This window comes from Nesterenkonia alkaliphila (genome assembly GCF_009758175.1).
Classification (GTDB): domain Bacteria; phylum Actinomycetota; class Actinomycetes; order Actinomycetales; family Micrococcaceae; genus Nesterenkonia; species Nesterenkonia alkaliphila.
Genome location: NZ_WRPM01000097.1, coordinates 1 through 55523, shown reverse-complemented (window position 1 = coordinate 55523; position 55523 = coordinate 1). Strand labels below are relative to the sequence as shown.

Annotated in this window: 52 protein-coding genes and 1 tRNA gene (1 of these 53 running past the window's edge); 23 read left to right on the top strand and 30 right to left on the bottom strand. The window is 66.4% G+C overall.

All coding sequences use genetic code 11. The annotated features are described in order from the left end of the window. The 4 genes in view from GNZ21_RS13465 to dut are tightly spaced (at most 45 nt apart) and all read right to left on the bottom strand, a layout consistent with a single transcriptional unit that may run on beyond the window. Positions 1–861, bottom strand: partial view of a class I SAM-dependent RNA methyltransferase gene (locus tag GNZ21_RS13465; protein ID WP_157325194.1) — the 5' portion only. Its footprint begins 570 nt before the window's first position; the window shows 861 of its 1431 coding nt (coding positions 1–861); it begins with the start codon at positions 859–861; its stop codon lies beyond the left edge, outside the window. Continuing rightward, the gene (locus tag GNZ21_RS13460) at positions 858–1559 is read right to left on the bottom strand and encodes a DUF3159 domain-containing protein (protein WP_157325193.1); all 702 of its coding nucleotides are present in this window, start codon (positions 1557–1559) and stop codon (positions 858–860) included. Before GNZ21_RS13460 ends, GNZ21_RS13465 begins: the two co-directional genes overlap by 4 nt. Further along, positions 1556–2413, bottom strand: a complete 858-nt coding sequence (locus tag GNZ21_RS13455; protein WP_157325192.1) for a DUF3710 domain-containing protein — start codon at positions 2411–2413, stop codon at positions 1556–1558. The genes GNZ21_RS13460 and GNZ21_RS13455 overlap by 4 nt, the downstream gene beginning before the upstream one ends. Positions 2414–2458: 45 nt before the next feature. Then, positions 2459–2962, bottom strand: coding sequence for a dUTP diphosphatase (gene dut / locus GNZ21_RS13450; protein WP_157325191.1), 504 nt, complete (start codon positions 2960–2962; stop codon positions 2459–2461). Between dut and GNZ21_RS13445 the strand changes: the two genes are divergently transcribed. Beyond that, complete coding sequence (locus GNZ21_RS13445; protein ID WP_229659370.1) at positions 2945–3427, top strand: DUF3093 domain-containing protein; 483 nt, start codon at positions 2945–2947, stop codon at positions 3425–3427. The two genes, dut and GNZ21_RS13445, sit on opposite strands and share 18 nt — an antisense overlap. Before the next feature lie 160 nt (positions 3428–3587). Here GNZ21_RS13445 and GNZ21_RS13440 read toward each other — a convergent pair whose 3' ends face one another. Continuing rightward, positions 3588–3887 carry a DUF4193 domain-containing protein gene (locus GNZ21_RS13440; RefSeq protein ID WP_157325188.1) on the bottom strand — a complete coding sequence of 100 codons (300 nt, stop codon included), beginning with the start codon at positions 3885–3887 and terminating at the stop codon, positions 3588–3590. A 234-nt stretch (positions 3888–4121) separates the two neighbouring features. Between GNZ21_RS13440 and sepH the strand changes: the two genes are divergently transcribed. After that, complete coding sequence (gene sepH / locus GNZ21_RS13435; protein WP_157325187.1) at positions 4122–5291, top strand: septation protein SepH; 1170 nt, start codon at positions 4122–4124, stop codon at positions 5289–5291. 70 nt (positions 5292–5361) lie between these two features. On the opposite strand, the gene GNZ21_RS13430 is transcribed toward sepH, so the two are convergent. Further along, positions 5362–6567, bottom strand: a complete 1206-nt coding sequence (locus tag GNZ21_RS13430; RefSeq protein ID WP_157325186.1) for an alkaline phosphatase family protein — start codon at positions 6565–6567, stop codon at positions 5362–5364. Further along, a complete protein-coding gene (locus tag GNZ21_RS13425) occupies positions 6557–7171 on the bottom strand; it encodes a DUF5998 family protein (RefSeq protein ID WP_157325185.1) in 615 nt (204 codons plus the stop codon). Before GNZ21_RS13425 ends, GNZ21_RS13430 begins: the two co-directional genes overlap by 11 nt. 92 nt (positions 7172–7263) lie before the next feature. Here GNZ21_RS13425 and GNZ21_RS13420 point away from each other — a divergent pair, with 92 nt between their 5' ends. The 3 genes from GNZ21_RS13420 to GNZ21_RS13410 are packed head-to-tail and all read left to right on the top strand — an operon-like array spanning position 7264 to position 12064. After that, positions 7264–8307: a 3-oxoacyl-ACP synthase III gene (locus GNZ21_RS13420; protein WP_229659371.1), complete on the top strand. Its 1044-nt coding sequence runs from the start codon at positions 7264–7266 to the stop codon at positions 8305–8307. Further along, complete coding sequence (locus tag GNZ21_RS13415; RefSeq protein WP_157325184.1) at positions 8301–11030, top strand: alpha/beta fold hydrolase; 2730 nt, start codon at positions 8301–8303, stop codon at positions 11028–11030. The genes GNZ21_RS13420 and GNZ21_RS13415 overlap by 7 nt, the downstream gene beginning before the upstream one ends. Next, positions 11027–12064, top strand: a complete 1038-nt coding sequence (locus GNZ21_RS13410; protein WP_157325183.1) for an NAD-dependent epimerase/dehydratase family protein — start codon at positions 11027–11029, stop codon at positions 12062–12064. The genes GNZ21_RS13415 and GNZ21_RS13410 overlap by 4 nt, the downstream gene beginning before the upstream one ends. Positions 12065–12069: 5 nt before the next feature. Here GNZ21_RS13410 and GNZ21_RS13405 read toward each other — a convergent pair whose 3' ends face one another. Further along, on the bottom strand, positions 12070–12408 hold the full coding sequence (locus GNZ21_RS13405) for a BlaI/MecI/CopY family transcriptional regulator (protein ID WP_157325181.1): 339 nt from the start codon (positions 12406–12408) through the stop codon (positions 12070–12072). An 86-nt stretch (positions 12409–12494) separates the two neighbouring features. Continuing rightward, positions 12495–15035, bottom strand: coding sequence for a DNA gyrase/topoisomerase IV subunit A (locus tag GNZ21_RS13400; RefSeq protein WP_157325179.1), 2541 nt, complete (start codon positions 15033–15035; stop codon positions 12495–12497). A gap of 60 nt (positions 15036–15095) precedes the next feature. On the opposite strand from GNZ21_RS13400, the gene GNZ21_RS13395 reads away from it, so the two are divergent. The 3 genes from GNZ21_RS13395 (at position 15096) to GNZ21_RS13385 (ending at position 20157) form a co-directional block, all read left to right on the top strand. Next, positions 15096–17813, top strand: coding sequence for a GNAT family N-acetyltransferase (locus tag GNZ21_RS13395; protein WP_157325178.1), 2718 nt, complete (start codon positions 15096–15098; stop codon positions 17811–17813). A gap of 179 nt (positions 17814–17992) precedes the next feature. Beyond that, positions 17993–19045 (top strand): hypothetical protein, encoded by a 1053-nt coding sequence (locus GNZ21_RS13390; protein WP_157325177.1) that lies wholly within the window; start codon positions 17993–17995, stop codon positions 19043–19045. Positions 19046–19221: 176 nt separating this feature from the next. Next, on the top strand, positions 19222–20157 hold the full coding sequence (locus tag GNZ21_RS13385) for a M56 family metallopeptidase (protein ID WP_157325176.1): 936 nt from the start codon (positions 19222–19224) through the stop codon (positions 20155–20157). 1 nt (position 20158) lies between these two features. On the opposite strand, the gene GNZ21_RS13380 is transcribed toward GNZ21_RS13385, so the two are convergent. After that, the gene (locus GNZ21_RS13380; RefSeq protein WP_157325175.1) at positions 20159–20917 is read right to left on the bottom strand and encodes an SDR family oxidoreductase; all 759 of its coding nucleotides are present in this window, start codon (positions 20915–20917) and stop codon (positions 20159–20161) included. A 37-nt stretch (positions 20918–20954) separates the two neighbouring features. Beyond that, the gene (gene fabG / locus GNZ21_RS13375; protein ID WP_157325174.1) at positions 20955–21662 is read right to left on the bottom strand and encodes a 3-oxoacyl-ACP reductase FabG; all 708 of its coding nucleotides are present in this window, start codon (positions 21660–21662) and stop codon (positions 20955–20957) included. A 68-nt stretch (positions 21663–21730) separates the two neighbouring features. Between fabG and GNZ21_RS13370 the strand changes: the two genes are divergently transcribed. Genes GNZ21_RS13370 through GNZ21_RS13360 form a run of 3 tightly spaced genes read left to right on the top strand, consistent with a single transcriptional unit; the run spans position 21731 to position 23330 of the window. After that, positions 21731–22150: a DUF3099 domain-containing protein gene (locus GNZ21_RS13370; protein WP_157325172.1), complete on the top strand. Its 420-nt coding sequence runs from the start codon at positions 21731–21733 to the stop codon at positions 22148–22150. Continuing rightward, positions 22150–22398: an acetone carboxylase gene (locus tag GNZ21_RS13365; RefSeq protein ID WP_157325170.1), complete on the top strand. Its 249-nt coding sequence runs from the start codon at positions 22150–22152 to the stop codon at positions 22396–22398. The genes GNZ21_RS13370 and GNZ21_RS13365 overlap by 1 nt, the downstream gene beginning before the upstream one ends. Further along, a complete protein-coding gene (locus tag GNZ21_RS13360) occupies positions 22395–23330 on the top strand; it encodes an SURF1 family cytochrome oxidase biogenesis protein (protein WP_229659372.1) in 936 nt (311 codons plus the stop codon). The genes GNZ21_RS13365 and GNZ21_RS13360 overlap by 4 nt, the downstream gene beginning before the upstream one ends. An 11-nt stretch (positions 23331–23341) precedes the next feature. On the opposite strand, the gene GNZ21_RS13355 is transcribed toward GNZ21_RS13360, so the two are convergent. From GNZ21_RS13355 to GNZ21_RS13310, 10 genes are all read right to left on the bottom strand, one after another. Beyond that, positions 23342–24307 carry a cation diffusion facilitator family transporter gene (locus GNZ21_RS13355; protein ID WP_157325168.1) on the bottom strand — a complete coding sequence of 322 codons (966 nt, stop codon included), beginning with the start codon at positions 24305–24307 and terminating at the stop codon, positions 23342–23344. Further along, the gene (locus GNZ21_RS13350) at positions 24304–24771 is read right to left on the bottom strand and encodes a transporter substrate-binding domain-containing protein (protein WP_157325157.1); all 468 of its coding nucleotides are present in this window, start codon (positions 24769–24771) and stop codon (positions 24304–24306) included. Before GNZ21_RS13350 ends, GNZ21_RS13355 begins: the two co-directional genes overlap by 4 nt. Positions 24772–24836: 65 nt before the next feature. Further along, positions 24837–26435, bottom strand: coding sequence for an ABC-F family ATP-binding cassette domain-containing protein (locus tag GNZ21_RS13345; RefSeq protein ID WP_188503453.1), 1599 nt, complete (start codon positions 26433–26435; stop codon positions 24837–24839). A gap of 130 nt (positions 26436–26565) precedes the next feature. Then, positions 26566–26892, bottom strand: coding sequence for a metal-sulfur cluster assembly factor (locus GNZ21_RS13340; RefSeq protein WP_150462450.1), 327 nt, complete (start codon positions 26890–26892; stop codon positions 26566–26568). Between the two features lie 63 nt (positions 26893–26955). Beyond that, on the bottom strand, positions 26956–27411 hold the full coding sequence (sufU, locus tag GNZ21_RS13335; protein ID WP_229659373.1) for a Fe-S cluster assembly sulfur transfer protein SufU: 456 nt from the start codon (positions 27409–27411) through the stop codon (positions 26956–26958). Then, on the bottom strand, positions 27404–28660 hold the full coding sequence (locus tag GNZ21_RS13330; protein ID WP_229659374.1) for a cysteine desulfurase: 1257 nt from the start codon (positions 28658–28660) through the stop codon (positions 27404–27406). The genes sufU and GNZ21_RS13330 overlap by 8 nt, the downstream gene beginning before the upstream one ends. Before the next feature lie 39 nt (positions 28661–28699). Continuing rightward, positions 28700–29464: a Fe-S cluster assembly ATPase SufC gene (gene sufC / locus GNZ21_RS13325; RefSeq protein ID WP_157325155.1), complete on the bottom strand. Its 765-nt coding sequence runs from the start codon at positions 29462–29464 to the stop codon at positions 28700–28702. Positions 29465–29523: 59 nt separating this feature from the next. Then, complete coding sequence (gene sufD / locus GNZ21_RS13320; protein WP_157325152.1) at positions 29524–30822, bottom strand: Fe-S cluster assembly protein SufD; 1299 nt, start codon at positions 30820–30822, stop codon at positions 29524–29526. Between the two features lie 2 nt (positions 30823–30824). Next, positions 30825–32303, bottom strand: a complete 1479-nt coding sequence (gene sufB, locus GNZ21_RS13315) for a Fe-S cluster assembly protein SufB (RefSeq protein ID WP_157325150.1) — start codon at positions 32301–32303, stop codon at positions 30825–30827. Further along, entirely contained in the window at positions 32300–33205 is a 906-nt protein-coding gene (locus GNZ21_RS13310; RefSeq protein WP_157325148.1) for a helix-turn-helix transcriptional regulator, read from the bottom strand. The genes sufB and GNZ21_RS13310 overlap by 4 nt, the downstream gene beginning before the upstream one ends. 153 nt (positions 33206–33358) lie before the next feature. On the opposite strand from GNZ21_RS13310, the gene GNZ21_RS13305 reads away from it, so the two are divergent. Genes GNZ21_RS13305 through GNZ21_RS13290 form a run of 4 tightly spaced genes read left to right on the top strand, consistent with a single transcriptional unit; the run spans position 33359 to position 37148 of the window. Beyond that, positions 33359–34423 carry a hypothetical protein gene (locus tag GNZ21_RS13305; RefSeq protein ID WP_157325146.1) on the top strand — a complete coding sequence of 355 codons (1065 nt, stop codon included), beginning with the start codon at positions 33359–33361 and terminating at the stop codon, positions 34421–34423. 54 nt (positions 34424–34477) lie between these two features. Further along, positions 34478–35428 (top strand): ABC transporter ATP-binding protein, encoded by a 951-nt coding sequence (locus GNZ21_RS13300; RefSeq protein ID WP_229659375.1) that lies wholly within the window; start codon positions 34478–34480, stop codon positions 35426–35428. Next, complete coding sequence (locus GNZ21_RS13295; RefSeq protein ID WP_157325144.1) at positions 35425–36198, top strand: ABC transporter permease; 774 nt, start codon at positions 35425–35427, stop codon at positions 36196–36198. The genes GNZ21_RS13300 and GNZ21_RS13295 overlap by 4 nt, the downstream gene beginning before the upstream one ends. Continuing rightward, on the top strand, positions 36189–37148 hold the full coding sequence (locus tag GNZ21_RS13290; RefSeq protein WP_157325142.1) for a COX15/CtaA family protein: 960 nt from the start codon (positions 36189–36191) through the stop codon (positions 37146–37148). The genes GNZ21_RS13295 and GNZ21_RS13290 overlap by 10 nt, the downstream gene beginning before the upstream one ends. Here the strand turns inward: GNZ21_RS13290 and GNZ21_RS13285 are convergent. Together GNZ21_RS13285 and GNZ21_RS13280 are read right to left on the bottom strand one after the other, a co-directional pair. After that, positions 37124–38395: a YncE family protein gene (locus tag GNZ21_RS13285; RefSeq protein ID WP_157325140.1), complete on the bottom strand. Its 1272-nt coding sequence runs from the start codon at positions 38393–38395 to the stop codon at positions 37124–37126. The two genes, GNZ21_RS13290 and GNZ21_RS13285, sit on opposite strands and share 25 nt — an antisense overlap. A gap of 8 nt (positions 38396–38403) precedes the next feature. Beyond that, entirely contained in the window at positions 38404–38832 is a 429-nt protein-coding gene (locus GNZ21_RS13280) for an RDD family protein (RefSeq protein WP_229659376.1), read from the bottom strand. A gap of 154 nt (positions 38833–38986) precedes the next feature. Here GNZ21_RS13280 and glnA (GNZ21_RS13275) point away from each other — a divergent pair, with 154 nt between their 5' ends. Further along, positions 38987–40417 (top strand): type I glutamate--ammonia ligase, encoded by a 1431-nt coding sequence (gene glnA, locus GNZ21_RS13275; protein ID WP_157325136.1) that lies wholly within the window; start codon positions 38987–38989, stop codon positions 40415–40417. A gap of 107 nt (positions 40418–40524) precedes the next feature. Here the strand turns inward: glnA (GNZ21_RS13275) and GNZ21_RS13270 are convergent, their stop codons facing one another. Both GNZ21_RS13270 and GNZ21_RS13265 read right to left on the bottom strand, forming a co-directional pair. Beyond that, entirely contained in the window at positions 40525–41724 is a 1200-nt protein-coding gene (locus GNZ21_RS13270; protein WP_308805446.1) for an acyl-CoA dehydrogenase family protein, read from the bottom strand. 12 nt (positions 41725–41736) lie between these two features. Further along, complete coding sequence (locus GNZ21_RS13265) at positions 41737–42855, bottom strand: lipoate--protein ligase family protein (protein ID WP_157325134.1); 1119 nt, start codon at positions 42853–42855, stop codon at positions 41737–41739. 96 nt (positions 42856–42951) lie between these two features. Between GNZ21_RS13265 and GNZ21_RS13260 the strand changes: the two genes are divergently transcribed. Continuing rightward, the gene (locus tag GNZ21_RS13260) at positions 42952–43974 is read left to right on the top strand and encodes an LLM class flavin-dependent oxidoreductase (RefSeq protein WP_157325132.1); all 1023 of its coding nucleotides are present in this window, start codon (positions 42952–42954) and stop codon (positions 43972–43974) included. 70 nt (positions 43975–44044) lie between these two features. Here GNZ21_RS13260 and GNZ21_RS13255 read toward each other — a convergent pair whose 3' ends face one another. From GNZ21_RS13255 to glnA (GNZ21_RS13245), 3 genes are read right to left on the bottom strand one after another with little or no spacing between them, the layout of a single operon-like run. Beyond that, a complete protein-coding gene (locus GNZ21_RS13255; protein WP_157325129.1) occupies positions 44045–44473 on the bottom strand; it encodes an acyl-CoA thioesterase in 429 nt (142 codons plus the stop codon). A 14-nt stretch (positions 44474–44487) separates the two neighbouring features. After that, positions 44488–47550, bottom strand: a complete 3063-nt coding sequence (locus GNZ21_RS13250; RefSeq protein ID WP_373868375.1) for a bifunctional [glutamine synthetase] adenylyltransferase/[glutamine synthetase]-adenylyl-L-tyrosine phosphorylase — start codon at positions 47548–47550, stop codon at positions 44488–44490. Positions 47551–47553: 3 nt separating this feature from the next. Continuing rightward, positions 47554–48894 (bottom strand): type I glutamate--ammonia ligase, encoded by a 1341-nt coding sequence (glnA, locus tag GNZ21_RS13245; protein ID WP_157325127.1) that lies wholly within the window; start codon positions 48892–48894, stop codon positions 47554–47556. Between the two features lie 100 nt (positions 48895–48994). Between glnA (GNZ21_RS13245) and panB the strand changes: the two genes are divergently transcribed. Next, positions 48995–49885, top strand: coding sequence for a 3-methyl-2-oxobutanoate hydroxymethyltransferase (panB, locus tag GNZ21_RS13240; RefSeq protein WP_157325125.1), 891 nt, complete (start codon positions 48995–48997; stop codon positions 49883–49885). Between the two features lie 106 nt (positions 49886–49991). Here panB and GNZ21_RS13235 read toward each other — a convergent pair whose 3' ends face one another. Continuing rightward, positions 49992–50162, bottom strand: a complete 171-nt coding sequence (locus GNZ21_RS13235; protein WP_188503454.1) for an SPOR domain-containing protein — start codon at positions 50160–50162, stop codon at positions 49992–49994. Positions 50163–50208: 46 nt separating this feature from the next. Here GNZ21_RS13235 and map point away from each other — a divergent pair, with 46 nt between their 5' ends. The 4 genes from map to GNZ21_RS13215 all read left to right on the top strand — a co-directional run bounded on the left by map (position 50209) and on the right by GNZ21_RS13215 (position 52457). Beyond that, positions 50209–51102 carry a type I methionyl aminopeptidase gene (gene map / locus GNZ21_RS13230; protein ID WP_157325123.1) on the top strand — a complete coding sequence of 298 codons (894 nt, stop codon included), beginning with the start codon at positions 50209–50211 and terminating at the stop codon, positions 51100–51102. A gap of 50 nt (positions 51103–51152) precedes the next feature. Then, complete coding sequence (ppgK, locus tag GNZ21_RS13225; RefSeq protein WP_157325266.1) at positions 51153–51968, top strand: polyphosphate--glucose phosphotransferase; 816 nt, start codon at positions 51153–51155, stop codon at positions 51966–51968. A 132-nt stretch (positions 51969–52100) separates the two neighbouring features. Continuing rightward, entirely contained in the window at positions 52101–52286 is a 186-nt protein-coding gene (locus GNZ21_RS13220) for a hypothetical protein (protein ID WP_157325121.1), read from the top strand. A gap of 97 nt (positions 52287–52383) precedes the next feature. Beyond that, positions 52384–52457 (top strand) — tRNA-Val (locus GNZ21_RS13215). 5 nt (positions 52458–52462) lie between these two features. On the opposite strand, the gene GNZ21_RS13210 is transcribed toward GNZ21_RS13215, so the two are convergent. Next, positions 52463–53959: an FAD-dependent oxidoreductase gene (locus GNZ21_RS13210; protein WP_157325119.1), complete on the bottom strand. Its 1497-nt coding sequence runs from the start codon at positions 53957–53959 to the stop codon at positions 52463–52465. A gap of 353 nt (positions 53960–54312) precedes the next feature. Between GNZ21_RS13210 and GNZ21_RS13205 the strand changes: the two genes are divergently transcribed. Continuing rightward, on the top strand, positions 54313–55523 hold a 1211-nt coding region (locus tag GNZ21_RS13205; RefSeq protein ID WP_157325117.1), incomplete at its 3' end, for a DEAD/DEAH box helicase.

Here is a 55523-nt window from a genome sequence, read left to right as displayed (position 1 = left end):
CGGCAGCGGCTCGGTGATCATGCGTTCACCGGTGAGCACCTGATAGTCCACCATGGTGGGCCGCAGCTGACTGTACCGGCGGCGCCGGCTGGCCTGCTTAGGCACCGCCAGAATGATGCTGCCCACCCCGGGGGCGAACTCGGCATACTGGTCCAGCCTCTCTGCCAGTGCGCGGCGCTGCTGATCGCCGGAGGCAGGATCGGTGCGCACTATCAGGGTGAGTGGCGGCTCGCCACCGGGGGCCACGGCGTCGACCGTCACAGCCCCGGTGAAGTCCCAGCTGAAGATGCCCGAGGCGCCCACTGCCTCCACCGCCAGCGGCATGGCACGCAGGGCTATCAGATCATTGCTGCGGTTGGGCTTCATCGCCAGGGAGCCGCCGGCCACGCCGAAGCTCACCCGGGTGCGCCAATGCATACCTGAGCCGTCGGCCCCGGGCAGCTGCTGAACCGGCAGCTCCCCGTCGGGACCGAAGCCGGTGAGGTCCAGACCGCTGATATCAATACCGCCGATCCGCTGCATAGTGTCCCTAAAGACGTGGGACTTCAGCCGGCGCTGGTGGATATCGGTGATATGCCCGTAGTCGGCCCCGCCCACCGGGACCTGGTCATGGTCATAGGCGCGCAGTGCATCAGCCTGTTTCCAGGGGTGCCGGCGGCGGTGGTCGGAGGCTTCGAGGACATCGATCACATCGGCGCGCCAGAACCGGGCGGAGGGGTCGCCGTCGGTGACCACTGCGCGGACGGTCTCCCCGGGCACTGCATGCCGGACAAACACCACCCGGCCTTCATGTCGGGCCACACAGTGCCCGCCGTGGGACATCGTCCCGACGGTGAGCGTGAGCACCCGGGACCCGGTCATCCGGTGGACTTCTGCTCGGCGTCCTCGACGGCCGGGGTCTCGCGGGTGATCATCCATCCCAGCCAGAGCGCGAAGGCGTAGAGCGGAACCCCCATGGCTACTCTAGTGACCCCCAGAGCTGCCTCATTCTCCGCAAAGTACAGCGGCAGCTGCACCACGAGCCGGGAGGCCAGCACTGCGGTGATCAACCAGGTGGCCAGGGCGTACCGGCGGCGCCGCAGGGCATCCTGCCGCCACTGAAACCCCTCTCCCCGGATGAGCCCGAAGAGGATGCCCATGGCAGGCCAGCGCAGAGCCACTGAGAGGCTCAGCCCCAGGATGTACCCGGCGTTGATGAAGAATCCTGGTACGTAGTAGCCGCGGGCTTCGCCGGAGAAATGGGCGAAGGCAGCGCAGATGAGCACCCCCGCCAGACCGGAGAAGGACTGCACCAGGGAGCCGCGCTGCAGCAGCCGGGCCAGAGTGAAGAGCACCCCGATGGCTATGGCCAGGCCGATCGCCACAGCCAAGTCATCAGTCAGGAGGTAGGCGGTGAGGAAAGCGGTGGCCGGCAGCCCCGCCTCCACGATGCCGCGCACCCCGCCCACCGAACCCATCACATCTAGGGAACCGTCCTCCCGGGTGGAGATGCGCTTGGCGGCGGTACCGGAGAGCTGGGCACCGAACTGGTCTGCAGAGGGGGGCGAGGAGGAGCTCATGACCCGTCGGTGTCGCGCTTTGCGGCCTCGGGCACCCCATTGGTGCGATTGGGCTGGGAGCCGGCTTCGGCAGGGTTCTGCCCCTTAGGCACCACCACTCGCTTGGCGCCGGCGGGCGGATTGAGCTTGAGCAGCTCACGCGGGGGAAGCGGATCATCTCCACGGTTGACGATGATCCGGGAGAACAGCTCCTCCACTCCAAGGGAGGCTTTGCGGTCGATGGCCCCGCGGCCGCCGATCACACCGCGCAGGAACCAGCGGCTGCCCTCGAAGCCGATGAAGCGGGCGGCCCGCCAACCCTGGCGGCCGTCCTTGAGCACGGTGGGGACCCGGGCGTGCAGCTCGGGGCCGAACCGGCCCTCGATCATCTTGGTACGGCCCTTCTGCTTAGTCACCGACTCCTGAATCTGACCCCGGACATCCTCCCAGATGCCCCCAGATTTGGGGGCTGAGAACGCCTGGAGCTGGATGCTGGCCTGACCGATGCTGATGGTCAGGGACACCACCCGCTTGGTCTTCTGATCGATGTCCAGGCGGATCTTCTGACCCTTGGCGGCCGGTACCAGGATGGCCCCGAAGTCGATATAGCCCTTGGTGGACTCCACATCCTTGGCGTCACGGGGGCCGGGACCGGGCTCGAAGCCGGATTTGGGCACATCCTCAGCGGCGGCGTCGTCGTTCTGCTGGCTCTCCGGTTCGGTGATCTCCTGCTGGTCACCGGAGACCGCATCTTCCTCACCGGAGACCTCGGCCTCGGTGATCTCGACATCTTCCTCGACCGCCTCGGCGGCAAGCGCCTCTTTGATGGTCTGCGGCTTCTGCTGCTGGTCCTTCTTCTTTTTGCCGAAGAGCATGCGTCTCCTTGATCCTTGCTGTTGGCGCTGTGCGCAGTGGTCTGGTCAGGCGGTGGTGGTCAGGCCGCTGGAGCCGAAACCCCCTGCGCCGCGGACTGACTCCGGCAGCGTGTCCACCGGGGTGAAGACCGCCTGGGCGACCTCCTGGAACACGATCTGAGCGATCCGGTCCCCGCGCCGGAAGCTCACCGGCTGCGTGGGGTCGGTGTTGATCAGCAGCACTTTGAGCTCCCCCCGGTAGCCGGCGTCCACGGTGCCGGGGGCGTTGACCATGCTGATGCCGTGCTTATGGGCCAGCCCGCTGCGCGGATGCACCAGGCCCACCCAACCCTCCGGGATCGCCACGGCAACCCCGGTGGGGACCATCCGGCGCTGCCCGGGCTCCAGGGTGAAGTCCTCTGCGGTGAGCAGGTCCGCCCCAGCGTCGTCGTGATGGGCGTAGCGCGGCAGCGGCAGCTCGGGGTCCAGCTGCTGGATGAGGATCTGAATCCTGTTCACAGTACCTAAGCCTACCGTGGGAAGATGGGGGCTATGAATGACTCTGCGCATTATGCCGAGAAGCTGTGGCCGGCCTGGTGGATTTGGCTGGCCGGGGTGCTCATCGGGGCCTCATTCTCGACGATCTTCTTTCCGATAGATCCGTTCTACGGGTTCGTGGCGATGGCGGCGGGTGTGGCCATCGTGGTGGCGGCGCTGATTGCCATCACGCCGCGGATCGAGGTCACTGACCAGTGGCTGAGAGTGGGGCGCGCTCAGATTGAACGTGAGCATCTGGGCCGGGTGGTGGCGCACTCGGGGGCCGGGGCACGTGAGCAGCTGGGCCCCGGGTTCGATGCGCGCAGCTTCCAATGCATCCGGGGATGGATCGACCCCGTAGTGACTGTTGAGATCACAGATGAGCAGGACCCGGTGCCCTACTGGCTGTTCTCCACGCGGAATCCGCAGGCAGTGCTCGCCGCGCTGGGTTCGCAGGAGCCGGTGCGCACCACCGGCGTCTCGGTCCAGGAAGGCTGACGGCTAAGCCGGAATGCCGACCAGTGGAGCAGCGAGCAGCTCAGCTGAAGTCTTACTGAGCAGCTAGCCGAAGGCGGTGCTGCGACTTCAGGCCCGAAGGCCAGCCCTAGCTGGCCGAGAGCCGAGCGGGGCGTGTGCCCGCCGGCGAGACAAGCACTGCTCAGCTTTCGCAGTCGGTGCAGAAGAACTGACCGTCCTGCTCACGGGCCACCTGCGAGCGGTGGCGGACCAGGAAGCAGGAGGCGCAGGTGAACTCGTCGGCCTGGGCCGGCAGCACGCGTACCTGCAGTTCCTCGTCGGAGAGGTCGGCCCCGGGCAGCTCGAAGCCTTCGGCGGCCTCGGCCTCATCCTCGTCGACCACGGCCGACTGTCGATTGGTGGAGCGGTTCTTCAGCTCCTCGATGGAGTCTTCGTTGACGTCCTCATCGCTCTTCCGCGGGGCATCATAGTCGGTAGCCATAGCAGGTGCTCCAATGGTGGTTCCTACGTCTGTGGCCCAGGTCGGTGCGGCCTGAGCAGACGTTTAAGTTCGCACAGATTGTGTCGTATCGGGACCCGCCTGACAAATCGGGGCCGTCATATTCCAAGCAGGAATCCTTCCAGGCGGGGTTGAGCCGCCCGGGTGCCTGTCTGCCCGGCCGCGATACAGTGGCCCGAAAGAACTGTGAATTGCTGACAACGGAGGACGCTGCTGATGCAGGATCTGCGGATCGTGGGGGTCGACGCTGAGAGCCGGACCCCTCGCCTGCTGCTCTCCGACGACTCCGGAAACGAGTATGCCCTGAACATCGACCAGGCGCTGCGCACTGCAGTTGCCCGGGCGGCCTCCGATGCGGCCGCAGCGGCCCAGAAGCCCTCCGCCAGGCTCTCCCCGCGGGATATCCAGGCTCGGCTGCGGGCCGGCGCCACCTTGGAGCAGGTGGTGGAGGCCTCCGGACTGAGCCGGCAGCACGTGCTGCGTTATGCAGGGCCGGTGGCTGACGAGCGGGCCTACTTCGCCGGCCGGGCCCGGCAGACGGTGGTGGCCCGGGCCTCCAGCGCCGAGGCGCACCGGATGGCCTTCGGCGATGCCCCGGCCACTCTTGAGGCGATGGTCAAAGTCCGGCTGCGAGCCGCCGGAGTTGCTCTGAGCACGATGAGCTGGGACGCCTGGCGCCGTGAGGACGGCCTGTGGGCCGTAGTCTGCAATTTTGACCCCGGCAGCTCCGAGACCCATGCCGCCGGCATCGGCCAGAAGCCGCCGGCCGAATGGGTTTTCGACCCCGCTGGGCGTACTGTGCGCCCGGAGAACAAATGGGCCGAGTCGCTCAGCTCCCTACCGGCTGCCCCGGGGCGCAGTGCCGCTCGCGGCCGGAGACTGGCGCCGGTGGATGAGCCTTTCGACGTGGACGACGACGCCGCGGCCTCCCCTGCTCCGCGCAGCCCATCAGTTGCCCGCCGCACCCCCGTGGAAGGGGCAGACGGCGCCGGGCATGAGGATCTGCTGGAGATACTGCGCGCCCGCCGCGGCCAGCGCCTGGGCACCGATGAGTCCGGTGACGACAAACTGGCCACTCTGCTGACCCGGGACGAACAGGGGCAGTCTGCCCGGCCCGCTAAGCCCTCCCCAGCGGCTGAAGAGACCCTCCCGGGGCTCGGCGAGGGCCTCGAGCAGAACGATGAGCCTGATGCGCAGGAGTCGGATTCAGCTGAGTCCGAGCGCGGTACAGATGCCTGGGGATTCAGCTACGAGGAATCCGGCGATCCGCCAGCGGAGAGCGAATCTGACCAGCCCGCCGAGGAAGAGCCCAAGAAGCGCAGATCCTCAAGCCGCCGCCCGGCCATGCCCCGATGGGATGACATCCTCTTCGGCAGCAAAGACTGAGCTTTGCCGCCATTTCAGGTGTGAAGCTCGGCGTGAGCCGAGCGAGAGGACTGAGTTTTGCGGGCCCGGCCTATGGGGCGAAGGCTCTACCGGTGAGCTCCAGCATCGGGACCTGCCGCTCCGCCTCGGTGATCGAGCCGTGCAGCCCCACCATCTTCAGGAAGTGCCTCCCGGTGCGGGCGATGTGGTAGATGCCGATAGGGGCGTGCACCGCGATGATCACATCCCCGATCCGCTGCAGCACCTGCTGCTGAACCGGTCCGAACCAGCCGGCCTCCACCGCCTCAGCACGGGTGAGTACCCAGGCTGAGTCTCCGAACTCACTACGCCAGCGCTGCGCGAGCTCCGCGGCATCCTGGCCGGGCTCAGCATAGAGATACATCATCCGGGGATCGCCGCCGGTATCCGCCACACCAGCCAGCAGGTCTGCCCGGTCGCTGATGTCGATCCGGTCCGGTTCCGCCACATCCACCATCCCATGGTCAGCGGTCAGCAGAATACTGACCTGCTCCCCGAAGCGTTCGGAGCAGCGGCGGGCGAACCTCGCTGCGGCTGCGTCAAGATCCTCCAGATGCCCGCGCCACTGGGCGGAGTCCACCCCGAACTCATGCCCGGCGTCGTCGATCTCATCCACATACAGGTACACCATCAGGGGCACGGGTGGACCCTGCCGGCTGCCCCGGGGCCGCTGGGCCTCGATCCACTCCGCTGCAGCGGCGAACCGGGCCTCCAGGGTGCCGGCCCCCAGAAAGTCACCGCTGTGCTGCAGGGCGGCCCGGGTCAGGGCCGAGGAGCGGAACTCCGTGCGCGAGACCGTGGCCACCTGCGCCCCGGCCGCAACCGCCTGCTGCAGCACTGTGGGATGCGGCTGCCAGACTGCAGGGTCCAGGTCATCGGGCCAGCCGCCCAGTTGGTTGACCACCCGGTTCAGGGGCGGGGCATAAAGGTCATAGCCGATCAGGCCGTGCTCCCCGGGGGGCAGGCCGGTGCCGAGTGAGGCCAGCGAGCATGCGGTGGTGGCCGGGGCCCCGCAGTCCAGCACCCTAGCCGTACTGGATGTGCGCCAGGCAGAGGCCAGGAAGCGGGCATGGCCGGTGTGGGAGGCGAGGTTCTCCTCGCCCAGTCCATCAGCCAGGATCACCACGGTAATACTGGCCTGGGGCAGACCGAGCCGGTTCTCAAAGCCGCTCAGGCCTAGGGCCGCCGCCGCCGAGCTCAGCACATGCCGCAGGTGCCTGTTCTGATAGTCAGGTGCGGCCGGGAGTTCAGCGGGCATACTTCACGCAGGCCCGGCGCAGCGCCCGGACAAAGCCGCGTGCCTCGTCCACCGCGGTATCCCCCTCTGCGGTGGCGGCGATCCGCAGGGTGATGTCCTCGGGCACGAAGCTGCCGGTGTCCCCATGATCGGCCATGCACTCGGGGTTGCCGCAGTCGGCCGGCATCGAGTCGAACCGGGCGCCCCCGGTCCAGTTGATGTTCAGGGTTACCTCGGCCAGGCCGCGCTGGGGGTCGAAGCGGTCCGGCTGGCGGTGCACCTCGGAGAGAATCAGCGAGCGGATGCGCCCCACCGGCACCACCTCGGTGGAGATCCTCGCTACCACCTCGGCAGGTGAGTCCGTCCGGGTGTTCTCCGGGTGGGGGGCGGCGTCGTCCTCTGCGTCGTGGTCGTCCAGATGAGCCACCACCATGACGTCCTCGGCCAGTACCAGCACGGTGATGTGCCGGTGGACCTCCTCATAGTCGAAATGGGTGTCCACATGGACGATCTGCTGCTCCGGGTCGCGCCCGTCCAGGGCTTCGGTGACAGTGTGATGCACCAGGGAGGGGTAGAACCCTCCGCGGTCGATGGCCGTCTTCAGCGAGACAGTGGATGTGCCCATAGCCATCCATAGTAGCGCTGAGCGTGCTCGAGTATTTTCGAGACGCGGAGTCACGATTCGCGGGCACAGGTCTGATTCGGGATAATGGAGCGGTGCTGCAAACCCAGGCCGACGGAAATGCCACGTTCCATCACCGCAATGCTGCTCTGCTCTCGGTGGCGGAGGTGGAGGCCCCGGAGGTGCTGACCTCCAAGGAGCTCGACCGCAGACTGGCAGACGCCCTGAAGCGGCTGCGGCTGCCCACCGGGCTGCTGCAGCGGGTGGCAGGGGTCAAAGCGCGGCGGAACTGGCGGGCAGACGGTGAGGTGCGCGCCGCCACGGTGGAGGCCGGGCGCAAAGCGCTCAGTGCTGCCGGCGTGGATCCCTCCGAGATCACCGTGATGATCAACACCTCAGTGACCCGCGAGCATCTGGAGCCCAGTGTGGCCGTGGGCATTCACCACGACCTGGGACTGCCGAGCTCAGCGATGAACTTCGACATCACCAATGCCTGCCTGGGGTTCGTCAACGCGATGACCCTGGCCAGCACCCTGATTGACGCCGGCCAGGCCCGCTATGCGCTCATCGTCAATGGCGAGGACGCACGGAAGGTCCAAGATGCCACCGTGAAGCGCATCAACTCCCTGGACGACAACCTCTCCCGGGATGACTTTATGAGCGAGTTCGCCTCCCTGACCCTGGGCTGCGGGGCAGCCGCAGCGGTGATCGGACCTGCCGATGCGCATCCGGAGGGCCACCGGATCATTGGTGGGGTCACCCGCGCGGCCACCCAGCACCACGGACTCTGCGTGGGTGACCACCACGGCATGTTCACCGATGCCCGCGGCCTGCTCGACGGGGGCCTGGAGCTGGTGATGGATGCCTGGGACGATGCCAAGGCTCATTTCGACTGGCAGCAGATGGATGCCTATGTGACCCACCAGGTCTCCCAACTGCACACCTCCTCCATCATCAAGGCAGCCAAACTGGACAAGAAGCGTGTCCCGGTCACTTATCCCGAGCTGGGCAATGTGGGCCCGGCCTCGCTGCCGATCACCTTGGCCCGCGAGGCCGAGCGGCTGCGCACCGGTTCCCGGGTGCTGTGTATGGGCGTGGGTTCAGGCCTCAACACCGCCATGGTGGAGATCCAATGGTGAGCTGGTGGCGCCCTGTCCCCGCGAACCGAGCCAGACTGCCCCATCAGGCCCTGACCAGCACCCCGCTGCCCGGCCTGGCCTCCACCTGGTCCCGGCTGGTGGAGGCGAAGTCCCCGGGCGGACCGCATACCTTTCATGTCTTGGACACCGGGCCGGTGCTCGCCGAGCGCGGCATCAAGCCCACCGGGACCATCCTGGCCCTGCACGGTAACCCCACCTGGTCCTATCTGTGGCGCGGGGTGATCGCTGCCTCGCTTGAGCGGGCCGAGCCCGGCAGCGCATGGCGGGTGATCGCCCCCGACCAGCTGGACATGGGCTTCTCCGACCGGCTGGCCCACCCGGAGCCGCCGGCCGCCGGTGCGCCCAGCTACCGCCGACTCGAGCAGCGCCTGGACGACCTCGATGCACTGGCTGATGCCCTAGACATCGACACTGGTCAGCCGCTTGTCACCCTGGGCCATGACTGGGGCGGCATCATCTCGCTGGCATGGGCGGTGCGGCACAGCAGCAGCGTGGACGCGGTGAGCACCCTCAACACTGCAGTGGACCACCCCTCCGGTGAGCCGGTCCCGCCGGCTCTGCGCGCTGCGATGGCCCCCGGACTGCTGCCGGCGGCCACCGTGCTCACCGACGCCTTCTTGCGCACCACGCTGAGCCTGGCCGAGGGCGGACTGGACCCCCACGTTTCGGCCGCATACCGAGCCCCCTACGTCTCCCGGCTGGGCCGCGGCGGCATCGGCGGGTTCGTGGCCGATATCCCAGCCCTGGCCCAGCACTCCTCCCGCACCGCCCTGGAGGAGGCCTCGGCAGGACTGCGGGAGTGGGAGAAGCCCGCGCTGCTGATCTGGGGCCCCAAGGACCCGGTGTTTCGCGACCGCTACCTGCACGATCTGCTGGACCGGCTCCCAGGTGCCGACTTGCACCGGTTCGAGGGCGCAGGCCATTTGGTGGCCGAGGACCGGAACATCTCCGAGGTGCTCTTCACCTGGTTGCACCAGAAATTCCAGCACGACGCCGCCCCGGCTGCCTCCTCTCCCCCACCGGCGGCAGAGGTGATGGGTCTGCACCAGCAGCTGGCGCAGATGGCTGCCTCATGGCGCCGGGACTCCCCGGCGGTGGTGGAGCTGAAGGACAGCGGCGCCAGCCAGCTCAGCTGGGCCCAGCTGCAGGAGCAGGTCGAGGTGCTCGCCTCCGGGCTGCACGAGCTCGGAGTACGATCCGGGGACCGCGTGAGCCTGCTGGTCCAGCCGGGCAACCAGCTCACCGTGATCCTCTACGCCTGTCTGCGGCTGGGCGCGGTGGCAGTGGTCGCCGATGCCGGACTGGGTCTCAGAGGCCTCACCCGAGCAGTGCGCAGCGCCTGGCCCGACTGGGTGATCGGCGAGAAGCCCGGCCTGGCCGCAGCCGCCGCGCTGGGCTGGCCAGGACGGCGGATCAGCGTAGACGCGCTCTCGCCGCGGGCGGCAGCGATTGCCGGGGTGGAGGCCTCAGTGCAGCGGCTGCTGCGCGGGGGCCGCTCAGCGCAGCTGGACACAGTGCCGATGCCTGCCGGGGAGGACCAGGCGGCCGTGCTGTTCACCTCCGGGTCCACCGGACCGGCCAAGGGAGTGATCTACACACATGCCAGGCTCGGTGCACTGGTGGCCCTGCTGCGGAGTACCTTCAGCATCCAGCCCGGGGCCTCACTGATCGCCGGTTTCGCTCCCTTCGCTCTGCTGGGCCCGGCCATCGGGGCCACCTCAGTGACCCCGGACATGACCGTGACCAAACCTGCCACCCTCAGTGCGGCCGCAGTGGCCGCCGCCGCGCGGGAGGGCCGGGCGACCATGTTCTTCGGCTCCCCTGCCGCTCTGGCCAACGTAGTGGCCACCGCCGGGGAGCTCAGCGAGCAGCAGCGCCAGGATCTGGCCGGGATTCGACTGGTGCTCTCCGCGGGCGCCCCGGTGCATCCTCAGCTGCTGGACCGGGTGCAGGAGCTGTTCCCCACCGCAGAGCTGCACACCCCGTATGGGATGACCGAGGGGCTGCTGCAGGCCGATATCACCCGGCCTGAGATCCATCAGGCCATGGCCACCGGACAGCCCGGGGTCTGCGTGGGCCGCCCGGTGGAGGGAGTGGTCTTCGCGCTGGCGCCCCTGGATGATCTGGGCCGGCCCGCCGAGACGCTGCAGGACCCGCAGAACGTTCCTGGCAAGCTGGGTGAGATCGTGGTCTCCGCGGCTCACTTGAAGGCCGGCTATGACCGGCTATGGCACACTGATCTGCGCTCCAGGCGGGACCGCTATCGGGAGCTGCTCTGGCATCGCACCGGAGACGTGGGGCACTTCGACGCCGAGGGCAGGCTCTGGGTCCAGGGCCGGGTGCAGCATGTGATCACCACCCCGGCCGGCCCGGTGGGACCAGGCGTGGTGGAGACCCCGGTGGATGCGCTGCCGCAGGTGCGCCGCTCGGCCGCCGTAGGGGTGGGGCCGGCAGGAACCCAGGCCGTCGTCGTGGTTCTGGAACCTGCCTCCGGTGCTGAACTCGGCTTCGGCTCATCCCCCTTGGCTCAGCCTGAGGTGAGCCGCCAAGTGCGCGAGGCGTCTAGTGAGGTGCCGGTCTCCGCAGTGCTGGTGGTGGACCGGCTGCCCACCGATATTCGGCACAATTCCAAGATCGACCGCACGGCGCTGGCCGGCTGGGCCGAGCAGGTGCTGGCCGGAAGGCGGGTGAACACACCATGAGCCCGAAGTATGCTCAGCGGATCACTCCCGGGGCTAGAGTTCTGGTGACCGGAGCCTCCGGGCTGCTGGGCCGCAGTGTGGCCGCCCGGCTGGCGGAGCTCGGCTACCAGGTCAGCACCCTGCAGCGCAGCCCCTCCGGGCTGAGCTCCGTGCGGGAGGTCCGCGGATCGCTCACCGACCCTGACGCAGTCAGGGCTGCGGTGGAGGGTCAGGACGCAGTGATCCATATGGCGGCGAAAGTCTCTGTCTCGGGGCGCCGTGAAGAGTTTGAGCAGGTCAACATCGGCGGTACCGAACGGCTGCTGGACGCTGCCTGGAGCGCAGGTGTGGACAATATCCTCTATGTCTCCTCGCCCTCCGTGGCGCACGGCGGATCTTCCCTGGTGGGTGTGGGAGCCGGGCCGGCTGACCCTCAGCGGGCGGAGGGCCACTATGCGCAGACCAAGGCCGAGGCGGAGCTGATCGCCGAATCCCGCGCCGAGGTGGGCATGAAGGTGCTGGTCATGCGCCCGCACCTGGTCTGGGGACCCGGGGACGGTCAGCTGACCAAACGGATCATCGACCGCGCCAAGTCCGGGCGGCTGCCGCTGCTGGGCACCGGGGCTCCCTTGGTGGACACCCTCTACATCGATAACGCCGTGGAGGCCTTCAGCGCAGGGCTGCTGCGGCTGCCGAGCATCGCGGCCCTGCCGGTTGAACAGCGCCGACTGGTGGTTACCAACGGTGAGCCGAGGCCGATTGGTGAGCTGCTGATGGGCATCGCCGCTGCAGGTGGCGCCAAGCCGCCCAGGCTGCGGGTGCCGCCGGTGCTGGCCAAGGGCGCCGGGGCTGCCATCGAAAAGATCTGGGCAGTCACCGGACCGCACGCAGATGAACCGCCGATGACCAAGTTCCTGGCCGAGCAGCTTTCCACCGCCCACTGGTTCGACCAGCGGCACACTCAGCGGGTATTGGACTGGAAGCCTTCGGTGAGCATTGATGAGGGACTGCTCAAGCTGGCCCGGCACATCCGCAGGACCGGGAAAGTGGTCTGAGCAGTTCAGCCGAGGATGCGGCGCAGTGCGGCGGCCTCGTTCTCTGAGACGCTGCCGATGAACCGGGCCAGGACTGCCTCGCGATCAAGGGCAGTGCCAAGCACTTCGTTGAGCATCTCCACCGTGTGCTCCTCACGGGTTGCCGTGGCGGCATAGCGGTGAGGCCGGGTGCTGCGCTCCCGCTCCACCATGCCCTTCTTCTCCAGACGGGCCAGCACAGTGAGCACAGTGGTCACGGCAAGGTCCTCGTCCAGCTGCTCGCAGACTTCATTGGCGCTCAGCTGCTGACCCGACTCCCACAGCAGGGTCATCACTGAACGTTCCAGCTCACCGAGTGAGGCCATGGATGTGCTCCTTCTGACAAAGTTCCTTCCAGCTCCACGATACTCCGATCGGCGCAGCTTTTCTACATTCGGTAGAAGTGTTGCGCTCAGCCGCTGACCAGGGCCGCTGCTGCCTGCGAGAGTGCCTCAGGGCTGGAGCAGACTGCCTCGATGGGCTGATCTGTGGGCACCCCTGAACCGTCCCGTCGGCCCAGCTCAGCGGGCACGGTGCGGGCCGCCCCGCGCTTATCAGCTGCCAGCGGTGGTGCCAGCACTGCTGCACCGAGGCTGAGATGGTCCTCCCCGCGCAGGAAACGGTGGGCGCGCACCCCTCCGGTGTCCCGCCCCTTGGTGGGGAACTCAGCCAGATCGGAGACTTTGACACTCTCACCACCCAGGCCGTCCAGGGTCTCGGCTCCGGCTGCGCAGGTGACCACCACGGCAGCGGCCGGGACCTCGGCTGCGGCTGCAGGAATCACAGAGAAGCCGATCACCGCGTCCTCGGCTCCGAGCTTCATACCCGCTACGCCGCCGCCGGTGCGGCCCTGGGGGCGGACATGGGAGGCTTCAAAGGTCAGCAGCTGGGCGCGCCGGGAGATGAAGACCAGCCGGTCCGAGTCCGCCGCGGTGACCCCGCCGCCGATCACCGTGTCCTTATCCCTGAGGCTGATGACCTCCCAGTCGTCTCCCTTGGCCGGGTATTCCGGACGCACTCGTTTCACCCGCCCGGCGGCGGTGGCCAGCGCGATCACGGCATCCAGGGGGAAGAGCCCGATGAGCTCCTCGTTCTTGGCCAGCTGCAGCGAGCCGCTGAAGAAGTCTTTGATCTTCCCACCCTGGTTGAGGTTCACCGTGCCGCCGGCAATCTCCAGCACCGGCATCTCGATCACCGGCACCCGCAGCATCCGGCCGGCAGAGGTCACCGCCCCGATCTCCGCCCGCGCGGTAGTGGCCAGCAGGGAGCGCAGCGCATCGTGCTTGCGCCGGCGCGGCGGGTGCAGCAGAGCTGAACGGTCGGTGGTGCGGGCCAGCATCCCGGAGGCGGAGAGCAGCACCCAGCAGGGTGAGTCGGGGATTTCCAGGCCGCCGGCGGCGTCGTGGGTGCTTCCCTGGGCCCGACTAGTGCCAGCCGGGCTGGGGGCAGGCTCAGCCTCCGCATCCACCAGCTCGGACCGGCGGTCGTCCCCGTACTGCTCTGCGACTTCGGCCAGCTCATCAGAGACCGTCTGGCGCAGCAGAGCCTCGGAGTCCAGAATGGCCCGCAGCTGGGAGATCTCCTCCTCGAGCTTCTGCTTCTCCTGCTCCAGCTCCAAGGTGGAGTACCGCGTCAGCTGCCGCAGCCGCAGCTCCAGGATGTGCTCAGCCTGAGGCTGGGTGAGGTCAAAGATGGTGATCAGCCGTTCTCTGGCCGCGGCAGTGTCCTCTGCGGCCCGGATGATCTGAATGACCTCATCAATGTCCAGGATTGCGATCAGCAGGCCCTCGACTAGATGCAGACGGTCCTGCCGTTTGCCCAGCCGGTGCGCGCTGCGGCGGCGGACCACATTTATGCGATGGTCCACGTAGACCTGCAGCAGCTCCAGAAGTCCCAGGGTGCGCGGCTGGCCGTTGACCAGAGCCACATTATTGATCCCGAAGCTGGTCTCCAAAGGAGTGTGTTTATACAGCTGGGCCAGTACAGCATGTGGGTCGAAACCGGCTTTGAGCTCGATGACCATCCGGGTGCCGTGCTTGCGGTCAGTGAGGTCCAGCACATCCGAGACCCCGGCGAGCTTCTTGGCCTGAGCGGCCTCTTTGGTCTTGGCGATGACGCTTTCCGGGCCCACCATATAGGGCAGCTCAGTGATCACGATCCCGTTGCGCCGGGCGGAGACCTGCTCAACGCGCGCTTTGGCCCGGATCTTGAAGCTGCCGCGACCGGTCCGGTACGCCTCGTGGACCCCGTCCAGGCCGATGATCCGCCCACCAGAGGGGAAATCGGGCCCCGGCACATGGGACAGGAGGTCCTCCAGCGTGGCCTCGGGGAGGGCGACCAGGTGTTGGGCGGCGCTGATCACCTCGCGCAGATTGTGCGGCGCCATATTGGTGGCCATGCCCACCGCGATGCCGCTGGCTCCATTGACCAGCAGATTGGGGAACGCCGCCGGAAGCACCCCGGGCTGCATGAACTGGTTGTCGTAGTTGGGCTCAAAGTCCACCACGTCCTCATCGAGGTCCGCGTTCATCGCCAGGGCCGCCGGTGCCATCCGCGCCTCGGTGTAACGGGGGGCTGCAGGGCCATCGTCCAGCGAGCCGAAGTTGCCGTGCCCGTCTACCAGGGGCAGCCGCAGCGCCCAGGACTGGGCCATCCGGACCAGGGCGTCATAGATTGCAGCATCGCCGTGCGGATGCAGCTTACCCATCACCTCGCCCACAACGCGTGCGGACTTCACATAGCCCTTATCCGGGCGCAGCCCCATCTGGCCCATCATGTAGAGGATCCGCCGCTGCACCGGCTTGAGGCCATCCCGGGCATCGGGCAGTGCGCGCGAGTAGATCACCGAATAGGCGTACTCGAGGAATGAGGTCTCCATTTCGGAGGAGACGTCGATATCAGTGATGTTCTCGGCCGGGGTCACAGGGGCCGCGGCAGCGGGACGACGGGCCATAAGCGGTGCGGAGTGTCCTTAGTGTCGTAAGCGTGCAGATATCTGGTTAGTCTTGATCCTATGGGTGAAGAGCCGAAAAGCAGCGGATATCCTGCCCACTGGGAGGCAGATGTTGTTCTGCGTGATGGAGCCGCCGCCCAGGTGAGACCAGTGGGGCCAGAGGATGCGCAGCGGCTGCAGCGGATGCATGCCGCCCAGTCTGAGTCCTCCATCTATCTGCGGTACTTCACGTATAAGTCTGCGCTTACCGAGAAGGAGCTGAAGCGGTTCACCTCCGTGGACCACCGCAACCGGGTCTCCCTGGTGGTGCTGCTGGCCAGTCCCTCAGGAGAGCAGGAGATCATCGGGGTCGGCGGCTTCGACCGGATTGACCAGACCAGGGAGGCAGAGGTCTCCTTCAACATCTCGGATAAGCACCAGGGCAGAGGCCTGGGCTCCATCCTGCTGGAGCACCTGGCCGCTGCCGGCCGGGAGTGCGGAATCGAGCGATTCACCGCGGAGGTCCTGCCGGAGAACCGCAAGATGCTCACCGTGTTCTCCGAGGCTGGCTATGAGGTGCAGCGCAAGTACGAGGACGGGGTGGTGCTCGTAGAGTTCTCCATTGACCCCACGGACCGCTCCCGGGCAGTGATGGAGTCCCGTGAGCACCGCGCCGAGGCACGCAGCGTGGGCGAGCTGCTTGCCCCGGCCCAGGTCGCCGTGGTGGGCGCCTCCCGGGAGTACGGCTCAGTGGGCTATCACCTGCTGCAGAACCTCATCGAGGGCGGGTTCACCGGAGGTGTGCACTCGGTGAACCCGGAGGCCTTTGAGGTGGGCGGGGCGCCGGCCTACTCCTCGCTGGCCCACATTAAGCAGAAGATAGACCTGGCGGTGGTCGCAGTGCCTGCGGACCATCTTCCGGAGGTGATCGCCGACTGCGGGCGGCACGGGGTTAAGGGCATTCTGGTTGTCACCTCCACCACCACTGCCCAGCAGCGCGAGCTGGTGCGACTGGCCCGCCGTTGGGGGATGCGGATCATCGGGCCGGCCTCGGCAGGCCTGATCAACACGGACCCGGATATCAGTCTCAACGCCTCGCTCTCCCCCACTATGCCGGTCGCCGGAGGGGTTGCTCTGTTCAGCCAGTCAGCCTCCATGGGAGTCTCTCTCTACGCCCAGGCGCACCGGCGCGAGCTGGGCCTCTCCGCGGTGATCTCCGCCGGAAACCGCGCAGACCTCTCCGGCAATGACGCCATGCAGTACTTCGAGGACGATCACGCTACCCGGGCCGTGGGGATCTACTTGGAGTCTTTCGGCAATCCCAGGAAGTTCTCCCGGATCGCCCGCCGGCTCTCGCTGTCCAAACCGGTGGTGGTGGCCACCAGTGACCTGATGGGGCACCGGTTGCCCCCCGGCCATGAGGTCCGTCTCTCCCGGGCCCCGCAGGGCGCGCTGGACGCGATGCTGAAGAATTCCGGGGTGATCCAGGTGGGCAATCACGACTCGCTGATGGATGTGCTCCAGGTGCTGGGCACCCAGCCCCTGCCCGCCGGGAAGCGGCTGGGCGTGCTGACCAACTCCGCCTCGATGTCGCGGCTGCTGGCTGATGCCGCAGAGTCTCAGGGACTCAAACCCACCACAGTGCACGGGGATCTTGAACTGGACGGCACCCGCCGCCAGGCGGAGCAGAATCTCACCGCGGCGCTGGCTCGGCTGTTCGAGGATGATGAGGTCGACGCCGTGGCCGTCTGTCTGCAGCCCACCATCACCGGGGACCATTTCGACCATTCCCGGGCGGTATCGATGACCGCCCGGCAGTACACCAAACCGATGGTGATGTCTCTGATCGGCACTTTGGAGGCCAATGTGCCGCTGAACTACATCGGCAACGCCGGGCCGGTCATTGAGACCTCGGCACTGCAGCAGGGAGTGCCGATCTTCTCCTCCCCGGCCCGCTCCGTCTCTGCCCTGGCCAAGATCGTGCGCTACCAATCCTGGCGGGCGCAGGGGGTCGGGGAGACCTATATCCCCGAGGGGCTGGAGGGCACCCGCGTTTCGCGCGAGGCCGACCGGATGCTCGAAGGCTGGTTGGAGGGCGTCGAGGGTGCCGCCCTGCGTCGGCTTAGCCAGGAGGAGACCAACCGGCTGCTGGGCTGCTACGGTCTCGCCGTGCTTCCCTCTGTACCGTTCGAGACGGCCGATGACGCCGCGGCAGCAGCCCGCGAGCTCGGCTACCCGGTGGCGGTGAAGTCCACCAATGCCTATCTGCGGCACCGCCTGGACTTAGGAGGCGTGCAGCTGAACATCGACTCAGAAGAGATGCTGCGCCGGGTGGTGGCTGAGATGCGGCGCCAACTGGCCAAATACGGCAGCCCCGGCCTGGAGGTCCAGGCCATGGCCCCGACCGGGCAGGGCTGCATTGTGCGTGCCATCGAGGACCCGATGATGGGTCCGGTGCTCTCTTTCGGGATCTCCGGGGATGCAGTGGACCTGCTCGACGACTGGGCCCATGCGGTCCCCCCGCTGAGCGATCAGGACCTGTCCCGGCTGCTGAGCACCCCGAAAGCCTCCCGGAAGCTCTTCGGCTACCAGGGGATCCCCGCGGTCGACTTCGACGCCCTCGGCGAGACTGTGCAGCGGGTGGCGATGCTCAAGGATAACCATCCGCAGGTGGCGAATCTGCAGCTCTCCCCGCTGCTGGCCTCCCCGGAGGGTGTGAGCATCCTGCATGCCAGTGTGGAGATCGCCAACCCTGAGCAGCGCACCGACTCCGCCCGGCGCGCCATCAGCCGCTACTGAGTCCGGTCCGCGAGCAGATGCCTATAGCTGTTCACTCTGCCTAGAGCTATAGCGCTCGGCGATGCGAACAGCTCTAGGCACCACACCGAAACCAGAGGCTCATCATGGGTTATCCCCAGGCGCTGACGCCCTGTGGATAGTTTTCTGCGCGGTTCGGGAGTTTCCGCAAGGATCAGAGCATGGCCACAACCTCCTCACCGAGCGACGCCGCACTGCTTATCAGCCGTGCCCAAAAGGATGGGACACACCTCTCCCATCACCTGACGCGCCAGCTCCAGTCTGGCCGGGTTCTGCGGTTGCGGCGCAGGGTGTACCTGCCAACCCAAGCATGGCTGGAGGCTTACCCCTTCCAACGGTTGACCTACATCGCAGCTGCCGTGTCAGCACAGCTGGATGAACCAGTGTTCTGCCGCGAGACCGCCCTGCATCTGCACGGACTCCCGCTGATCCGCCTGCCGGCAGCAGTACAGGTCCGTGCGCCCTCGCGGCATCATGTCCGGAAGCTGCCTCAGCCAAGTATGACCGGCAGGCTGAGCCCGGATGCCTTCCTCGCCGCCGCCCGGCATCAGAATAAGGAGCTGGCCATCCATCAGAAGGGAGTGCAGTTCGCAGGGTTCGGCACCCACTTCGTCTCACCGACGGGGATTCCGGCTTCTCCCGGGACCATCCGGGCAGATGCCGCTGGTCAAACTGTATTCCTCGAGGACATCCGACTGGCCCTGGCGGACACCGTCCCGCGTATGGCGTTCAGTGACGCGGTAATCGTGCTCGATGCAGCCCTCAGAGGCTCCGACTCCAGGGCGGCGGTCCCCCGTGACGCGCTTCTCAAGACCGCAGAGACGCTCGCCTGGTCCAGGAGCAGACTGCACCGATGGACGAGAGCGGCGGCCTTTGCAGACCCCTTATCTGAGTCGCCGGGAGAATCACTGGCCAGGGCCTTGATTCATGAATTGGGGTTCACGGCCCCGCAGCTGCAGGTGACCCTGACCGTGGATGGGCAGAGCTATCGGGTCGACTTCCTCTGGGATGAGGCCGGCATCGTGGGAGAGTTCGACGGTTGGACGAAGTTCCAGGACAACGGCCGGGAATCGCTGCGTCAGGAGAAGATCCGCGAGGATGCCATCCGCAGCACTGGCAGGACCTTCATGCGGTGCTACTGGGAGGATCTCCAGGAACCCCTTCGACTCAAGAGGAAGCTCCAGCGAGCTGGGGTACCGCGGGCAGACGCCTAGAGTTGTTCACTCTGCCTAGAGCTATAGCGCTCGGCGATGCGAACAGCTCTAGGCGCACCGGTGCAGCACAGGTCAATGACACGAGCGCCCCGCATGCAGGGGCCCACCAGTCATTAGACTGTCTGGGTGACCGTTCCACCCTGCATCACCGCCGGACTCCTCACTGAAGAGGATCAATGACGGCTATTGCGCTCTTTCTCACGGCACTGGCGGTGCTGCTGGCGGTCCCTGTGCCGAAGCTGCTGCAGGGGGCCCGATTCCGCACCCGCTCCCCCTGGGCTGCGATGCTGCTCTGGCAGGCGATTGCGCTGGCCGGGGGGCTCTCCATGGTGGGAGCACCGATTGTGTACGGACTCTCTCCCTTCGGTGAGAACCTGCCCTCGGCGGTGAGCACCGCAGCCAGACTCACCGGGCAGGAGGACTACAGCGCCCTGGGCGAGCTTGACGTGCACCCCTGGCATATCTTTGCGCTGTGCCTGGGGATGCTGCTGGGCGGGCACCTGCTGCTGACGCTGGTGCGCACCTATGCCCGGGTGCTCACGGCCCGCCGCCGGCACCGCCAGTTGGTGCACCTGCTCTCCACTCCCCTGCAGAACGGGGACGACGCCGCCGACACCCAGGTCATCGACCACGACGCACCCCTGGCCTACTGCCTGCCCGGGCGCACCAACGCCAGCTCCGTCACGGTGCTCTCCCGCGGTCTGCTGGAGACCCTCAACGAGCGTGAGCTGGCCGCTGTGGTGGCCCATGAACAGACCCATCTGAAGCAGCGCCATCATCTGCTCACCATGGCCTTTGAGGCCTGGTACCGGGCGCTGCCCTGGCTGCCCACCACCCGCTACGGACGGGAGGCGGTGCTGGAGCTCACTGAGATGCTCGCCGATGAGGGCGCGCTGAGCACCAGTTCCAGGCAGGATCTGCTGCGCTCCTTGGCGCTGAGTTCCTCGGATCCCGATGAGCCGGCTTCTGGCTCAACCCACCAGATCACCGGAGCCCGGCTGCAGCGGCTGCTGATCCCCCAGGACCCTCTGGGCACACCAGCCCTAGTGGGCGTCGTCGTAGTCTCTGCCGCTCTGCTGGCGGTGCCCACGGGACTTCTGCTGCTGAACTGAGCTACTGCCGCGAGAGGAAGTCTGCTGCCCCGCCGACCAGCTCAGTGTGAGCCTGCTCCAAGCCGGGCTTATTGACCAGTTTGGCGATCTCCTCGGCGAATTCCTCCACTGTGTAGAGCTTGCCGGCAGCCTCGCGCCGGGCCTCGATAGCCCCGGGCTGGGCCCGGTTGAGCAGGGTGGCGGTGATGGTGCCCTCGATCATGTCCCCGGAGACGATGGTGAGCAGAATCCCCTTCTCGTCCAGGGCGGGCACCAGGGCGCGCAACGCATCCTCGCCGGCGCGCTTGGAGCGGGCCACCGGCTCATAGGCGTCCATTGTGGCCACCTGGTTGATGAAGTGCGCCTGATGGCTGGTCACGAACACGATCTGGGAGCCGGCCGGCATCACGTCCATCGCGGTCTCAACCATGGTGACCTGGGCGTCCCGGTTGAGTTTCAGGGCGTAGTGCTCACCCCTATCCGCCTCCATGCCTCCGGAGGCGTTGAGGATCAGCAGGTCCAGGGAGCCGAAGCTCTGCACTGCCGCCTCGACCAGAGCCTGGCTGCCGGCCGCCTCAGTGAGATCGGCCTGCACGGCCACAGCCCGGCCGCCGGCCTCCTCAATGCCTTTGACCACCTTATTGGCCCGAGGTGCCTTGGCCCGGTAGTTGACCACCACCCCTGCCCCACGCTCGCCGATCAACTGGGCGGTGGCGGCACCGATTCCGCGGGAGGAACCTGTGATGATGGCACCCTTGCCGGCCAAATCACGTTCTGTCATGAAATTCTCCTCAATATCTGCTGGTGGCGGGGGTGGGTCAGTGGCCCATGCCGAGTCCGCCGTCTACCGGGATCACAGCCCCGGAGATATAGGCAGCCTCCTCGCTGGAGAGCCAACGCACCACCTTGGCAACCTCCTCCGCCTCGGCGAAGCGCCCGGCGGGGATGTTCTCCAGGTACTTCTTCTGGGTGTCCTCGTCCAGCTGATCGGTCATATCGGAGCGGACGAATCCCGGGGCCACCACATTGGCGGTGATCCCCCGGCCGCCCAGCTCCCGGGTCAGCGAGCGGGCCATACCCACCAGGGCTGACTTGGATGAGCTGTAGTTGATCTGCCCGGGCGAGCCGTAGAGGCCGACTACCGAGCCGATCAGCACCACCCGGCCCCGGCGCAGCCTGAGCATGCCTTTGGATGCACGTTTGAGCACCCGGAAGGCGCCGGTGAGGTTAGTGTCCAGGACCGAGGAGAAGTCCTCCTCGCTCATCCGCAGCAGCAGGGTGTCGCGGGTGATGCCGGCATTGGCCACCAGGATCTCCACCGGACCGTGGGCCTGCTCCACCTGGGTGAAGGCAGCGTCGATGCTGGCAGAGTCGGTGACATCGGCGGCCACCCCCAGCGCCCCCTCCGGGGCCAGCCCGGTGCGGGTGGTGACGGCGACCTTGTCCCCGTTGGCGATGAATGATTCGGCGATTGCCCGGCCGATGCCGCGGTTGCCGCCGGTGATAAGTACTGATCGTTCGCTCATGCCTAACACCCTAACCCGGTCGCCCCGCTACCGATGAGTAATTCTTCTACGGGGCGTAGAATATAGGGATGACCTCTGAGGTCCACACCATCACCGACGCCCCGGTGCCGCACAGCGCCGAGCAGCACAGCAGGATGATGCGGTATGCCGTGGCGATGTCCATCCGCACTGTCTGCTTTGTGCTGGCCATCCTGGTGGGTGCGGTCTGGCAGAGCTGGTGGGCGCTGGCCTTCGTAGTCGGTGCGGCGGTGCTGCCGTATATCGCAGTGGTCAACGCCAATGCCGGCGGGGACCGCTACCGGGGCGGGGTGGAGACGCTTGAGCGCAATGCTCAGCGGCGGCTGGGCACCGGTGCCCAGGAGCCGGAGGCCGAACCCGCCCAGTGGTGGGAGGAAGAGAACGACGACGCCGCCCCCCACAGCACACAGCATGAGGCAGTGATCTCCGGGGAACTGGCTGAGGATGAGCCGAAGGAGGGGACGGACTGATGGATCTGCTCGGCGCATTGGAGAAGCAGGCCTCCGGCCAGCAGGGCCCGGAGACCCCCACCTGCTCACGCAAGGGCTGCACTGCCCCGGCGCAATGGCGAATCCTGTGGAACAACCCCAAGATCCATGATCCTCAGCGGCGCAAGGCCTGGCTGGGCTGCGATGAGCACCGGCAGTGGCTGGAGGACTTCCTCAGGGCCCGGCTGTTCTGGCGCAGCACCGAACCCATGGCAGCAGGTTCATCGTGAGGCAGCGCTATTCCTTCCTGCTCAGCCCGGTCTGGCTGAGCTGGCTGGCCGTCTGCGTGGTGTTCTGCTTCGCCTGCTACCTGCTGGGCCAGTGGCAACTGGACCGTCGGGAGTCCGCCTTGGAGGAGATCAACCGGATCGTCGCCAACTACGATCAGGAGCCGGTAGCCTACGCCGAGGCCCGCGAGCTGTTCTCCCAGGGCCGCCCGGAGGATGAGTGGACTGTCGTGCAGATTCAGGGCGAGTACCTCTGGGAGGACTCTCTGCTGGCCCGCAACCGGGGCCACGGGGGGCAGGTGGGCTACGAACAGCTGGTGCCGTTCCGGGAATCCGAGACCGGTGACGTCCTGGTGATCTCCCGTGGCTGGCTGCCCACCTCCAGCACTGACGGCTCGGTGCCGGCCTATAACCCGGACCCCCCTGCCGGCCAGGTGGATGCGGTGGTCCGGCTCAAGCCCGCCGAGCCGGCGATCGAGCGGGGGGCACCAGCTGGTCAGCTGGCCTCCATTGACCTGGGCCAGTATGGCTCCGAGGTGGACTATGCACTGGTTGAGGGTGCCTACGGGCTGATGGCTGAGGAATCACCCGCCGCTGCCGAGGCCCCGTATCAGCTGGCCCGGCCCAGCCTGGATGAAGGCCCGCATCTGGGCTATTCGATGCAGTGGGTGGCCTTCGGGCTGCTGAGCTTTGTGGGCTGGGGCTACGCCGCACGGGTGCACCGCCGCAATTTGGACCTAGAGGAGCTCGACGCCGCCGAGGACGCTGCCGGTGACTTCCCCACAACCGCGGATCTGGGCGCTGCCGATCCCCGTTTGGAGAAGCAGGAACGGGTGCGCCGAGCCAAGCAGCTGCACCGGCAGCAGCGCGGCAGATACTCCGATGAGGACGCCGAGGACGCCTGGGTGGAGAAGCGGCTCAGCCGCTCGGGCTGAGCTCATAGACCTCAGGCGCTGCTGTCTGCCTCTTGGTGAGGCTCCGCGGTGACAGTGAGGACCAGATCCTGGATGCGCCAGTCCAGCTCTGCACAGCTGCGCCGCAGCTCGTTCAGCCAGCAGACCTCCACCTCGGACCCGGCCACCTGCACGAAGGACTCCACATGCAGCACATGCCCCTCGTCCCGGGCACGGGTCTGGGCGGAGACGACCCGGGGGTCCTTAAGGAGACGGGAGTTGATCCGGGCGATCAGCGGGTGGGGTGCTGAATTGTCCACTGTAGTGGCGCGGGCGTCGGTGAGGTCGCGGATCGCGTCGCGGATGTTCTCCCAGCCGTCCTTGGTGATGCTGACCGAGATCACGAGCGCGGCGGCCGCATCGGCCCACCACCAGCCGAACCCGATGCCGGCCACACCTGCGGCAGTGGCCAGGCCGGTCAGCCAGTCCGCTCGGTTCATATCTGCATCTGCCCGCAGCACCTTGTCATGCAGCTGCTCAGCCAGACGCCGCTTGATTCGGCCCAAGATCACCGGGGCGATGCAGCTGGCCAGCGCCACCAGCATCATCAGCCAGCCCAGCCACACCGGGGTGCCGAAGACGCTGACCACCCCGATCGGCGGGCGCTCCCCCAACATCAGGCTGCTGCCGCCGTCGGCGATCAGCAGCAGCCCGACCCCGGCCAGGGCCACCCCGGAGACCAGATGTCCCACACCCACTGCGCGGTGATACCCGAAGGGAAAGCGCTCATTCGGTGTCCTGGTGGCCAGGCGCGCCCCGATGAGGAAGGCCAGTGGCGGCAGGAAGGAGAGCATGTCCTCGATCCACGCGGTCTTCATCGCCTGGGAGTTTCCCATCACCGCGGCCATCGCCACCACGGTCAGGCTCAGGATTCCCAGCCAGATCCATTGGAGGCGCCGGGCGGCGCGCAGTGCCTGCTTCTGCACCTGGGGCAGCTCGGTGTGTCCGAAGCGGCTCATCGAGTCCGCCTCTCGATGAAGTAGGTCTCCAGGTCTGTCAGCAGCGCATTCTCCCCCTGCTCAACGAGCACGATCCGTCCGGGATCATCTCCTGGGGTTGCGTAGGGCCTGGTGGGCGCCGCCTCGGAGGCCCAAGGGGTGTTCTCGTCGAACCCGCCGATGATCAGGTCCAGCTCGTGGTCCGCCATCAGCCCCACCAGCTCCGATTCGCTCCCCGGGACCCAGCGGATCTGTGCGCCGATCCGGTCGGCATAGCTGCTGATGAGCTCCACCTCGCTGCCTGCAGGGTGCTGCCCGGAGAGGTCGGTCCAGGGTGGGTGCTCCACCACTCCTACGCTCAGCTCACCCTCCCGGGCCTGGGCGAGGCTACGATCGGGGTCGGCTGGATACTCAGCGCACCCGGAGGTCCAGAGCACCCCGGCCAGTATCAGCAGCGCAGCGGGGCGGCGGCTCATCCGGGTCATCGGAGGTCTCCCATTGTCCTATGGAAACCGGGCGTCCTGAGAACTTCCTGTGAGCCGGTGTGCGACTATTCGAGGGTGACCAGGTCCGCATACTCCTGGGTGTAGAGATCCTCCACCCCGTCAGGCAGCAGCAGGACCCGTTCAGGATCCAATGCCTCGACTGCGCCGGGGTCATGGGAGATCAGCACGACTGCCCCCTCATAGGTGCGCAGGGCCGCAAGGATCTCCTCGCGGGAGGCTGGATCCAGGTTATTGGTGGGTTCGTCCAGGAGCAGGACGTTCGCGCTGGAGGCCACCAGGGTAGCCAGGGCCAGCCGGGTCTTCTCCCCACCGGAGAGCACGCTGGCGGGTTTGGCGACGTCGTCGCCTGAGAAGAGGAAGCTGCCCAGGATCTTCCGCTGGTCGGTGTCGTTGAGGAAAGGCGCGGCGGTCTTCATGTTCTCCAGCACCGAGCGTTCAGTGTCCAAGGTGTCATGCTCCTGGGCGAAGTAGCCCAGTTTGAGCCCGTGCCCGTGCAGGACCTCACCACTGTCCGGCTGGGCTGCCCCGGCCAGCAGGCGCATCAGAGTGGTCTTGCCCGCACCGTTGAAGCCCAGGATCACCACCCGGGAGCCGCGGTCGATGGCCAGGTCCAGTCCGGTGAAGATCTCCAGGGAGCCGTAGGACTTGCTGAGCCCCTTGGCCATCAGCGGGGTCTTGCCGCAGGGCTGGGGCTTGGGGAACCGGATATTGGCGACTTTGTCCGCCTGCCGCTCCCCCTCCAGGCCGGCCATCATGCGGTCGGCGCGCTTGAGCATGGACTGGGCGGCCACGGCCTTGGAGGCTTTGGCCCGCATCTTCTCGGCCTGGAACCGCAGGGCGGAGGCTTTCTTCTCCGCATTGGCGTACTCGCGTTTGCGCCGGGCCTCATCCTGCTCCCGCTGGGCGAGGTACTTCTTCCAGGTCATGTTGTAGACATCGACGCTCTGGCGCATGGCGTCCAGATACAGGACCCGGTTCACGGTGTTCTCGATGAGGTCCACATCATGGCTGATCATCAGCACCCCGCCGGGGAATGTTTTCAGGTGTTCGCGCAGCCAGGTGATGGAATCGGCGTCCAGGTGGTTGGTGGGCTCGTCCAGCAGCAGCGTATCTGCCTGGGAGAAGAGGATCCGGGCCAGTTCCACCCGGCGCCGCTGGCCGCCGGAGAGGGTGTGCAGGGGCTGGGTGAGAATGCGTTCGGGCAGGTCCAGATTGGCGCAGATGGTGGCGGCCTGGGATTCGGCAGCGTAGCCGCCGGCGGATTCGAAGCGGGCCTGGAGCTTCTCGTAGCTGCGCATGGCCTTATCGCTGACCGCGGCGTCCGCGGAGGCCATGTCCTGTTCGGCCTGGCGCATCTTTCGCACCACCACATCGAGCTCCCGGGCAGAGAGGATGCGGTCGCGGGCCAGCTGATCCATGTTCTCGACCTTGGGGTCCTGCGGCAGATAGCCGATCTCTCCGCGGCGTTCCACATGTCCGGCAGCCGGCTGGGTCTGACCGGCCAGCACTTTGGTCATCGTGGTCTTACCTGCACCGTTGCGGCCCACCAGCCCGATTTTGTCGCCGGAGTCGATGCGGAAGCTGACCTCGTCCATGAGCAGGCGCGCTCCAGCACGCAGCTCGAGGTTGGACACGTTGATCACAGGGGTAGCTTCTTCCAGTCAGGGGTCGGGACAACCTTTCTAGGGTACCGGCCCACCCCGCCCGCAGGCGAACGCAGAAAAGCCCGGCGGGCGCTGTGTCCCACCGGGCCTTCGATGCCTCTGCAGCGGCTCAGATGTTGAAGCCCAGGGCTCGCATCTGCTCCTTGCCGTCCTCGGTGATCTTCTCGGGTCCCCACGGGGGCATCCAGACCCAGTTGAGACGCCATTCGTCCACCATGGTGCCCACATGCTGGCCGACCTGCTCCTCGAGCACATCGGTGAGCGGGCAGGCGGCGGTGGTCAGGGTCATATCGATGACCAGGGCGCCGTCGTCCTCGTAGCGCAGCCCGTAGAGCAGCCCGAGGTCCACCACGTTGATGCCCAGTTCGGGGTCGATGACCTCCTTGAGCGCCTCTTCGATGTCCTCAAGCGGTGTCTGTGTTGCTGTCTCGCTCATGCTCTTCTTCCTTCCCGCATGTCTGCTGGTGCTGCTACGGGTATAACGTCTGGTCTGTTCCTACTATGCCTGAGTGGGCTGGGCCTGCGCCAGAGCCCCGCGCAGGGCCATCCAGCCGAGCAGGGCGCATTTGACCCGGGCGGAGTAGCGGCCGACCCCGGTGAAGGCGCCCAGATCATCCAGCAGGTCCATCTTTTCCTCGTCCAGCTCCTGGCCGCGGTTGTGGATGAGCTCCCGGAAGGTCTCGCCGAGCTGCTCGGCCTCGGCCACGGGTTGACCGTGGACCATCTCATACATCAGTGAGAGCGAGGCCTGGGAGATGGAGCACCCTTTGCCGGTCCAGGCCAGGGAGTCTATGGCCCCCTCGGCCAGCGTCACCTGGACGGTGCACTCGTCCCCACAGGTGGGGTTGACCTGGAAGGACTCCCCGTCGGGGGCCTGCAGTTCGCCCTCGCCGGAGCGTTGCCGGGAGTGATCCAGGATCACCTGCTGGTAGAGCTGCTCCATTGCATCAGCCAAAGAACTTCACCACCTGGTGCAGGCCTGCGATGAAGGCCTGGATATCTGAGCTGCTGGTGTATACCCCGGCGGAGGCACGGGTGGAGGCGTGTACGCCGAAGGCTCGGTGCACCGGCTGGGCGCAGTGGTGGCCCACCCGTACCGCGATGCCCTGGTCGTCGAGGACCTGGCCCACATCATGGGGGTGCACTCCGGGCACGTCGAAGGCCACCACGGCCAGCCGGTCCTGCGTGCTGCTGGGGCCCAGCACCCGGACCCCGGGGACCTCTGCGATGCCGGCCAGCAGTTCACCGGCCAGCTGGTCTTCGTGGGCTGCGAGCTTGTCCATGCCGATCCCGGTCAGATAGTCCACTGCGGCGTGCATGCCCACAGTTTGGGCCACCATCTGGGTGCCTGCCTCGAACCGTTGGGGCGGAGGCATGAAGGTGGTGGACTCCATAGTGACGATCTCCACCATGGATCCGCCGGTGAGCACAGGCGGCATCGCCTCAAGCAGTTCGCGCCGTCCGTAGAGCACCCCGACCCCGGTGGGGGCCAGCATCTTGTGCCCCGAGAAGGCGGCGAAGTCCACGCCCAGCTCTGCAAAGTTCACCGGCAGGTGTGCCGCTGATTGGCAGGCATCGAGCACCGTATAGGCGCCGACCTCCTGAGCGCGGGCCACAATGGGCGCGGTATCAGTGATCGCCCCGGTGACATTGGAGGCGTGGGTGAAAGCCACCACCCGGGTGCGTTCGGAGATGACGTCGAGCTGCTCCAGGTCCAAGCGGCCATCAGGCGTGACCGGGATCCAGCGCAGCACGGCACCGGTCTTGGCGGCCAGCTCCTGCCAGGGCACCAGGTTGGCATGGTGTTCCAGCTCGGTGACCACGATTTCGTCACCGGCGTTGAGCCGGAATCGCTCAGCCTCCGCTCCCCCGCGGCCCAGAGTGGCATTGAGGAAGCTGTATGCCACCAGGTTCAGGCCCTCAGTGGCGTTCTTGGTCCAGATAATCTCACCGAAGTCTGCTCCGACGAACTGTGCCACACCAGCCCTGGCGCCCTCATAGGCCTCTGTGGCCTCCTCGGCGATCTGGTGGGCCCCGCGGTGCACGGCGGCGTTGTGCCGGGAGTTGAAGGCGCGTTCGGCCTCCAGCACCGCAGCCGGCTTCTGGCTGGTGGCGCCTGTGTCCAGGTACACCAGCGGCTTCCCGCCGCGGACCGTGCGGTCCAGCAGCGGGAAGTCCCCGGCGAGATTGAGCAGATCAGTCACACATAACCTTTCAGCGGTGCTGTGGTGGACGAGAGGCAGCTAGGCCGCCGCAGCGGCACCGAGGAAGCGGTCGTAGCCGTTGGCCTCGAGCTCATCAGCCAGTTCCGCACCGCCCTGCTCGGCCACCTTGCCGTCCACGAACACGTGCACGTAGTCGGGCTTGATGTAGTTGAGGATGCGGGTGTAGTGGGTAATCAGTAGGGTGCCCATGTTGTTCTCGTCATGAGCGCGGTTGACACCCTCGGAGACCACGCGCAGAGCGTCGATGTCCAGGCCGGAGTCGGTCTCGTCGAGAACGGCGAACTTCGGCTTGAAAAGCTCCAGCTGCAGGATCTCCACCCGCTTCTTCTCGCCGCCGGAGAAGCCCTCGTTGACATTGCGGTTGGCGAAGTCCGCATCGATGCGCAGCTTGGCCATGGCCTCCTTGACCTCTTTGGCCCAGGTGCGCAGTTTGGGGGCTTCGCCGTCGATGGCGGTCTTGGCGGTGCGCAGGAAGTTGGTCATGGTGACCCCGGGGACCTCCACGGGGTACTGCATGGCCAGGAACAGGCCGGCCTGGGCCCGCTCGTCGACCTCCATCTCCAGGACGTCCTCACCGTCTAAGGTGATGGAGCCGGAGGTGACCTCATAGCGGGGGTGTCCGGCGATGGTGGCGGCCAGGGTGGACTTGCCGGAGCCGTTGGGGCCCATGATGGCGTGGATCTCCCCGGAGTTGATGGTCAGGGAGACTCCCTTGAGGATGTCCTTAGTGCCCTGCTCGGTCTCGATGGAGACATGCAGATCCTTGATCTCGAGAGTTGACATGGTGTTTCTTGGTCCTTTTCCTAAAAGAGTTCGCTAAAAAGTACGACGACGCGGCAGGGCTAGTTGCCGTGGATCTCCAGTTCGGCCTCGAGGTCCTCCTGGAGGGACTCTTCGATGCTGGGCACCCCGATCTTCTGGATGATCTCGTTGAGGAAGCCGCGCACCACCAGCTGGCGGGCGATCTTCTCAGGGATGCCGCGGGCCATGAGGTAGAACAGGTGGTTCTCGTCGAACCGGCCGGTGGAGGAGGCATGGCCGGCACCCTCGATGAGGCCGGTCTCGATCTCCAGGTTCGGCACGGAGTCGGCCCGCGCACCGTCGGTGAGCACCAGGTTCTGGTTCTTCTCGTAGGAGTCGGTGCCCTCGGCGGCTGCGCGGATGAGCACATCGCCGATCCACACAGTGCGGGCCGTTTCGCCCTGCAGCGCACCCTTGTAGAGCACATTAGAGGTGTTGCGCGGGGTGTTGTGGTCCACGAAGGTGCGGTGCTCGATGTGCTGACCGGAGTCGGCGAAGTACAGGCCGTACATCTCAGCCTCAGCGCCTTCCCCGGAGTAGCGGAAGTTCGCGTTGAGCCGGACCACGGAGCCGCCCAGGGAGACCGCGATGTGCTTATAGCTGGCGTCCTGACCGACCTCGGCGTCGTGCTGGCCGGCATGGACTGCGTCGTCGTTCCAACGCTGCAGGGAGATCACGGTGAGATCGGCGCCCTGGCCGAGCTTGACCTCGACGTTGCCGTTGAAGTCGGCGCTGCCGCGGTGCTCGAGCACGAACACTGCCTTGGCGTTGGGCTCGGCCTCCAGCACGATGTGGCTGTTGGCCCGAGCGCCGGCCTGCTTACCGGTGATATCCACCCGGACCGGCTCTGCCAGCTCAGTGCCCTCGGTGACCTTGAGGTAGAGCGCCTGCTCGGTGTTTTTGTAGGCGACCACCGCGGCCCGGTCAGCCGGCTGCAGCACGGATCCGCGGGGGGCCTGCCCATCGCGGAGTGTGGAGACGACCAGGCCGTCCACGTTCTCGGTGACCTGGTAGTCCACCGGCTCGTCCTCAGTGCCGGCATTGGCCGTGGGCGCGTCGCTGAGCACTCCGGCCAGCTTCTTCAGAGGGGTGAACCGCCACTCCTCCTCACGCCCGGTGGGCTCGGGAAAGCCCGCGAGCTCGTACCCGGTGTGCCGGTTGCCCCGGGAACCTGAACCTGCGGTGAGCGGCTTGGCGGTCTCCCCCACCCCGCCGTGGCTGTGCTCGGCGGCGGCATTGGTGGAGTTGGCGAGGTTCTCGCCCTCCTCAGTGAAGCCGGGGATGGAGATGCGGCGTTCGCCGACTTCTACTCCGGCGACCTTCTCAGTGGTCTCTGTCATTGTTAGCCTACGGATCCTTCCATCTGCAGTTCGATGAGTCGGTTGAGCTCCAGGGCGTACTCCATGGGGAGTTCGCGGGCGATGGGCTCGATGAAGCCGCGCACGATCATGGCCATCGCCTCATCCTCAGCCATGCCGCGGGACATCAGGTAGAACAGCTGGTCCTCGGACACCTTGGAGACTGTGGCCTCGTGCCCCAGGGTGACATCGTCCTCACGGATATCGATGTAGGGGTAGGTGTCGGTCTTGGAGATGGTGTCCACCAGCAGGGCGTCACAGACCACGGAGTTGGCGGAGTTCTTGGCCTCGGCATTGATCTGCACCAGCCCGCGGTAGGAGGCGCGGCCACCGGAGCGGGCCACCGACTTGGAGACGATGGAGCTGGAGGTGTTCGGGGCCATATGCACCATCTTGGAGCCGGTGTCCTGGTGCTGGTTGGCGCCGGCGAAGGCCACCGAGAGCGTCTCGCCCTTGGCGTGCTCGCCGGTGAGGTACACAGCCGGGTACTTCATGGTGACCTTGGAGCCGATATTGCCGTCGATCCACTCCATCGTGCCGCCGGCATCCACCACAGCGCGCTTGGTCACCAGGTTGTACACGTTGGTGGACCAGTTCTGGATGGTGGTGTAGCGCACCCGGGCGTTCTTCTTCACCACAATCTCCACCACGGCGGAGTGCAGGGAGTCGGTGTTGTAAATGGGCGCGGTGCAGCCTTCGATGTAGTGAACGTAGGAGTCCTCATCGGCGATGATCAGGGTACGCTCGAACTGGCCCATGTTCTCGGTGTTGATCCGGAAGTAGGCCTGCAGCGGGATCTCCACGTGTACGCCCTTTGGCACGTACACAAAGCTGCCCCCGGACCATACTGCGGTGTTCAGGGCGGCGAACTTATTGTCGCCCACCGGGATCACCGAGCCGAAGTACTCCTCGAAGAACTCCGGGTGCTCCTTCAGCGCAGTGTCAGTGTCCATGAAGATGACGCCCTGGGCCTCGAGGTCCTCACGGATCTGGTGGTAGACCACCTCGGATTCGTACTGGGCGGCCACACCGGCCACCAGGCGCTCACGCTCAGCCTCCGGGATGCCCAGCTTCTCGTAGGTGTTGCGGATGTCCTCAGGGAGGTCCTCCCAGGTCTGGGCCTGCTTCTCGGTGGAGCGGACAAAGTACTTGATGTTGTCGAAGTCGATCTCCGAGAGGTCCGCGCCCCAGGTGGGCATCGGCTTGCGCTCGAAGTACTTCAGGCCCTTCTGGCGCAGCTTGAGCATCCACTCGGGCTCGTCCTTCTTGCCGGAGATATCGGCGACGACCTCGGGGTTGATGCCGCGGCGCGCATTGGCACCGGCATCGTCCTTATCCGCCCAGCCGTACTCATAGTTGCCCAGTCCCTGCAGCTCAGGGTTGTCGTCCAGGATCTTCTGGATGACCACGGGGTCTTCGGTGTTCCGCAGAGCTTCCTCTGCCTGTGCAATCTGCTCGGTCATGACAACCTCTCTTGTTGACGCGGAGAAATCACGATTCTCTTCCGGGGGGCGTTCCTGCCTCCCGGCGAAGTCTGTTCTGAGTCCAGCCGGGCGCGGGCTGCGCGTTCGGCCGCGAGCTTCTCGCGGCCTACCGGGACGTGGGTGGTGCACACATGGGCACCAGCGGCCTGGGTGGAGAGGCGGCGGACGTCCACATCCAGCAGCCGTCCGATCATTGCCGTCTCCTCCTCACAGAACACCGGATGGGCCGCTGCTATTTCCCGCACCGGGCAGTGGCCCTGGCAGAGTTGGGTGGACTGCATGGCCAGCAGCGGGTTGTCCCGGCCCACCAGACGGGTGAAGCCGGCGAATCCGGCGGTACTGAAGTATTCGGCGAGCTTCTCAGTGCGCTCGTCCAGGTCTTCAATCTCAGCCAGTTCGGCACTGCAGCGTTCCTCGAACCGGCCGAAGTAGGCCTGGGCCACCGCCCGGGCGGCGGGACTGTCTTCTGTCTTGGTCTCCCCGGCCCCGGTGCCTGCGGCATCCAGAGGTGTGGGGGCGGCGTCGTGCTGGCCTTCTGCGGAGTGCCTCTCCAGCACATCCAGCGCGGTGCGGACCAGGGTCAGGTAGTCATCGCCGAGCTCCTGCTGACCGCGGGAGGAGATGACATAGCGGCGGGAAGGCCGGCCGGCGCCTTTGCGGCGGGAGGTGACGTTCTTGACCTCCACTACTCCCTGCTCCGTCATGGCGTCGAGGTGGCGGCGGACTGCGGCTGCGGTCAGGCCGAGTTTGCGGCCCAGCTGGGCGGCGCTGATCGGGCCTTCCTCGACCACCAGCTGGATGACACGGTCCCGGGTGGAGCCGTCGGACTCGGGCGCCTGGGCATCTGCTGCCGGCGCACTCATCCTGTCATCGAATTTCATAACTCTATTCTGACCTATTCAGAACAAGACTGCCAGCAAGGCGGACCTAAGTCGAGCATCAGGCGTCACCTGAACATCCTCCACGGACCCACCAGGTCAACCGCACCTTCGTATAGCAAGCCTGCCGCTGCCCGGCTGGATAAACTGAGTGCTATGAATGGGCAATGGGCATCCTCAGCCCAGCGGCGGTGGGCAGCTGCCATGAGCGCGCCTCTATTGGTGCTGGCCACAGGCTGCGCACAGGAACCGGCCCCGGCACCCCCGGTGGCACAGCAGGCCCAGGAACAGTCACCGCTGCCGGCCGAGGAGCCGGAGGAGTCTGAAGAGCCGCAGCTGCCGGAGTCCACCGAGGAGGATGACGGCCTTTACCGCCTCAGTGAGCGGCCAGACTTCCCGCAACTGCAGGAGCGCATCCGGGGACTCGAGCAGCAGTACTACTCCGCCTACGCGGATGGCAGCATCTACGAGCTCACTCCGGCAGGTGATGATTATCTGGGCGATTACTACGCCTGGGGGTTTGTCACCGAGATCAATGACTACTACCTCGAGATGCTCGACGCCGATGAGGTCACCAGCGAGGACCCGGCGGAGTTAGACGAGTACATCGAGCAGACTCTGGGCTACCTCGATGAGCTGGAGAAGCGGTTCACCGAGGGGCGGCTGCTCAACGTCCCGGCGGAGGATCCCGATGACTGGTACGAATACGATGAGCGCCACCCGGAGTTCTATGAATGGGAGCAGCAGGCTGCGGCCTATGCGCCGCGGCCGGACAGCAGCGGCGCCTACTGGGATGCCGGCGAGGAGCTGGCAGCGATCTTCGGCCTGGAGGTGGAGTACGACTTTGACGAGGTGGTCTGCCTGGATGTCCGGGACAACACCCGGGACACCGGCTACTACTGCGAGGCCACCCCGGAGGTGATCTACCTCAACGATGAGCACATCTATATTGAGAGCAATGTGCGCCACGTCTGGTGGTATGAGGTGGTTCGCCACGAGATCGCCCACCACCAGATCCACATGAAATGCGGATCGATGGCCCCACCGATTGCCGAGGGGCAGGTGGAGGCGGTGACCAGCGCCTATGCGGTGCTGTTCCTGGGAGCCGACCGGGAGACCCTGGAGCTCGGCGAGGAGCCGGGATCGGAGTACCTGATGACCGATGAGTCCTTCGAAATCGCCCAGGCGATCGGTGATGAGCACTGCTTCGAGCTGCCCTGAGCTGCCCGTCCCGGCCATACTTCTACGCCCTGTAGAAAACTGTAGACTGGTGCGGTGCCCGCATCTGCCCCCTGCCTGAGCCTGACCGGTGTGCGCTACGCCCTCGGCTCGGCCCGTTCCACCAGCGGGGTCACCGAGATCCTTTCCGGTGTGGACCTTACCGCCCGCCGCGGCGAGGTCACTGTGATCATCGGCCCCAACGGGGCCGGAAAGACCACTACGCTGGGCTGCGCCCAGGGTCTGATCCGCCCCTCCGCCGGCACCGTCAGGCTGCTGGGCCAGGACCCCTACCGGGCCGGGGCCGAACTCCGCGCCCGGGTGGGCGTGATGCTGCAGGACGGCGGACTGCCGCAGTCGGTGAAACCGCTGACCCTGCTGCGGCACATCGCCGCCCTGCATCAACGGCCCTGGCCGCTTGAGGACCTCATTGAACGCCTGGACCTGGGCGGGTTCCTGAGCACTGCCGTGCGCCGGCTCTCAGGGGGTCAGAAGCAGCGCATCGCCATGGCAGCGGCCCTGACCGGCAACCCCGAACTGGTCTTCCTGGACGAGCCCTCAGCCGGATTGGATCCGCAGTCCCGCCAGCTGGTGTTCGAGCTGATCGCAGAACTGCGCAGCCGCGGCACCGGGATAGTGCTCACCACCCATCTGCTGGAGGAGGCCCAGCAGCTGGCCGATTCGGTCTACATCCTCAAAGCCGGCAGGGTGGTCCGCCACGGCACAGTGGCCGAACTCACCGGCGGGGCCCAGGGCGCTGCCCGGCGGCTGACCTTCGCCTCCCCCCGGATCCTCACCACGGCCGAGCTTCAGGCGGCCCCGCTGCCGGTGGCCCTGGACAATGGGGCCAACCGGTCCGGCTCATACTGGGCGGTGGAGAGCATCGGCTCCGCCGCAGACCTGCAGGCGCTGAGCACCTGGTGGGCGCAGATCGATCTGCTGCCGGCCGAGATCAGCTTCGAAGCCCGCACCCTTGAGGATGTCTTCTGGGAGGTCTCCGCGCCATGAGCCCCCAGCCCAGCCGCACCAGTACGACGACGCCTGCTCCCTTGGCTGCCCCGGCCCACCGGCGGGTGCTGGCCCATGGGCTCTATGAGGCGCGGCTCACCCTGCGCAACGGCGAGCAGCTGCTGGTGAGCCTGATCCTGCCGCTGCTGGTGCTCATCGGACTGCACCGCGCCCATTCGATCACTGAGATCATCCCGGACATCCAGACCGTTGCCCCCGGAGTGCTGGCCCTGGCGGTGATGGCTTCTGCCTTCACCGGGGCGGGGATCGCCACCGGATTCGAACGCCAATACCGGGTGCTGGCCTTCCTCTCCACCACCCCGCTGGGCTCGGCCGGCCTCATCCTGGGCAAGGCACTCGCGGTGCTGTGCGTGATCCTGGTGCAGGTCCTGGTGCTCGGCGGGACCGCACTGGCGCTGGGCTGGGCCCCGAAACCCTCCGGACTGCTCTGGCTGGTCTGCGGCCTGGTGCTGGGCGCTGCCGCCTTCACTGCGCTGGGTCTGCTGATCGCCGGTACGGTACGGGCCGAGGCCACACTGGCGGTGACCAATGTGACCTGGGTGCTGATGGGAGCTGCCGGCGGTGCGGTGATCCCGCTGAACTATGAGGGTGCCGGAGCGCTGCTGCGGGGCCTGCCCTCTGCCGCCCTGGGCGAGGCCCTGCGGGAGCCCGCCCTTACCGGGAGACTGCCCGCGCTGCCGCTGCTGATCCTCACGGCCTGGGCCGTGAGCGCCGTACTTCTTGCCAGGAGGTTCTTCCGTTGGACGTAATCACCCGCCGGCTGCCTGACCGGATCACCCACACCACAAAGGTCCTGGCCTGGGCCACGCTGATCTCCAATATCGGGATCATCCTCACCGGGGGCGCCGTGCGGCTGACCGCCTCCGGCTTGGGCTGCCCGGAGTGGCCGCGCTGCACCGCCGATTCCTGGGTCTCCACTCCGGAGATGGGCATCCACGGGGCCATTGAGTTCGGCAACCGGATGCTGACCTATGTGCTGATCGCGATCAGTGTGGCGATGTTCCTGGCCGTGGTGCGGCTCTGGGCCACCCACCGGGCCTTGGTGGTGCGCACGGTGATCATCGGCTTCGGCATCCCGCTGCAGGGAATCATCGGCGGAATCACCGTATGGACCAATCTCAACCCGTGGGTGGTGGCGCTGCACTTCCTGGCTTCGGCCGGGCTGGTGCTGGTGGCCACCCAGCTGCTCAGCCGGGTCCGGTTGGAGCTGAACCTCTCCGCACAGCCTGGCCAACCCCTGGTGGACGGGGAGCACGACGCCGCCACCCGCCAGTTGGCAGCCATCGTGCTGGCCGCCAGCTGGGTGGCAGTGGTGCTGGGCACAGTGGTCACCGGCACCGGTCCGCACGCCGGGGACCCTGGTTCACCGCGGCATGAGTTCAATGCCGAGCTGGTGACCCGGCTGCATGTGATACCGGTCTACCTGCTCTGTGCCGCTGCGATCTTCATGGCCATCCGGCAGTTCCGACTGCGTACCTCACCGGCTCAGCGCCGGGCGGTGTGGTTCCTCATCGCGGTGATCATCGCCCAGGGCGTGATCGGCTACTGGCAGCACTGGACCGGACTGCCCATCCTGCTGGTGTGGCTGCATATGCTGGGCTCAGCGGTACTGATGGTGGCCGCGACCATGGTGTTCGACCGCTACCTTGGGCGCTACCGCACCAGATCGCTCACTCAGCGCGGCACCGTGTCGTCGTAGACGCCGATGCTGCCCGAGTAGTTGGCCACCCAGACGCTGCCGGTCATCGGATCGTAGCTGACCCCGATGGGCAGATGACCTGTGGGTTGGCGCTGGATCTCCTCCAAGGTCTCGGCGTCGAACTTGGAGACCGTATCCTCATAGTAGTTGACCACATAGAGGGCCGTGCCGTCAGCGGAGATATCCATAGTGCGCGGCTCACGACCGGTGCTGGTGGAGGCGATGACCTCATCAGTCTCGGTGTCGAAGGCCACCAGCAGATCGGAGCGGCTGAAAGTCACGTAGAGCACCTCAGAGTCCGGGGAGAGCACCAGATGCCTCGGGAAGTTGGCCTGGTCATAGATGACCTCGGCCTCACCGGTCTCCAGGTCGACTTTCCAGAGCTGATTGGCATACATCGCGGTGACGTACACGGTGCGGTTGTCCGGCATGGCGGCGATGCCCCGGGGCTGAGAGCTCAGCGGCACCCGCATCTCCTCCTGGCCGGTGGCGGTGTCCACCACCGAGAGGTCGAAGTCGCACCAGTTGGTGACCAGCAGTCTTGACTCATCTGGAGTCAGGGCCTGGAACTTGGGCACCCGGCCCACCTCGATGAACTGGTCCCAGTCCTGCTCGGCCACGCTGTAGCGGTAGACAGCTGAGGGCGGGACCTGATCCCCGTTGCGGCAGTCGTCATAGGCCGCGGCTCCGATGCCCGCCAGATCGTACTGGGAAACGTAGGCGTACTGCCCGTCGGAGGTCCATACGGCTTCCACCGGGGCGCCCTGCACAGTCTCCGGGTAGCCGTCCACCCCGAGCGCCCCGGGGCTGATCGAGTCGGAGAGCTCCTGCACCAGCTCCCGGGACTCAGTGTCGTAGAGGGTCACCGTGTGCTGATACATCATGTTGTTGGCGATGGCCAGGCCGTGGCCGTTGGAGACCACAGACTTGGGGCTGATCACCGGTTCGCTGATGGTGTCCACCTGCTCGAATCCGGTGCTGTTAGCCGGGGGAAGCTCCGGCAGCTCTGTGCCGGCGGCGTCGTTCTCTGTGGCGCCTTCCTCCGCGGCCTCCTTTTCAGCCCCGCTCTCGGTGCCCTCGGGGCTCTCAGCCTCGCTGGCCTCGACAGTGGGGCCCGGGATAGTGGCCTCGCCCTGCTCCGCAGCCGGGTCCGGGGAGTCCCCGCCGCAGGAGGCTGTGGTCAGCAGAACGGTCAGAGCAGCCGCCGCCAGGGCGGTGCGGGGCGACCGGATGGAGTTCTGGGGCATGAGGTTCCTCACATGATGACCTGCACTGTCCCTGTGATTCTGTCATGCAGACCACGGCCGTCCGGGGATATCAGCGCCACTGGAATCACCGCCAGCAGCAGCACGGTGCGCAGCAGGGCGATATGCGGTCCCGGGATCGTGGCCGGGGCCGAATCGCGGAGCCGGACCACCTGGATGCGCGCCAGACGTTTGCCGATGCTCACCCCCAGCAGCCCCACCAGGGCCACCTGCATCAGCACAAAGAGGCCCAGGGTAACCCAAGGGTCATAGTTGAACCAGGTCAGGGAGATTAACGAGGCGATCCCCCAGTCAATGAACAGTGCCAGGATGCGCCGGCCCCACGGGGCCAACGCCCCGGGACCGGAGGCGGGCAGGCCCAGCTGCTGCCCCGGGTGGCCGGAGGAGTGGGCGTCGCGGTCATCGTCCTGTCGGCTCACGGGGATCAAGTCTATCCGTGTGCGAACTCCGTAACCTACTGGAAACAATTGCGTGACGGGTGAGAAACCCTGCGGTCTGTAGGGTAAGGAGGAGCGCCGGGGCCACAGGCTCTCGGCTTCCCTGTACAGTCACTCGACAAGGAGCACGGACAGCATGTTTTCAAGCCCGGAAGAAGTACTGAAGTTCATCGAGGAGGAGGACGTCAAGTTCGTCGACGTCCGCTTCACCGACCTGCCAGGCCTTCAGCACCACTTCAACGTCCCCGCCCACACTGTGGATCTCGACTTCTTCGAAGACGGCCAGCTGTTCGACGGGTCCTCCATCCGCGGGTTCCAGGGCATCCAGGAATCCGATATGCAGCTGATCCCGGATCCCTCCACTGCATTCGTGGACGAGTACCGCGTGGCCAAGACTCTGGTGATGACCTTCAGCATCATCAACCCGCGCACCGGGGAGCCCTACGGCCGCGACCCCCGCGGAGTGGCCCAGAAGGCTGAGGAGTACCTGGCCTCCTCCGGGATCGCCGATACCGCGTTCTTCGGCCCCGAGGCAGAGTTCTTCCTGTTCGACTCGGTGGCCTTCAAGTCCTCCCCCCAGGAGTCCTTCTACTCCATCGGCGCCAAAGAGGCTGTCTGGGGCAATGAGAACTCCGGTGAGTTCCCCGGCACCCCGGACGGCCATAAGCTGGCCCATAAGGGCGGCTACTACCCGGTGTCCCCGCAGGACAAGACCGCTGAGGTCCGCGATGAGATCGTGCTGGCCCTGGAGCGGGCGGGTCTGTCCGTGGAACGCTCCCACCATGAGGTGGCGGGCCCGGGCCAGCAGGAGATCAACTACAAGTTCAACACCCTGACCCTGGCCGCCGATGACATCCAGAAGTTCAAGTACGTGGTGAAGAACACTGCTGCCGCCTTCGGCCTGACCGCCACCTTCATGCCCAAGCCGATCTTCGAGGAGAACGGCTCCGGTATGCACGTGCACCAGTCGCTGTGGAACGGCGATGAGCCGCTGTTCTTCTCCGAGACCGGCTACGCCAACCTCTCGGACACCGCGCGCTGGTACATCGGCGGCATCCTGAAGCACGCTCACGCGCTGCTGGCCTTCACCAACCCCACGGTGAACTCCTACCGCCGCCTGGTGAAGGGCTATGAGGCTCCCGTCTCACTGGTCTACTCCCAGGGCAACCGCTCTGCGGCCGTCCGCATCCCGATCACCGGATCCAACCCCAAGGCCAAGCGCATCGAGTTCCGCGCCCCAGACGCCTCCGGCAACCCCTACCTGGCTTTCGCCGCCATGCTGATGGCCGGCCTGGACGGGATCAAGAACCGGATCGAGCCGCATGAGCCGGTGGACAAGGACCTCTACGAGCTGCCCGCTGAGGAGCTCAAGGACATTCCGCAGGCCCCGGGCTCCTTGGAAGAGGCCCTGGAGGCCCTGGAGGCTGACCATGAGTTCCTGCTCGAGGGCGGGGTGTTCACCGAGGAACTCCTGGAGGCTTGGGTGGACTACAAGCGCACTGAGGAGATCGAGCCGCTGGCCCTGCGGCCGAACCCCCACGAGTTCGAGCTGTACTTCTCGGTCTGATGTCCCGCTGACCTCACACAGAGAGAGAGGGGTCCTGTTCACCGGAACTGGTGGGCGGGACCCCTCTTTAGCTGATTAACGAGGGAATGATCACGACGACGCCGGGCTCACCCCAGAGGGCCGAGCAGGTAGTTGGCCAGGGTGCGGTGGGCGGACTCATCATCGGAGGGGTGGTGGATCCCGGCCAGAGCATCCCGGTAGAGGCGGGAGAGCTCCGAGGTGCGACGGTACTGGGCTCCCCCGCTCACCGCTAAGGCCGTCTCGAGCACTGCCCGGGCGGTGCGGGTGGCGGTGGTGCGCAGGGTCACCAGCCGGGGGAACCAGGAGGCCCCGTGCTCGGCTGCGGTCTCCACATCAGCAGCAATGCCGCTCAGCTGGGCGTCCAGGGCCAACTGGGCCAGTTGCGCCTCGGCAAGCTTGTACCGGATGTCCGGGTCCTGGTCCAGGGATTCCCCGGTGGTCAGCGCCGTTCTGGCAGCGGCATGCTCAGCGCCGAGCTCCAGGGCCCGGTCGCCGAGACCGGTGTAGACCGCGGCCAGCAGGGTCAGGAATGAGGAGAAGATCGCGAAGACCAGCGGATCCTGGTTAGGACCGGTGGGTAGCCGCCGGACGATGCGCCCGGCCGGAACTGTGGCGCCCTCAAGGATCGTGCTGTGGGAGTGTGTGGCCCGCATACCCAGCACATCCCAGTCCTCGGCGCTGCGCCAACCCTGAGCCTCCCGGGGCAGGAACCCGAAGATCAGCGGCTTCTCTGCCTCGGCACCGCTGGCCGCCGTGTCCTTGCCGAAGAGGCCCAGCCTGGTCCACACCGGGGACAGGGTGGTGAAGATCTTGATCCCGGTGAAGCTCACAGCCCCGTCCTCCAGAACCTGAGCCTCGGTGACGGAGTCGAAGAGGACTGCGTCGTTCCCCGGTTCCGAGATCCCGAAGGCGAAGATATGGCCCTGGGCCGTCTCGGTGAGCACCTGTTCGAACTCATCATGGCCCATTCGCACCATCTGCCGCGCCACCGAGACCCAGACATGGTGCATATTCACCGCCAGCGAGGTGGCCGGGGCATAGGCGGCCAAGAGCCGCTGGGCTGCCACCAACTGCGGAAGCTCCCAGCCCAGGCCGCCGAACTCGGTCGGCACCAGCGCTTTGAGGTAGCCGGCCTGCCGCAGATCCTCCAGGTCCTCGGCGCAGAACTCATTGCGTGCGTCATAACCCGGGGCACGGTCACGGATCCGGCCCAGCAGCTCAGGACTCAGGACATCTTCAATGCTCATCGCTTGGTCAACTCTCTCCTCTGAGGGGACTGCGGTCATAGCTTCCGAGTCTCATGGCACCCTGGCGGTCCACGCATCGGTGCCGAACTTCTCCTCGACCAGCTGCTCAGCCCGCTCCAACTCATGAGGGCGGATACTGGCCACTGCGGCCCCGTGCCGCTGCGCGAAGGTCTCTGCGAAAACCTCCATAAGCGCCTGCCGGGACAGACCGGTCTGGCTGCGCAGCGGGTCCACCCGCTTCACTGCGGAGGTGTGCCCCTTATCGGAAAGCTTCTCCCGGCCGATCCGCAGTACCTGGGTCATCCGCTCGGCATTGATGTCATAGCTCATAGTGACGTGATGCAGCATCCCGCCGTTGGCCAGCCGCTTCTGGGCGGCACCGCCGATCTTGCGGCCCTGCCCCTCCCCGGCTGCAGCGGAGACGATGTCATTCAGCGGCTTATAGGCTGCCTGCACGCCGACCCGTTCCAGAGCCTCCATCACCCAGGCGTCCAGAAACGGGTAGGAATCGGCAAAGCTCAGCCCGTCTACCAGGGACTGCGGGAAGCACAGCGAGTAGGTGATGCAGTTGCCGGCCTCCATGAACATGGCACCCCCGCCGGAGATGCGCCGCGCCACCACGGTATCCAGGGCTGAGGCGGCCTCGGAGTCCACCTCATTGGCCAGGGATTGGAAGGAACCGATCACCACTGCGCGCTCGGACCAGTCCCAGAGCCGCATCAGCGGGGGCCTGCGCCCGGCGCCGACCTCCTCGGTGAGCACCTGATCCAGGGCCACATTGAGCCGGATGGGCAGATTGACCGCCGGCAGCAGCTCCCACTGGTGATCCGTCCAGGTGGTGGCGTGTCCCAGCGCTCGGCGTACGGCGGTGGCCACCGCGTACTCGTCGAAGCCGATCATCTGCGCGCCCTCAGCCAGCCCCTCCCGGACCGCCTGGGCGATCTTCTCCCGGGAGGCGCTCAGGGGCAGTCCGGTCAATGAGGTGTTGAGACTCTCCAGAGCGTCGTCGGGCTCTAGGAAGAAATCACCGTTGACTGATGCCCGGGTGATGGTGGCAGCGTGACCTGCTGAGAGCTCCAGGTCCGCGACCACCAGCTTGCCGCCGGGGACCTTGTACTCGCCGTGGGCGGTGCTGTTCTCGCCGTGGGCGGTGCTGGAACTGTGGGCCATACCCTCCATCCTAGGAGGTCGGCCCGGTGCGGTGATTCCGCTGTCAGCTGAGGTCAGAGCGGATGATTCTGCCCGCCGAGCCCGGTTGTACCGGATATGACCTCCACTTCCTTACCTCCACTCTCCCTGCTGGACCTGGCCCGGGTGCGCGAGGGCGAATCCATTGCTGAGGGCATTGCCCGATCGCTGCGCCTGGCACAGACCGCCGACGGACTGGGCTATGAGCGGATATGGTTCGCTGAGCACCACAACATGCCCCATGTGGCCAGCTCCGCGACCAGTCTGCTGATCCAGCATATTGCCGCTGGAACCCGGAACGTCCGAGTCGGCGCCGGTGGGATCATGCTGCCCAATCACTCCCCGCTGGTGATCGCTGAGCAGTTCGGCACTCTGGAGACACTCTTCCCCGGGCGGATCGATCTGGGTCTGGGGCGGGCTCCGGGCACCGATGCTCCAACTATGCGGGCGCTGCGCCGGGACGGCAGCGGGCTGGATCAGGAACGGGCCGACCGGTTTCAGTCCGACATCATGGAGCTCTCCGGCTACCTCACCGGGCACAGCCGCATCCCGGGGGTCAACGCCTATCCCGGGTGGGGCACCAATGTTCCGCTCTACATCCTGGGCTCCTCCCTGTTCGGCGCCCAGCTGGCTGCCCGGCTGGGCCTGCCCTATGCTTTCGCCAGCCACTTCGCCCCGCAGATGCTCGAGCATGCTGCGCACACCTACCGGGAGAGCTTCAGCGCCGAAGGCTCCCTGCTGGGCCCGGGGGCGCAGCCGCATTTCATCGCCGCTGCCAATGTCATCGCCCATGACGACGCCGCCACCGCAGGTGAGCAGCGGCGCAAAGCGGAGAACGGGTGGATCCGGACCATGCTGGGCCGCAATAAGGAGCTCTCCGCTGAGGATGTGGAACTGCTGCGCGATCATCCGGCCGGCCAGCAGGTGCTCGGGATGCTCTCCAGGACTGTGGCCGGGGATCGGGCAGAAGTGGTCCGATGGTTGGAGAGCTTCGCCGAACAGGTGCAGGCCGATGAGCTGATACTGGTGAACCTCGCCCCGGATGAGGATGTCCAGCACCGCACTTTGGAGCTGCTGGCTCCGCAGGAGCAAGACGCCTGAAAAGGGCCCTGGCGCCGCATTGGGGACCTCCTCTGCTGGCGCCCGCGCCGCGGCCTGCAGGCTGAGGCAGCTACTGGCCCAGCAGCTTCTGACGCAGTTCGGGGCTGAGCCGGTGCGGCCGGCCGGTGTCCCTGTCCACCAGGACCAGGGTGGAGGCGGCAGTCACCCGCGGGGCGGCGTCGTCCTCGGAGGCGAACAGGGCGTAGTCGATCACGAAGCTGGCTCCGCCGACCTTCCCGATGTTCATCTTCACCAGAACCGGCTCATGCTGATACGGCAGCTGCTGGCGGTACTTCAGGGAAAAGTCGGCCACCAGGGCCCATACCTGCTGGTCCGGCTGCAGCGGTGGGAAGACACTGGGCTCGGCAGCATCCGGGGCGGTCCAGAAGGCTCTGGAGCGTGCCTCCTCCAGCAGCCGCAGCACAGCGACGTTATTGATATGGCCGTAGGCGTCCTGATCGCCCCAGCGCAGATGAATCGGAACTGTGGTCGAGAGCATGGGCTCCAGGATACTCAGCCCTGGTAGAAGTGCTGCTCGTAAACCTGCCTGGCGCGGCGGGTGGTGCGCAGGTAGTGCTCCTCGAAGGCGGCGGCCTGGCCGGGGGCGAAGCCGCACCAGCGGGAGACGGCCTCCAGATCGCGGCGAGAGCTTGGCAGCACATCGGAGGTCTTTCCGGACCAGATCATGATCCCAGAACGCACCTTAGTGCACAGCTGCCAGGCCGCGCTGAGCACCTCGGCGTCGCTGGAGCCCATCAGCCCAGCCTCCACCAGCCCATCAAGCACCTGCAGGGTTGCGGTCCCGCGCAGCACCGGATGTTCGGCTGCGTACTCCAGCTGCCGCAGCTGGACCAGCCACTCCACATCGGAGAGTCCGCCCCGGCCCAGCTTCACATGCCGTGAGGGATCTGCCCCACGGGGCAGGCGCTCAGACTCCACCCGGGCTTTGATCCGCCGGATCTCGCGCAGCTGGGCGCTGCTGGGCGGGGCACCGTAGCGGATGGAGTCCACCAGTTCCATGAAGTCCACGGCCAGCCAGTCGGAGCCGGCCACCGGCCGGGCACGCAGCAGAGCTTGGCGCTCCCAGACGTCCATCCACCGCCGGTAGTACTCCTCATAGGACTCCAGAGACCGGGACAGCGGGCCCTTCTTACCCTCTGGGCGAAGGTCCGCATCGATCTGCAGCGGGAGCTCGCCGCGCACCGCAGGCCGCACCGGTTTGGACAGCAGCTGGGTCAGCCGCAGCGCAAGCTTCTGTGCCTGGGCGTCAGCGGCGGCCTTCTGCGCCCCCGCCACGGGACGGTGCACGAACATAGCGTCCATATCCGAGCCGTAGCTGATCTCCCGGCCACCCTGGCGGCCCATGGCGATTACCAGGAGGCTCACCAACCGGCCCTCCTCGGCGAAGATCTCCTCCTCGGCCACTCGTAGGGCGCCCAGCGTAGCGACCCGGTCCACCTCTGCCAGGGCGGCACCAACCTGCTGCTGGCTGATCAGCCCGCAGGCATCGGCGGTCGCAATCCGCAGCTGCTCACGCTGGCGCATCAGACGGGCCAGCCGCACCGCGGTCTGAGATTCGCCCTCGTGGCGGTCCAGGGCGCTCTGCACCTCATTCCACAGCGCATCGAAGCCGCGGGGGGCCAGGGCCGCATCATCGCCTAGCCACTGGGCGGACTCCGGGCGGTGCTCCAGCATGTCGGAGACGAACCGGGAGCTGGTCAGCAGCTGGCAGAGCCGTTCAGCAGCCACCGAGGAGTCGCGCAGCATGGTCAGGTACCAGGGGCTGGTGCCCAGGGATTCGCTCAGCCGCCGGAAGGCCAGCAGCCCGTGGTCGGGGTCCACGCCCTCGGCGAACCAGCCCAGCATCATCGGCAGGATCCGCTTCTGCAGCGTGGCCTTTCGCGAGACCCCGGAGGTCAGCGCCTCGATATGGCGCAGTGCTCCCTTGGTGTCGCTGAAGCCCAGGGCAGCCAGCCGGTCGGCCACGGATTCCGGGGAGAGCCGGACCTCCTCCTCGGAGAGCACAGCAGTGGTGGAGAGCAGCGGGCGGTAGAAGATGGTCTCGTGGAAGGTGGCCACCTCACGGGCTACCTTCTGCCATTCCTTGGTCACCTCTTTCGGCCTGCGCCGGCGGGGCTGGCCGGGCGGACGCGCCGCATGGGCCAGCGCGCGCAGTGCGGCCTCCTTCTCAGGCATCAGATGGGTGCGCCGCATCTGGGCCATCTGGATCCGGTGCTCGTAGAGCCGCAGCTGCCGGTAACAGCGGCTCATCGCTTCCTGGTCCCGGCTGGAGACATACTCACCCTCGCCCAGTGCCTGGATCGCCGAGAGCGTATCGCGGACCCGCAGCTGCTCATCCACCCGGCCGTGCACCAGCTGCAGCAGCTGGACGGTGAACTCGATATCGCGCAGGCCGCCCCGCCCCAGCTTCAGCTCCCGGTCAGCGTGCCGGTGCGGAATGTTCTCAAAGACCCGCCGCCGCATGGCCTGGACATCCTGCACAAAGCCCTCCCGGGTGGCGGCCTGCCACACCAGGGGACCCATCTGCTCCATATATGCGGCACCCAGCTCCGGGCTGCCGGCGATCGGCCGGGCTTTCAGCAGCGCCTGGAACTCCCATCCGGCTGCCCAGCGCCGGTAATACTCCTGATGCGATTCCAGGGTGCGGGAGAGCGGCCCGTCCTTGCCCTCGGGCCGGAGATTGGCGTCCACCTCCCACAGGGCCGGCTCACCCTCGGCGGAGCCCAGCACTTTGGCGATGCCGCTGGCCAGGCTGATGGCCAGGTCCCGGGCCTCGGCGGCGTCGTACTCCTCCGGGGCCGAGTGCACGTAGATGACATCCACATCGGAGATGTAGTTCAGCTCCCGAGCTCCGCATTTGCCCATCCCGATTACGGCCAGCTCAATACGCTCGGACTCCGGCTTCCGTGCCGTGAGCTGGGCTCGGCTGACGGCCAGGGCGGCGTCGATGGCCGCGGCAGCCAGATCTGCCAACTGCCGGGCAGCCGCCGGCAGATAGGCCAGCGGATCATCGGCGGTGAGATCGCGCAGGGCAAGCTGGGTGATCTCACACCGGTAGGCGATGCGCAGCGCCCGGCCCGCCTCCTTGGCGGTGAAGTCCTCGCTGAGTGAGGCCGCCGGGTGCTTGGCCGCCGGATCGGCCCGCACTGCCCCCATCAGCATCTCGCGCAGCTGCTCAGCGGTGGGGTCTGCCTCAGGGACACCTTTGGCCTGGGACTCCAGGAGCAGATCAGCGCAGTCGGGGTGGCGAATCAGGAACTCACCCAGCGCCTGGGAGGCGCCCAGCAGCCGCAGCAGCGGTATGGCGCGGCGATACTCCTCGCAGGAGCGCGCCGCCGGTTCCTGAAACACCTCGCGGACCTGCGGTGCGCGCTCCAGCAGGCGGATCAGCAGCAGCAGCGCCTGATCGGGATCGGGGGCCTCCTGCAGGGCGGCGACCAACGCGCCGGGGTCCAGGCCCTCCAGCTCAGGGTCGGCCAGGAAGGCCTGGGCACGCTGAGTCTCCTGGAATCCAGCAGCAATCAGCTCACGGGCACTGGGCAGCTGATCAGGCACGCCTTAGACCATACCGAGGTACTTGGTGATCTCGAAGGGTGAGACGTTGACCCGGTACTCATCCCACTCCTGGCGCTTATTGCGCAGGAAGTTATCGAACACCTGCTCCCCCAGGATCCCGGCCACCAGCTCAGAGTCCTCCATCTGGCGCAGGGCCTCGTGCAGGGTGCCCGGCAGCGGGCGCAGGCCCAGTACCTTCCGCTCAGCGGTGCTCAGGCTCCAGACGTCCTCGGTGACCGGGTCGGCCAGCTCGTAGCCTTCCTTGATGCCTTTGAGTCCGGCGCCCAGCACCACCGCATAGGCCAGGTAGGGGTTGGCTGCGGAGTCGATACCGCGGAACTCCACCCGGGCTGAGCCGCCCTTGGTGGGCTTATACAGCGGCACCCGGATCAGCGCCGAGCGGTTGTTGTGGCCCCAGGAGATGTGGCTGGGGGCCTCTCCCCCGCCCCAGAGACGCTTATAGGAGTTCACGAACTGGTTGGTCACCGCGCTGAACTCCGGAGCGTGGGTCAGCACCCCGGCGATGAACTGCCGGCCGGTGGTGGAGAGGTTGAACTCGGCGTTGGGCGCGTAGAACGCGTTGGTATCGCCCTCGAAGAGGCTGAAGTGGGTGTGCATGGCCGAGCCGGGATGCTCGCTGAAGGGCTTGGGCATGAAGCTGGCATATTTGCCGTGGGCCAGCGCCACCTCTTTGACGATAGTGCGGAAGGTGAGGATATTGTCCGCGGTGGTTAGCGCATCGGCGTAGCGCAGATCGATCTCGTTCTGCCCCGGGCCCACCTCGTTATGGCTGAACTCCACCGAGATGCCCACAGCCTCCAGCATGTTCACCGTGTGCCGGCGCAGGTCCTGGGCCACCGAGCCGGTGATGTGGTCGAAGTACCCGGCGTTATCGGCAGGCACCGGCCGGCCGGCGGCGTCGAGCTCCTCCGAGGCCAGCAGGTAGAACTCGATCTCCGGGTGGGTGTAGCAGGTGAAGCCCATATCCCCGGCGGCGTCGAGCTGGCGGCGCAGTACATAGCGGGGGTCGCCCAGGGCTGATTCCTGGTCCGGGGTGAGGATGTCGCAGAACATCCGGGCAGTCGGCTCGTCCTCACCGCGCCAGGGCAGGATCTGGAAGCTGGAGGGATCGGGCTTGAGCAGCATGTCAGATTCGAAGACCCGGGAGAGCCCCTCGATCGATGACCCGTCGAACCCCAGGCCCTCGGCGAAGGCGCCCTCCACCTCTGCCGGGGCCAGCGCCACCGATTTCAGGGCACCGACCACATCAGAGAACCACAGCCGGACAAAACGGACGTCGCGCTCCTCAATGGTGCGCAGTACAAACTCCTGCTGACGGTCCATATGCGTCTTCCGCCTCCTGAAAATGGGTTAGGGGCCGGTGGTCCTCCGGCGCTGCCTACTCTACCCAACCGCACCTGTGCCGCGGAGTAGTCTTGAGGCTATGTCCAATGATGAACAGTCCGCCCCCTACGGCGGGGTGGCACAGAACAACGACGCCGCACTGGTACCGGCTGCCCGCAAGCCGGCTCGGATCCGCACGCACCACCTGCAGCGGTTCAAGCAGGAGGGGCAGCGGTTCGCGATGCTCACCGCCTATGACGCGATGATGGCGGAGGTTTTCGACGCAGCCGGCATTGAGGTGCTGCTGGTGGGCGACTCGGCGGCCAATGTGATGCAGGGCAGCGCCTCCACGCTGAGCATCACGGTGGATGAGCTGCTGGTCTACGCCAAATCTGTGGTCAATGGGGCCAAGCGGGCACTGGTGGTGGCTGATCTGCCCTTCGGCAGCTACCAGGTTTCTCCCGAGCAGGCCGTGCACACAGCTGTGCGGTTCATGAAGGAGGCCGGGGTCCATGCTGTGAAGATGGAGGCCCATGCCGGGTTGGCTGCACATGTCGAGGCTGTGGTGGATGCCGGGATCCCGGTGATGGCCCACGCTGGGTTCACCCCTCAGGCCGAGCATCAGCTGGGCGGGTTCCGGGTGCAGGGGCGCGGGGAGCATGCCCAGCAGGTGCTGGCTGATGCTGCCGCCTTGGAGGAGGCAGGGGCCTTCTGCCTGCTGGTGGAGATGATCCCCGCTGAGCTGGCCGCTGAGCTGGAGGCCTCGCTGCGGGTACCCACTATCGGGATCGGGGCCGGCAGCGCCACCACCGGTCAGGTACTGGTGTGGCAGGACATGCTGGGGCTGAACCAGCCGGCACAGCAGGGCGGCCGGCTGCCGCGGTTCGTCAAGCAGTACGCGGATCTGCGCGGCATCATCACCGAAGCGGTGCAGAGCTTCCAATCAGAGGTCCGGGAGGGGAAGTTCCCCGCCCAGGAGCACATGTTCTGAGCAGCGCCTCTCCCGGCGGCGGGCACGGGTCGCCTAGGGTCGGCAAGGCCTGGCCGGCCACAGGACCCGAAGTCGGGACTTGGCTGCGCCCGTGCCTCAGACCTGACTAATCGGCGTCCTCGTCGTCTTCCTCCCAGGCCCTATTGCGCTCCTCTACTTTCTCCAACGCGCGGGCGGCCTCAGCATAGGAGGGATACGGGCCCAGCAGGTGCCTCCAACTGGACCGGGCTCCCTGCTCCACCTCTCCTGTGGTCATGTTGTACCAGTAGTCGCTCACACTCCCAGACTACGCCCCTCGGGGGCTGACCGATAGGATTGCGGCCATGGCTTCAGCTCTTTCCCAGGCGCCGGTGGGCACCCTCACCCGGGGCACGGTCTCACCTCAGCGCCCGATTCCCGAGCACATTGACAGACCCAACTATGTGGGGCTGCCGGAACCCCCCAAATACACCGGCCCGGACAGCTTCGATGCGGAGACCGTGGCCAGGATCCGCCGGGCCGCCCGGCTGGCGGCAGATGCCATGGTGGCCACCGGCAGACTCGTCAAACCCGGTGTCACCACCGATGAGCTGGATGCCTTCGCGCACAACTACCTCATCGAACGCGGCGCATATCCCAGCTGCCTCAGCTACCGGGGCTTCCCCAAATCGATCTGCACCTCGATCAATGAGGTGGTCTGCCATGGCATCCCCGACTCCACAGTGCTCAAAGACGGCGACATCGTGAACCTGGACATCACCGCCTATCTGGACGGTGCCCACGGAGACCACAACGTCACTTTCATGGTGGGCGAGGTGGACGAGGAGTCCCGGCTTTTGGTGGAGCGGACCCAGGAGGCGATGATGCGCGGTATCCGCGCGGCCAAGCCGGGGCGGCCCATCAATGTGATCGGCCGCGCCATTGAGGTCTACGCCCGCCGCTTCGGCTATGGGACCGTCCATGAGTTCATCGGCCATGGGGTGGGCCCGGCGTTCCACACCGGGCTGGTGATTCCCCATTACGACGCCGCCCCGGAATACTCCCAGCCCATTGAGCCCGGCATGGTCTTCACTGTGGAGCCGATGCTCACCCTGGGCACCCGGCACTGGGATATGTGGGAGGACGGCTGGACCGCTGTCACCAGGGACCGGAAGCGCACCGCCCAGTTTGAGCACACTGTGCTGATCACCGATGAGGGTGCCGAAATCCTCACTCTGCCCACTGAAGGAGACTCATGACCAAGCCGGATCAGACTGCCCCTGCCGCTGAGGCGATCGGCCCAGCGAGTATGAGCCTGCCGGAGCTGCCCAAGCGAGCCATCGGCATCGATGTGGGCGGCACCGGAATCAAGGGCGGGATCGTCAACCTGCGCAAGGGCTCACTGAGCGGCAAGCGGGTCCGGATCCCCACTCCGAAGCCGGCGACTCCGCAGGCAGTGGCCGGGGTGATCGGCGAGATCCTCACCGAGCTGCTCTCCCGGGAGAAGGCCCCCGCCCTGGATGAGCTGGCGGTGGGCGTCACCGTGCCGGCGATAGTGATCAGCAACGAGGTGCTCACCGCACCCAATATTGATGATTCCTGGATCGGCTGCCGCACAACGGAACTGCTTAAGGACCTGCCTGGGCGCACCTTCACTCTCAATGATGCCGATGCTGCCGGACTTGCTGAAGCCCGCTTCGGTGCCGGGGCGCACCGTGACGGCACTGTGATGACGGTGACCCTGGGGACCGGAGTAGGGACCGCGATCATCCATGACGGTGTCCTGGTGCCCAATTCCGAGCTGGGCCATATTGAGTTCGAGGGCACAGTACCGGCCGAGCGGATCGTCTCCGCGGCAGCGCGGGAACGCCTGGAGATGCCCTGGGACGAGTACGGGGAGCTCCTGCGGAGGTACCTGAAGCACCTGGAGCGGATCCAACCGGTGAGCACCTTCATCATCGGCGGCGGAATCTCCAAGCGCAGTGAGGACTTCCTGCCCTTCGTCACCGGTCTGCGAGCCGAGGTGATGCCTGCACAGCTGACCAATAATGCCGGCATCGTTGGGGCCGGCCTCTACGCCGCTGAGCAGTCCAGACTCGCGGATTTCCGCAATTCGGAGCAGTAACCGCCTATTCCGGAGATCTTGCTCACATTTCCCGTGTAAACCCAGTGTTACAGGAATGTTTCCTGTGCGGCTCGGGTTGGACGTGTTGGTTCGCATAAGCAACTAGTCATACATGAGAAAGGATGTGCATACGTGAACGCACTGATGGCGAGAATCAACCCACGGTCCAAGGCACGCCGGTCCACTGGCACCTCGATCCCCAATAACCGGATTCTGCAGATGCTCAGCGCCTCAGAACGCCGGGATTTCGGCTTCGGTCCCCTGGATGCCCCCGCCCGGGACCTTAGAACCTTTGAAGGAATCGCCTACCGCCGCTGATACCCCAGGCACAGATCAGCGCCGAGCCGGACCCGCTGCGGGTACCTGCTCGGCGTTTTTTGTGTAAACTATCTCCTCGCGCCGTTCTGCGGCGCCTGCGTCGATAGCTCAGTTGGTTAGAGCACTGCGTTTACACCGCAGGTGTCGGGGGTTCGAGTCCCTCTCGACGCACCGATTCATTCGCCCTGCGCCGGTTTCAGATCGTCTACCGCGGGGCCCTCCAGCAGGGTCCCGTCGGGAGCAAAGCGGGAGGCGTGCAGGGGGCAGTCCCAGGAGCACTCCGCGTCGTTCCACTGCAGGATCCCGCCCATATGCGGGCAGACGGCTGAGACCTTCCGGGTGGTGCCGTCCACAGTGGATACTGCCACCGGCTTCCCACTGGAACGGCCGACGACGCCGCTTCCCTCCACAGGGGGCTCATCGGGCAGTGTGCTCAACTCGGCACCGGCCCAGTCCTTTGCCATATGCGCACCGATCTCTGCGTTGTCCTTCACCGAGGTCAGCGCGCCCTTGAGGGAGGGGCCACGTTCTGCCAGCTGCTGCGCCCAGGGCATCTGCCCGCCGAGAATCTCTGATGAGATGGCCAGGGCTGCGGCCACTGCGTTGGTCATCCCCCATTTGTTGTAGCCGGTAGCCAGGTAGATGTTCCCGCCCCCACGGGGAAGGCGGCCGAAGAACGGCACATAGCCTGCCGGCCGGTAGTCCTGGGCCGACCACCTGTGGGTACATTCAGCGCCGGGGAAGTGCTGCTGGGTCCAGTCCTGGATCTGGGCCACCGCCGCGGAGTGCGAATCGGCACGCCCCACCACATGTCCGTTTCCACCCACCAGCAGCAGCTCCTCCCCTGCGATCAGGACTGTCCGAGTGCTGCGGCTGGGTTCGTCCACGCTGAGATACATCCCCTGCGGCAGCACAGTGCCCTGCGGCAGCCGATACGCCATCGCATAGGAGCGGTGGCCCTTCAGCTTGGCGAAGTATCCACCCCGGTCCAGCACCGGGACTCCGGTGGCCAGAATCAGGTGCTCAGCCTGCAGCTCACCCTGGGTGGTCTTTACCTGCACCGGCGAACCGGAGTCCGCGTCTATCAGCCGGGCGCCCTCTACGATCTGCCCACCGCGGTCCACCAGCTCCTCGGCCAAGGCGTCAAGCACCTCCACGGGATGGATCTGTGCCTGGTCCTCCAGTGCCAATGCGGATTCCACCGGGTAGGGAAGCTCGGTGGAATCCTGGCGGTGCACGGGCAGTCCGGCGGCCACCGCGGCGTCGTACTCCGCGTTGAGCAGCTGGGCACCCTGGGGGGTATGCGCCACCGTGTAGGCGGTGCGCCGCTGATAGCTGATACCCCGCTCGTCGAGATACCGCAGGAGCCAGGCCTGCGCCTCACGGTTGCCCTCCACATAGGCCTGCAGTAGTTCCTGGGACCGGTGGGCGCGGATGCTGGAGAGTTGGGTGCCCTGGAGCAGGGAGACCTTGGCTGTGGTGTTACCGGTGGCTGCCGCTGCGATATGCCGGGCTTCGAGGAGCACTACGCTGAGGCCTGCCCGCGCCAGCAGCACTGCGGTGGTGAGTCCGGTCAGGCCGGCTCCTACCACTGCGGCCTGGTAGCTCTGCCCCACGGGGAAGGGCTGGGTCTCTGCTGTGACGGTGTGGGTATCGAGCCACAGGGATCTCATCCGATGTCCTCCTGCTCGGGTGCAACGGGGTCTCATCCTGGTGACGGAGCCTGAACACCAGCCTGAAGTTTCCCTGAAAACTGCTGGTCAGAGCCAGGGGCTGCGGGTCCGTTGGCATGAAACTGATCGGGGTGATGTAGAATGGAACTTCGGCCCTGACAGGCCGCGCGTCGTAGGAACGTTCTTCAGCTCAGGCTAGGTTTATCTGGCCGGTGCTTCTTGCAGTGATTCTCGCGGCGAACCGAGTGCACCGTCCGGTGCTTTCGCCACAGCCAGTCCCCTGGCGCGCAGAACTCTGCCGCTCCTTGATGTCTGGCGCATTCTGAAAGGCATTCGCCATCTCTGATACACCCATGACTTTTGTTGACCTCGGTGTGCCCGCGCCTCTGGTGCGTTCTCTGGCCGCCGAGGGCAAGTTCCAGGCATTCCCCATCCAGCAGCAGACTCTGCCGGATACCCTCACAGGCCGCGATGTGCTCGGCCGCGGCAAGACTGGCTCCGGCAAGACACTGGCCTTCTCCCTTCCGCTGGTGGCCCGGTTGGCCCAGAACCACGCCCGCACTGCATCGCGCCGGCCGCGCGGCCTGGTGCTGGCTCCCACCCGTGAACTGGCGACCCAGATCAATGCGGTGTTGGAGCCGCTGGCCGAATCCGTGGGTCTGACCACCACCACTATCTTCGGCGGCGTGAGCCAGAAGCACCAGGTGGCTGCGCTGCGCAAGGGCGTGGACATCGTAGTGGCCTGCCCCGGCCGGCTAGAGGACCTGATGAGCCAGGGCGAGGTGAGCCTGGAGGATGTGCGGATCACAGTGCTGGATGAGGCAGATCATATGGCTGACCTGGGCTTCCTGCCCGGGGTCACCCGGATCCTGGCCAAGACTCCGCAGGATGGTCAGCGGATGTTCTTCTCCGCCACGCTGGACAACGGGGTGGACAAGCTGGTCAAGCGGTTCCTGCACAATGAGCTGCTGCATTCGGTGGATGAGCCCACCTCCCATGTCTCGGCGATGACCCATCACATCTTTGAGGTCTCCGCAGATGACAAGAAGCCGCTGGTACAGGCGCTGGCCTCCGGCACCGGTAAGCGGATTCTGTTCACCCGCACCAAGCACCAGGCCAAGAAGCTGGCCAAGCAGCTGACCTCAGCGGGCACCCCTGCGGTGGACCTGCACGGCAACCTGTCTCAGAACGCCCGCGACCGCAACCTCGCCGCCTTCAGCGGGGACGGGGTGCGGGTGCTGGTGGCCACTGATGTGGCCGCCCGCGGGGTGCATGTGGACAACGTGGAGCTGGTGGTGCATGTGGATCCGCCGGCCGAGCACAAGGCATATCTGCACCGTTCGGGCCGCACCGCACGGGCCGGTTCCAGCGGCGATGTGGTCACCGTGATGCTGCCCGAGCAGCGCCGCGACACCCAGGCCCTGCTGCGCAAGGCCGCCATCAAGGCCCAGCCGATGACGGTCACCAGTGACTCCCCCGCAGTGCTGGACCTGGTGGGCGAGCAGGCGCCATATGTGAAGCCCGCTGCACCGGTTCAGCAGCAGCAGCAGCCTGCCCGCTCCGG

Excerpts from the sequence above, each read along its gene's own strand:
- GNZ21_RS13380 (WP_157325175.1), bottom strand. The coding sequence starts at position 20,917 with ATGACAGAACGTGATTTGGCCGGCAAGGGTGCCATCATCACAGGTTCC.
- GNZ21_RS13445 (WP_229659370.1), top strand. The coding sequence starts at position 2,945 with ATGAATGACTCTGCGCATTATGCCGAGAAGCTGTGGCCGGCCTGGTGG.
- GNZ21_RS13355 (WP_157325168.1), bottom strand. The coding sequence starts at position 24,307 with ATGAGCCGCTTCGGACACACCGAGCTGCCCCAGGTGCAGAAGCAGGCA.
- GNZ21_RS13295 (WP_157325144.1), top strand. The coding sequence starts at position 35,425 with ATGAGCCCCCAGCCCAGCCGCACCAGTACGACGACGCCTGCTCCCTTG.
- GNZ21_RS13455 (WP_157325192.1), bottom strand. The coding sequence starts at position 2,413 with ATGCTCTTCGGCAAAAAGAAGAAGGACCAGCAGCAGAAGCCGCAGACC.
- ppgK (WP_157325266.1), top strand. The coding sequence starts at position 51,153 with ATGAGCCTGCCGGAGCTGCCCAAGCGAGCCATCGGCATCGATGTGGGC.
- dut (WP_157325191.1), bottom strand. The coding sequence starts at position 2,962 with ATGCGCAGAGTCATTCATAGCCCCCATCTTCCCACGGTAGGCTTAGGT.
- sufC (WP_157325155.1), bottom strand. The coding sequence starts at position 29,464 with ATGTCAACTCTCGAGATCAAGGATCTGCATGTCTCCATCGAGACCGAG.
- GNZ21_RS13270 (WP_308805446.1), bottom strand. The coding sequence starts at position 41,724 with ATGACCGCAGTCCCCTCAGAGGAGAGAGTTGACCAAGCGATGAGCATT.
- sepH (WP_157325187.1), top strand. The coding sequence starts at position 4,122 with ATGCAGGATCTGCGGATCGTGGGGGTCGACGCTGAGAGCCGGACCCCT.
- GNZ21_RS13370 (WP_157325172.1), top strand. The coding sequence starts at position 21,731 with ATGACCTCTGAGGTCCACACCATCACCGACGCCCCGGTGCCGCACAGC.
- GNZ21_RS13365 (WP_157325170.1), top strand. The coding sequence starts at position 22,150 with ATGGATCTGCTCGGCGCATTGGAGAAGCAGGCCTCCGGCCAGCAGGGC.
- panB (WP_157325125.1), top strand. The coding sequence starts at position 48,995 with ATGTCCAATGATGAACAGTCCGCCCCCTACGGCGGGGTGGCACAGAAC.
- GNZ21_RS13210 (WP_157325119.1), bottom strand. The coding sequence starts at position 53,959 with ATGAGATCCCTGTGGCTCGATACCCACACCGTCACAGCAGAGACCCAG.
- GNZ21_RS13340 (WP_150462450.1), bottom strand. The coding sequence starts at position 26,892 with ATGAGCGAGACAGCAACACAGACACCGCTTGAGGACATCGAAGAGGCG.
- GNZ21_RS13395 (WP_157325178.1), top strand. The coding sequence starts at position 15,096 with ATGGGTGAAGAGCCGAAAAGCAGCGGATATCCTGCCCACTGGGAGGCA.
- GNZ21_RS13460 (WP_157325193.1), bottom strand. The coding sequence starts at position 1,559 with ATGAGCTCCTCCTCGCCCCCCTCTGCAGACCAGTTCGGTGCCCAGCTC.
- GNZ21_RS13405 (WP_157325181.1), bottom strand. The coding sequence starts at position 12,408 with ATGGCCTCACTCGGTGAGCTGGAACGTTCAGTGATGACCCTGCTGTGG.
- GNZ21_RS13255 (WP_157325129.1), bottom strand. The coding sequence starts at position 44,473 with ATGCTCTCGACCACAGTTCCGATTCATCTGCGCTGGGGCGATCAGGAC.
- GNZ21_RS13350 (WP_157325157.1), bottom strand. The coding sequence starts at position 24,771 with ATGACCCGGATGAGCCGCCGCCCCGCTGCGCTGCTGATACTGGCCGGG.
- glnA (WP_157325127.1), bottom strand. The coding sequence starts at position 48,894 with ATGGACCGTCAGCAGGAGTTTGTACTGCGCACCATTGAGGAGCGCGAC.
- sufB (WP_157325150.1), bottom strand. The coding sequence starts at position 32,303 with ATGACCGAGCAGATTGCACAGGCAGAGGAAGCTCTGCGGAACACCGAA.
- fabG (WP_157325174.1), bottom strand. The coding sequence starts at position 21,662 with ATGAGCGAACGATCAGTACTTATCACCGGCGGCAACCGCGGCATCGGC.
- GNZ21_RS13430 (WP_157325186.1), bottom strand. The coding sequence starts at position 6,567 with ATGCCCGCTGAACTCCCGGCCGCACCTGACTATCAGAACAGGCACCTG.
- GNZ21_RS13425 (WP_157325185.1), bottom strand. The coding sequence starts at position 7,171 with ATGGGCACATCCACTGTCTCGCTGAAGACGGCCATCGACCGCGGAGGG.
- map (WP_157325123.1), top strand. The coding sequence starts at position 50,209 with ATGGCTTCAGCTCTTTCCCAGGCGCCGGTGGGCACCCTCACCCGGGGC.
- GNZ21_RS13410 (WP_157325183.1), top strand. The coding sequence starts at position 11,027 with ATGAGCCCGAAGTATGCTCAGCGGATCACTCCCGGGGCTAGAGTTCTG.
- GNZ21_RS13385 (WP_157325176.1), top strand. The coding sequence starts at position 19,222 with ATGACGGCTATTGCGCTCTTTCTCACGGCACTGGCGGTGCTGCTGGCG.
- GNZ21_RS13415 (WP_157325184.1), top strand. The coding sequence starts at position 8,301 with ATGGTGAGCTGGTGGCGCCCTGTCCCCGCGAACCGAGCCAGACTGCCC.
- GNZ21_RS13400 (WP_157325179.1), bottom strand. The coding sequence starts at position 15,035 with ATGGCCCGTCGTCCCGCTGCCGCGGCCCCTGTGACCCCGGCCGAGAAC.
- GNZ21_RS13310 (WP_157325148.1), bottom strand. The coding sequence starts at position 33,205 with ATGAAATTCGATGACAGGATGAGTGCGCCGGCAGCAGATGCCCAGGCG.
- GNZ21_RS13260 (WP_157325132.1), top strand. The coding sequence starts at position 42,952 with ATGACCTCCACTTCCTTACCTCCACTCTCCCTGCTGGACCTGGCCCGG.
- GNZ21_RS13390 (WP_157325177.1), top strand. The coding sequence starts at position 17,993 with ATGGCCACAACCTCCTCACCGAGCGACGCCGCACTGCTTATCAGCCGT.
- glnA (WP_157325136.1), top strand. The coding sequence starts at position 38,987 with ATGTTTTCAAGCCCGGAAGAAGTACTGAAGTTCATCGAGGAGGAGGAC.
- GNZ21_RS13305 (WP_157325146.1), top strand. The coding sequence starts at position 33,359 with ATGAATGGGCAATGGGCATCCTCAGCCCAGCGGCGGTGGGCAGCTGCC.
- GNZ21_RS13285 (WP_157325140.1), bottom strand. The coding sequence starts at position 38,395 with ATGCCCCAGAACTCCATCCGGTCGCCCCGCACCGCCCTGGCGGCGGCT.
- GNZ21_RS13440 (WP_157325188.1), bottom strand. The coding sequence starts at position 3,887 with ATGGCTACCGACTATGATGCCCCGCGGAAGAGCGATGAGGACGTCAAC.
- sufD (WP_157325152.1), bottom strand. The coding sequence starts at position 30,822 with ATGACAGAGACCACTGAGAAGGTCGCCGGAGTAGAAGTCGGCGAACGC.
- GNZ21_RS13265 (WP_157325134.1), bottom strand. The coding sequence starts at position 42,855 with ATGGCCCACAGTTCCAGCACCGCCCACGGCGAGAACAGCACCGCCCAC.